Annotated in this window: 48 protein-coding genes and 6 pseudogenes (1 of these 54 running past the window's edge); 28 read left to right on the forward strand and 26 right to left on the reverse strand. The window is 70.8% G+C overall.

The window, feature by feature from the left end; all coding sequences use genetic code 11:
- Positions 1-247 precede the first annotated feature (247 nt).
- Positions 248-1,039, reverse strand: coding sequence for a hypothetical protein (locus AQI88_RS35345; protein WP_159050465.1), 792 nt, complete (start codon positions 1,037-1,039; stop codon positions 248-250).
- A gap of 555 nt (positions 1,040-1,594) precedes the next feature.
- On the opposite strand from AQI88_RS35345, the gene AQI88_RS49170 reads away from it, so the two are divergent.
- The 8 genes and pseudogenes from AQI88_RS49170 (at position 1,595) to AQI88_RS35370 (ending at position 6,276) form a co-directional block, all read left to right on the forward strand.
- Complete coding sequence (locus AQI88_RS49170) at positions 1,595-1,669, forward strand: 50S ribosomal protein bL37 (RefSeq protein ID WP_099504217.1); 75 nt, start codon at positions 1,595-1,597, stop codon at positions 1,667-1,669.
- Positions 1,670-1,732: 63 nt separating this feature from the next.
- A pseudogene (locus AQI88_RS43985) lies at positions 1,733-2,120 on the forward strand (IS481 family transposase); the annotation flags it as partial.
- A gap of 70 nt (positions 2,121-2,190) precedes the next feature.
- Positions 2,191-2,607 (forward strand): hypothetical protein, encoded by a 417-nt coding sequence (locus AQI88_RS35350; protein ID WP_244184464.1) that lies wholly within the window; start codon positions 2,191-2,193, stop codon positions 2,605-2,607.
- A gap of 237 nt (positions 2,608-2,844) precedes the next feature.
- Positions 2,845-3,084: pseudogene (locus AQI88_RS48045) on the forward strand (ISAzo13-like element transposase-related protein); the annotation flags it as partial.
- Between the two features lie 263 nt (positions 3,085-3,347).
- The gene (locus AQI88_RS35355) at positions 3,348-3,839 is read left to right on the forward strand and encodes a hypothetical protein (RefSeq protein WP_067007615.1); all 492 of its coding nucleotides are present in this window, start codon (positions 3,348-3,350) and stop codon (positions 3,837-3,839) included.
- A gap of 38 nt (positions 3,840-3,877) precedes the next feature.
- Positions 3,878-4,333, forward strand: coding sequence for a hypothetical protein (locus AQI88_RS35360; protein ID WP_067007618.1), 456 nt, complete (start codon positions 3,878-3,880; stop codon positions 4,331-4,333).
- An 18-nt stretch (positions 4,334-4,351) separates the two neighbouring features.
- The gene (gene cseB, locus AQI88_RS35365; protein WP_067007621.1) at positions 4,352-5,053 is read left to right on the forward strand and encodes a two-component system response regulator CseB; all 702 of its coding nucleotides are present in this window, start codon (positions 4,352-4,354) and stop codon (positions 5,051-5,053) included.
- Between the two features lie 5 nt (positions 5,054-5,058).
- Positions 5,059-6,276 carry a sensor histidine kinase gene (locus AQI88_RS35370; RefSeq protein ID WP_067007624.1) on the forward strand — a complete coding sequence of 406 codons (1,218 nt, stop codon included), beginning with the start codon at positions 5,059-5,061 and terminating at the stop codon, positions 6,274-6,276.
- Positions 6,277-6,549: 273 nt separating this feature from the next.
- Here AQI88_RS35370 and AQI88_RS35375 read toward each other — a convergent pair whose 3' ends face one another.
- Together AQI88_RS35375 and AQI88_RS43995 are read right to left on the reverse strand one after the other, a co-directional pair.
- Positions 6,550-7,284: a hypothetical protein gene (locus AQI88_RS35375; RefSeq protein WP_067007627.1), complete on the reverse strand. Its 735-nt coding sequence runs from the start codon at positions 7,282-7,284 to the stop codon at positions 6,550-6,552.
- Between the two features lie 167 nt (positions 7,285-7,451).
- On the reverse strand, positions 7,452-8,501 hold the full coding sequence (locus tag AQI88_RS43995; protein WP_079058004.1) for an LAETG motif-containing sortase-dependent surface protein: 1,050 nt from the start codon (positions 8,499-8,501) through the stop codon (positions 7,452-7,454).
- Positions 8,502-9,236: 735 nt separating this feature from the next.
- Here AQI88_RS43995 and AQI88_RS35385 point away from each other — a divergent pair.
- The 4 genes from AQI88_RS35385 (at position 9,237) to AQI88_RS35400 (ending at position 13,256) form a co-directional block, all read left to right on the forward strand.
- On the forward strand, positions 9,237-9,680 hold the full coding sequence (locus AQI88_RS35385) for a hypothetical protein (protein ID WP_317933065.1): 444 nt from the start codon (positions 9,237-9,239) through the stop codon (positions 9,678-9,680).
- A gap of 466 nt (positions 9,681-10,146) precedes the next feature.
- Positions 10,147-10,698 carry a YciI family protein gene (locus AQI88_RS35390; protein WP_067007629.1) on the forward strand — a complete coding sequence of 184 codons (552 nt, stop codon included), beginning with the start codon at positions 10,147-10,149 and terminating at the stop codon, positions 10,696-10,698.
- A gap of 92 nt (positions 10,699-10,790) precedes the next feature.
- On the forward strand, positions 10,791-11,207 hold the full coding sequence (locus AQI88_RS35395) for a DUF3592 domain-containing protein (protein ID WP_159050466.1): 417 nt from the start codon (positions 10,791-10,793) through the stop codon (positions 11,205-11,207).
- A 549-nt stretch (positions 11,208-11,756) separates the two neighbouring features.
- Positions 11,757-13,256: a S1 RNA-binding domain-containing protein gene (locus AQI88_RS35400; protein WP_067007803.1), complete on the forward strand. Its 1,500-nt coding sequence runs from the start codon at positions 11,757-11,759 to the stop codon at positions 13,254-13,256.
- A 253-nt stretch (positions 13,257-13,509) separates the two neighbouring features.
- On the opposite strand, the gene AQI88_RS35405 is transcribed toward AQI88_RS35400, so the two are convergent.
- Both AQI88_RS35405 and AQI88_RS35410 read right to left on the reverse strand, forming a co-directional pair.
- Positions 13,510-13,749 carry a hypothetical protein gene (locus AQI88_RS35405; protein ID WP_159050467.1) on the reverse strand — a complete coding sequence of 80 codons (240 nt, stop codon included), beginning with the start codon at positions 13,747-13,749 and terminating at the stop codon, positions 13,510-13,512.
- A gap of 190 nt (positions 13,750-13,939) precedes the next feature.
- Complete coding sequence (locus AQI88_RS35410) at positions 13,940-14,122, reverse strand: hypothetical protein (protein ID WP_067007637.1); 183 nt, start codon at positions 14,120-14,122, stop codon at positions 13,940-13,942.
- A gap of 326 nt (positions 14,123-14,448) precedes the next feature.
- Between AQI88_RS35410 and AQI88_RS35415 the strand changes: the two genes are divergently transcribed.
- Positions 14,449-15,270 carry an ATP synthase subunit B family protein gene (locus tag AQI88_RS35415; protein WP_159050468.1) on the forward strand — a complete coding sequence of 274 codons (822 nt, stop codon included), beginning with the start codon at positions 14,449-14,451 and terminating at the stop codon, positions 15,268-15,270.
- Positions 15,271-15,655: 385 nt separating this feature from the next.
- The gene (locus AQI88_RS35420) at positions 15,656-15,880 is read left to right on the forward strand and encodes a hypothetical protein (protein WP_067007643.1); all 225 of its coding nucleotides are present in this window, start codon (positions 15,656-15,658) and stop codon (positions 15,878-15,880) included.
- 63 nt (positions 15,881-15,943) lie between these two features.
- On the opposite strand, the gene AQI88_RS44000 is transcribed toward AQI88_RS35420, so the two are convergent.
- Positions 15,944-16,771: a flavodoxin family protein gene (locus AQI88_RS44000; RefSeq protein ID WP_244184467.1), complete on the reverse strand. Its 828-nt coding sequence runs from the start codon at positions 16,769-16,771 to the stop codon at positions 15,944-15,946.
- Positions 16,772-16,822: 51 nt separating this feature from the next.
- Between AQI88_RS44000 and AQI88_RS48640 the strand changes: the two genes are divergently transcribed.
- The 3 genes from AQI88_RS48640 (at position 16,823) to AQI88_RS35435 (ending at position 19,562) form a co-directional block, all read left to right on the forward strand.
- On the forward strand, positions 16,823-17,719 hold the full coding sequence (locus tag AQI88_RS48640; protein ID WP_079058007.1) for a LysR family transcriptional regulator: 897 nt from the start codon (positions 16,823-16,825) through the stop codon (positions 17,717-17,719).
- 223 nt (positions 17,720-17,942) lie between these two features.
- Positions 17,943-18,107 carry a hypothetical protein gene (locus AQI88_RS47165; protein ID WP_208615990.1) on the forward strand — a complete coding sequence of 55 codons (165 nt, stop codon included), beginning with the start codon at positions 17,943-17,945 and terminating at the stop codon, positions 18,105-18,107.
- Between the two features lie 666 nt (positions 18,108-18,773).
- Entirely contained in the window at positions 18,774-19,562 is a 789-nt protein-coding gene (locus AQI88_RS35435; RefSeq protein WP_159050469.1) for a hypothetical protein, read from the forward strand.
- Between the two features lie 66 nt (positions 19,563-19,628).
- Here AQI88_RS35435 and AQI88_RS35440 read toward each other — a convergent pair whose 3' ends face one another.
- The 5 genes and pseudogenes from AQI88_RS35440 to AQI88_RS48050 form a co-directional block, all read right to left on the reverse strand.
- Positions 19,629-19,961 (reverse strand): helix-turn-helix domain-containing protein, encoded by a 333-nt coding sequence (locus AQI88_RS35440; protein ID WP_067007649.1) that lies wholly within the window; start codon positions 19,959-19,961, stop codon positions 19,629-19,631.
- 714 nt (positions 19,962-20,675) lie between these two features.
- Positions 20,676-20,956: pseudogene (locus tag AQI88_RS44015) on the reverse strand (hypothetical protein); the annotation flags it as partial.
- Between the two features lie 132 nt (positions 20,957-21,088).
- Positions 21,089-22,093, reverse strand: coding sequence for a zinc-binding alcohol dehydrogenase family protein (locus AQI88_RS35450; protein ID WP_067007654.1), 1,005 nt, complete (start codon positions 22,091-22,093; stop codon positions 21,089-21,091).
- Between the two features lie 157 nt (positions 22,094-22,250).
- Positions 22,251-22,348 (reverse strand): annotated as a pseudogene (locus AQI88_RS46220).
- 41 nt (positions 22,349-22,389) lie between these two features.
- Positions 22,390-22,746: pseudogene (locus AQI88_RS48050) on the reverse strand (IS5/IS1182 family transposase); the annotation flags it as partial.
- A 56-nt stretch (positions 22,747-22,802) separates the two neighbouring features.
- On the opposite strand from AQI88_RS48050, the gene AQI88_RS46225 reads away from it, so the two are divergent.
- Positions 22,803-22,976, forward strand: a complete 174-nt coding sequence (locus AQI88_RS46225) for a hypothetical protein (RefSeq protein WP_159050470.1) — start codon at positions 22,803-22,805, stop codon at positions 22,974-22,976.
- Between the two features lie 19 nt (positions 22,977-22,995).
- On the opposite strand, the gene AQI88_RS35455 is transcribed toward AQI88_RS46225, so the two are convergent.
- The gene (locus AQI88_RS35455) at positions 22,996-24,612 is read right to left on the reverse strand and encodes an FAD-dependent oxidoreductase (protein ID WP_244184469.1); all 1,617 of its coding nucleotides are present in this window, start codon (positions 24,610-24,612) and stop codon (positions 22,996-22,998) included.
- A gap of 50 nt (positions 24,613-24,662) precedes the next feature.
- On the opposite strand from AQI88_RS35455, the gene AQI88_RS35460 reads away from it, so the two are divergent.
- The gene (locus AQI88_RS35460; protein ID WP_067007660.1) at positions 24,663-25,394 is read left to right on the forward strand and encodes a TetR/AcrR family transcriptional regulator; all 732 of its coding nucleotides are present in this window, start codon (positions 24,663-24,665) and stop codon (positions 25,392-25,394) included.
- A gap of 625 nt (positions 25,395-26,019) precedes the next feature.
- Here the strand turns inward: AQI88_RS35460 and AQI88_RS35465 are convergent.
- Entirely contained in the window at positions 26,020-27,087 is a 1,068-nt protein-coding gene (locus AQI88_RS35465; RefSeq protein ID WP_079058008.1) for a serine hydrolase domain-containing protein, read from the reverse strand.
- 844 nt (positions 27,088-27,931) lie between these two features.
- Positions 27,932-28,786, reverse strand: a complete 855-nt coding sequence (locus AQI88_RS35470; RefSeq protein ID WP_067007813.1) for a hypothetical protein — start codon at positions 28,784-28,786, stop codon at positions 27,932-27,934.
- 937 nt (positions 28,787-29,723) lie between these two features.
- Here AQI88_RS35470 and lanL point away from each other — a divergent pair.
- Positions 29,724-32,408 (forward strand): class IV lanthionine synthetase LanL, encoded by a 2,685-nt coding sequence (lanL, locus tag AQI88_RS35480; protein WP_244184470.1) that lies wholly within the window; start codon positions 29,724-29,726, stop codon positions 32,406-32,408.
- 46 nt (positions 32,409-32,454) lie between these two features.
- Positions 32,455-32,583 carry a hypothetical protein gene (locus AQI88_RS48645; protein WP_279616593.1) on the forward strand — a complete coding sequence of 43 codons (129 nt, stop codon included), beginning with the start codon at positions 32,455-32,457 and terminating at the stop codon, positions 32,581-32,583.
- 242 nt (positions 32,584-32,825) lie between these two features.
- Here the strand turns inward: AQI88_RS48645 and AQI88_RS48650 are convergent, their stop codons facing one another.
- On the reverse strand, positions 32,826-33,323 hold the full coding sequence (locus AQI88_RS48650) for a transglycosylase family protein (protein ID WP_067007671.1): 498 nt from the start codon (positions 33,321-33,323) through the stop codon (positions 32,826-32,828).
- A gap of 618 nt (positions 33,324-33,941) precedes the next feature.
- Between AQI88_RS48650 and AQI88_RS35490 the strand changes: the two genes are divergently transcribed.
- Positions 33,942-36,035: a lectin-like domain-containing protein gene (locus tag AQI88_RS35490; RefSeq protein WP_079058009.1), complete on the forward strand. Its 2,094-nt coding sequence runs from the start codon at positions 33,942-33,944 to the stop codon at positions 36,033-36,035.
- 309 nt (positions 36,036-36,344) lie between these two features.
- Here AQI88_RS35490 and AQI88_RS35495 read toward each other — a convergent pair whose 3' ends face one another.
- Positions 36,345-36,995: a TetR/AcrR family transcriptional regulator gene (locus AQI88_RS35495; protein WP_067007816.1), complete on the reverse strand. Its 651-nt coding sequence runs from the start codon at positions 36,993-36,995 to the stop codon at positions 36,345-36,347.
- A gap of 106 nt (positions 36,996-37,101) precedes the next feature.
- On the opposite strand from AQI88_RS35495, the gene AQI88_RS35500 reads away from it, so the two are divergent.
- The 3 genes and pseudogenes from AQI88_RS35500 to AQI88_RS48060 all read left to right on the forward strand — a co-directional run.
- Entirely contained in the window at positions 37,102-37,581 is a 480-nt protein-coding gene (locus tag AQI88_RS35500) for a cupin domain-containing protein (RefSeq protein WP_067007677.1), read from the forward strand.
- Positions 37,582-37,887: 306 nt separating this feature from the next.
- The gene (locus AQI88_RS48055) at positions 37,888-38,391 is read left to right on the forward strand and encodes a hypothetical protein (protein ID WP_067007679.1); all 504 of its coding nucleotides are present in this window, start codon (positions 37,888-37,890) and stop codon (positions 38,389-38,391) included.
- Positions 38,355-38,786, forward strand: a pseudogene (locus AQI88_RS48060) (S8 family serine peptidase); the annotation flags it as partial. The gene AQI88_RS48055 and the pseudogene AQI88_RS48060, both read left to right, overlap by 37 nt.
- A gap of 171 nt (positions 38,787-38,957) precedes the next feature.
- On the opposite strand, the gene AQI88_RS44025 reads toward AQI88_RS48060, so the two are convergent.
- The 6 genes from AQI88_RS44025 to AQI88_RS35540 form a co-directional block, all read right to left on the reverse strand.
- A complete protein-coding gene (locus AQI88_RS44025) occupies positions 38,958-40,697 on the reverse strand; it encodes a thiopeptide-type bacteriocin biosynthesis protein (protein ID WP_079058010.1) in 1,740 nt (579 codons plus the stop codon).
- A 7-nt stretch (positions 40,698-40,704) separates the two neighbouring features.
- Positions 40,705-42,714 carry a TOMM precursor leader peptide-binding protein gene (locus AQI88_RS35520; RefSeq protein WP_067007685.1) on the reverse strand — a complete coding sequence of 670 codons (2,010 nt, stop codon included), beginning with the start codon at positions 42,712-42,714 and terminating at the stop codon, positions 40,705-40,707.
- Entirely contained in the window at positions 42,711-44,879 is a 2,169-nt protein-coding gene (locus tag AQI88_RS35525) for a hypothetical protein (protein ID WP_067007687.1), read from the reverse strand. The genes AQI88_RS35520 and AQI88_RS35525 overlap by 4 nt, the downstream gene beginning before the upstream one ends.
- Positions 44,876-46,039: a lantibiotic dehydratase C-terminal domain-containing protein gene (locus AQI88_RS35530; protein WP_067007690.1), complete on the reverse strand. Its 1,164-nt coding sequence runs from the start codon at positions 46,037-46,039 to the stop codon at positions 44,876-44,878. The genes AQI88_RS35525 and AQI88_RS35530 overlap by 4 nt, the downstream gene beginning before the upstream one ends.
- Positions 46,036-48,930 carry a lantibiotic dehydratase gene (locus AQI88_RS35535; RefSeq protein ID WP_067007693.1) on the reverse strand — a complete coding sequence of 965 codons (2,895 nt, stop codon included), beginning with the start codon at positions 48,928-48,930 and terminating at the stop codon, positions 46,036-46,038. Before AQI88_RS35535 ends, AQI88_RS35530 begins: the two co-directional genes overlap by 4 nt.
- Positions 48,931-49,392: 462 nt before the next feature.
- Positions 49,393-49,596, reverse strand: a complete 204-nt coding sequence (locus tag AQI88_RS35540) for a thiazolylpeptide-type bacteriocin (protein ID WP_067007696.1) — start codon at positions 49,594-49,596, stop codon at positions 49,393-49,395.
- A 514-nt stretch (positions 49,597-50,110) separates the two neighbouring features.
- Between AQI88_RS35540 and AQI88_RS35545 the strand changes: the two genes are divergently transcribed.
- On the forward strand, positions 50,111-50,410 hold the full coding sequence (locus AQI88_RS35545; protein WP_067007699.1) for a hypothetical protein: 300 nt from the start codon (positions 50,111-50,113) through the stop codon (positions 50,408-50,410).
- Positions 50,411-50,479: 69 nt separating this feature from the next.
- Here AQI88_RS35545 and AQI88_RS35550 read toward each other — a convergent pair whose 3' ends face one another.
- Both AQI88_RS35550 and AQI88_RS35555 read right to left on the reverse strand, forming a co-directional pair.
- Entirely contained in the window at positions 50,480-51,451 is a 972-nt protein-coding gene (locus AQI88_RS35550) for a hypothetical protein (RefSeq protein WP_244184472.1), read from the reverse strand.
- A gap of 4 nt (positions 51,452-51,455) precedes the next feature.
- Entirely contained in the window at positions 51,456-52,082 is a 627-nt protein-coding gene (locus tag AQI88_RS35555) for a papain-like cysteine protease family protein (protein WP_067007703.1), read from the reverse strand.
- A 253-nt stretch (positions 52,083-52,335) separates the two neighbouring features.
- On the opposite strand from AQI88_RS35555, the gene AQI88_RS35560 reads away from it, so the two are divergent.
- Positions 52,336-53,319 (forward strand): hypothetical protein, encoded by a 984-nt coding sequence (locus AQI88_RS35560; RefSeq protein WP_079058011.1) that lies wholly within the window; start codon positions 52,336-52,338, stop codon positions 53,317-53,319.
- A gap of 311 nt (positions 53,320-53,630) precedes the next feature.
- Here AQI88_RS35560 and AQI88_RS35565 read toward each other — a convergent pair whose 3' ends face one another.
- Positions 53,631-53,942, reverse strand: a complete 312-nt coding sequence (locus AQI88_RS35565) for a hypothetical protein (protein ID WP_159050472.1) — start codon at positions 53,940-53,942, stop codon at positions 53,631-53,633.
- A gap of 338 nt (positions 53,943-54,280) precedes the next feature.
- Between AQI88_RS35565 and AQI88_RS35570 the strand changes: the two genes are divergently transcribed.
- Positions 54,281-55,111, forward strand: coding sequence for a hypothetical protein (locus AQI88_RS35570; protein WP_067007710.1), 831 nt, complete (start codon positions 54,281-54,283; stop codon positions 55,109-55,111).
- 221 nt (positions 55,112-55,332) lie between these two features.
- Here the strand turns inward: AQI88_RS35570 and pknB are convergent, their stop codons facing one another.
- Positions 55,333-56,300, reverse strand: partial view of a Stk1 family PASTA domain-containing Ser/Thr kinase gene (gene pknB, locus AQI88_RS35575; RefSeq protein ID WP_067007712.1) — the end only. It continues 976 nt past the right edge of the window; the window shows 968 of its 1,944 coding nt (coding positions 977-1,944); its start codon lies off the right edge, out of view; the stop codon is at positions 55,333-55,335.

The following is a 56,300-nucleotide window of genomic DNA, read 5'->3' on the forward strand; positions in this document are numbered from 1 at the left end:
CTGGGCGCCGGTGTCCTTGGGGCCGGTCATGCCAATACGCTGAGGATCTTCTCCCCGCTCAGCCCGCATCGCCCGCACCCTCTTCCTGGACCGGCTGTGGTCGATCAAGCGCATGCCGAAGAGCGGGAGGCTGCTGACGCGCTGAACCACACGGTGATCGGCGACGCGATCGTGGCTACTGGGATCTCCGCTCGTGTCGAGGTACGCATCCGGCAGGCCTGCTCAGTCACCCGCGTCCACCAGGCTCCTACGAGTTGGGCAGAGCCAGTGAAATGACGCTTCCGACGTCGGCAATGAAGGTGAGGGCCCGCAGCGCAGGCGGGTCCTGTGCCGGCTCCAGTGCGCTGAAGTCGCCGTAGCCGATCCGAACGCGCCTGACTACCGCATCACGGATCTGTGCCTCTTCGGCCCGCGTCCTCAACGCTGATGTCGGCAGGCTGTTCACGACGTTGCGGATCGTGGCGGCGTCCGGAGCCGGCGGGAGTGCTGTCTGAAAGGCGAACGGGTAGGGATAGCGCCGGAGTAGGAGTTTCCGAACCGCCTCGGTCATCTGCTTGACCGCATGCTCGTTCAGCACCATCCGTGGGGCTGCGTTCGCTGCCGTCTGCGCGTACCCCTGGGCGTTCGACAAGCGGAGCCCAGCTGACGGCTCGTCCCCAGCGATCAACGACACGGCTGCGGTGGTAAGGCAGAGGTCCGCTGCCAGCCAGTTGTTCTGTAGCTGGACGGCTTGAGGCCAGGCCTGCTCAAGCATGGGGAGAACGGTGCGCATCTTGATCCGAAGTGTCTTCCCCTCGAGCCGGAGATCGTAGGCCTCTTGCAGGAGGCGCCCGATGTTCTGCGTGTGATCTCGGAGGGCTTGCTCTCGGTGGTACTGGAAGGCATGAGCGACCTCCCAGTGCACGAGTGACCGAGTCACACCGCTGATCACTTCTGTCCGAGACGGTTTACGGTTTGGAAGGGAACGTGCGCTCTTGTACAGAGAGACTAATTTCGTCCCCCATGCGGACGCCGTGACGAGAATCTCGCTGAAAGGCATGACCTGAGTCTGAATATGCTCAGATGTCGTGTCTAGATGCGTATGCAAGATCTTCAGCGCTCATGAGAAGTGATGCACGAACCACTGGGGGCAAGAGGTGGTCCAAGTGGCACCGCAGGCAGGGGAACCCCAAGTCGTGCTGGCGGGCTGTCTCGACGGACTCGGGCGGAGCCCGAAGATGCTCGCTCGCAAGCTCAACAGGGTGTTCGGAGCGGGGGCGGTGGCCGAGTCGGCGCCGTACCACTGGCGGGACGGCGGTCTCTGCCGCGCTCGCCCTGATCCCTGTCTCTACAGGCAGAGCTGCGACGGGTTGCCGCCCAGGGGCTTGGAAGGTGCTTGTTGGTTTCGAGCCCTGCCCGCCTCTGGCCTGCGGTTGGCAGCGCTGTGATCGATCGGCCTGGGCGGCTTCGACGCGCATTCGGCAGAGGTCAGTGTGTTCTGGGGCGGCGGAGCGCCGGTATGTGGGGCGCTGTGCCGGCACCGCTGATGCGGACACGGCAGCCCGAATCTAGACTGGCGAAGACGTAGAAATTCCAGAATTGGGAGATATGCGCCATGGCTAAGCGAGGGAACAAGCGACGCGGCCGTAAGAAGAAGAAGGCCAATCACGGCAAGCGTCCCAACGCCTGAGTCAACGGAGTAGACGGCCGAGGGGTGCCATGTTCTGACCGCCCGGGAGGGAACTCGCGAGCGTTGCCCCTTCATGGCAGTCGGCTGCTGATCGAGCGTGTCCGCTCCGGCCGTCCGGTCGCTCATGTTCGCTGCCGAGATGGGCATCTCGCGAGACACGGCCCCGTCCTGGGCCTGCCCGCCTCAACGGTGCACCGAGTTCTTGTCCGTCACAGCCTGAACTGACTTGCCCACCTGGACCGCTCCACCGGCCGGCCGATCCGTCGCTACGAACGCGACAGGCCCGGCGATCTGGTCCACGTGGACGTCCAGGAAGCTCGGTGGCATCCCCGACGGTGGCGGCCGCAAGGTGCTGGGCCGCCAGGTCGGCCGCACCACCCGCGACAGCATGGGCTTCGACTGCGTCCACTCTGCCGTCGACGACCACAGCCGCCTCGCCTGGAGCGAGATTCACCCGCGACGCCCTGAATCCGCTCGCAGCGGCCCTGCGCTCCAGGGCGTCAGGGCTGCCCGAGGACCGCATGTGGGAGGCGGATCCGGTCGAAGTGGCGCTGTCCGTGCTGGCTGCTTGGAAGGTGGTGGACGCGGAGGTCAAGCAGTTGACGGCCATCGCAGCGGGAACCGCCGGGTCCTATGGCGCCAGCTGTGAACAGATGGGCGCGGCCTGGGGCATCACCCGTCAGGGCGCCCGCAAGAAATGGCCCGACGCCGTCAGCCGCCCGGCAGCTACAGCGGCGCAGCCGAACGCTGCACTCGAACTGTGTGGTGGAACGGCCGAATTGATTCAGCAACCTTCGTCCGGCGGTTGGAGGTGGGCCGGCAAGGCGGCCGACGGAATGCGCGGCGCGGCCGATGCCGACACGGGGTATGCGACCAAGGAAGAGGCCGCGGCCCATGCGGGGGCCTTCCTGATGGCGCATGCCCATGTCCAGCCCTAAGGGCAGCGCCGGGCCCAGATGAGGATCGCTATCAGGCGGAGCGCGCCCGGCAGGCGATGACGAGCTTGTCGCCTCGCATGGCCAAGCCGAGCCACCGCTTGAAGCGGCTGATGCATCGCTGGACGGCGTTGCGCTGCTCGTGCGCCTCGGCATCGAAGCCAGGTGGGCGTCCGCCGTAGCGGCTGCGCCGTCGGCGGTGCGCGGCCTGGTCGGAGGGTGGGGGGAATGACGGCGATGGTCGGCACTGACCACGGCGCCGCCGCGTTCGCCGTTGCCCCTATTCGTCGCCGGTGACAGGCCCGCGCCCGGCAGGACCACCCGCGCGCCACCCGTCTGCTGATCACCGCCGACGCGGGCGACTCCGACGGTTACCGCACCTGCGCCCGGAAGCCCCAACTCGCCGCTCCGGCCGCCGGGACGAGCCTGGGCGTCGCGGTCTGTCACCCGCCGCCGGGCACATCGACAGGCAACAAGGTCTGCAAAATCGGAGCCCATGACCTGCTCGCCCGGCCCCTCCCGGCCGAGTGCTCGGGGCGAGGCCGACGAAGCCGGTGTGGCAGCACAGGCAGCAGTCGATTCCGCTGCGGGCGTCCACCGCGGTCCTCGTGCCGGAGTTATACGTCGGTTGTGTCACAGCCGTCGATGGAGGGCTGTGACACGAGTGACGAACCACCGAGAAGCGCCCCTCATAGCTTCTGTTGCGCCAAGCGATGACCAACGGCATCAAAGGAGCCAGAAGCATGAACCCCACCACCGCCGCCCGCACCTTCCGTAAGAACGCTGCCATCGCAGCCGGTCTCGCCGGAGCCGCCGTGCTCGGGCTGTTCGCCACCGCGCAGGCGGCGGACGCGGGCGAGGCGAGCCATGCCGCGAAGGCGGCACACTCCGCCACCGCCCCGTACGTCATCAACCACTACGGCGAGAAGTACGCCGACACCGGCCACGCCGAGCGCCGCTCCAAGGTCCTGGTGCTCTCCGAGTTCACCAGCATCCACCAGGTCAGCTGGAAGCAGTGGGGTGCCAAGAAGGCCGTCGGCACCGGCAAGGTCACCGGCAATTGGTGCCTGGACACCTGCCTCGACAAGCCGCTCAAGGCGACCATCAGCCTCTCCGACCCCAAGACCGTGGGCGGCAAGAAGGTGTACTCCGCCTTCACGCTCAAGCTGTCCGGGCACCCGGGGACGTACGATGCCGAGGACCTCCAGGGCAAGCGCCCGCTCGCCACCAGCTGAGCCCCGGCGGCATCCGCCGGCGCACGCGAAGGATCCCGATGGACAAGTCCACGGCCGTGGCCACTGCCTGCGCAGTGGCGTTGATGCTGGCCGTGGGCACCACCGGGTGCGGCGGACCGGAGCGGCCACAGGTCCAGGGCCCTGCCCCGACCCGGAGCCCGGCCGCCGGCCCGGTCTACGTGTCCGACGACATGGGGCACCCGCTGAGCAGCCCTGCCACCTTCGGCCTGACCGAGTTCACCTCGCTCTCCCACCTGAAGTGGCGGGACTGGGGGCAGCCGAAGGCCATGGCCACCGGAGAGGTGAGCGGCGGATGGTGCAGTCCTGAATGCGACAAATCCGGCTATCCGGCTACCGTCGAGCTGACCCGCCTGCAGCGCCAGGAGAACGTCTCCTACTACACCCGGGCCACCGTACGGTCCTCGCACCTCCCGGACCCGGACAAGACGGGTGAAGACCTGCGCAATGTGCATCTGATCGTCCCCGAACCCTAGAGCAGGAGGCCGCAAGCAATGACCGAGGTGCTGCTCGTCGAGGACGATGCGCTGCTGCGTGAGGCGACTCAGCTGTCGCTGGAGCGCTACGGCTACCAGGTGCGCACCGCCTCCGACGGGCTCGTCGGCTTGGCACAGTTCAAGGACCGGGCGCCTGATGTCGCCGTGCTGGACGTGATGCTGCCGCACCTCGACGGGGTCAGTCTGGTGCGGCGGATTCGGGAGATCAGCCGGGTACCGGTGCTGATGATCTCCGCCCGGACCGACCCGGTGGACGTCGTCCTCGGGCTGGAGGCAGGGGCCGACGACTACCTCACCAAGCCGTACGACGTGCCGGTGCTCGTCGCCCGCATCCGTTCGGCGCTGCGCCGGGCCGCCGACTACGCCGACACCGGGGCGCAGGACGCGGAGGAGACCCTGCTGCGGTTCGGCGACCTCACGGTGGACACGGCCTCCATGGAGATTCACCGGGACGGCCGGCTGCTCGACCTCACGCCCACCGAGCGCAAGATGCTGCTGGAGTTCGCGGCCGAGCCCGGTGTGGTGCTGTCCCGGACCGCCCTGCTGGAGCGGGTGTGGGACTACGCGTGGGGCGGCGACAGCCGGGTCGTCGATGTCCATGTGCAGCGGCTGCGCGCCAAGATCGGCCGCGACCGGATCGAGACCGTCCGCGGCTTCGGCTACAAGCTGGTGCCCACACGGCCGCCCGGGAGCCCCTGACAGCCATGGGACTGCGTACGAAGACAGCCCTGGTCATCGCCGGGATCGCCGCGATCGTCGCCGCGCTCATCGGGCTCCTGGTGCACCATCGCACCGCCGACCAGCAGCACAGGGACGCGGCACACGCGGCCGACGCCCAGCTCGTCCAGGCCCTTCAGGACCGTATCGCCGGCGTCGACAGCGGCGCGCTCGTCAACCCGCCGGACCTGCCGGCCGCCCTGCGCGCCACCGTCATCCACCGGCTGGTGCGGGCCACCTACCTCCAGGACCCCGGGGATCCCAAGGGGCCGGTGATGTGGGCGGCGGCCCGCAGCGGCGACGACATCCTCGCCGTACGGCGCTCCTACGCACCGCAGGCCGAGGCCCTGCAGAGACTGGACCAGGAACTGCTCGGCTCGGGTGCGGCCGCCGTCGCGCTGGGCTGCGGGCTGGGCATCGCCGTGGCGGCCGCCGCGGGGCGGCGCATCGGCGCATCGGCGCGGACCGCGCAACGGATCTCGGGCGGCGATCTGACGGCGCGTGTCACGCCCAAGGGGAAGGACGAGATCGCCCGACTGGGGGAGGCGGTCAACACGATGGCCGATGCCCTCAGCGCCCGGCTGGAGGCCGAACGGCGGGTCACGGCCGACATCGCACACGAACTGCGCACGCCCGTGGCCGGCCTGGTCACGGCCGTGGACCTGCTGCCGCCCGGCCGGCCGGCCGAGCTGGTCCGCGGCGGTGTGGACCAACTGCGCCGACTGGTCGAGGACGTGCTGGAGGTGGCGCGGCTGGACGTGCCGGGTGTCGAGCGGGCCCAGCGCGAGGAGGTGCGGCTGGGCGAGCTGACCCGCCGGGCTGCGGCCGCCACGGGCCGGGAGGTCGAGGTACGGGTGCGCAGGGACGAGGTGGTGCAGACCGACCCGCGCCGGGTCGAGCGGATCCTGGCCAACCTGGTCACCAACGCCTGTCGGCACGGCGCCCCGCCGGTGGTGCTGGAGGTCGACGGCACCGCCGTACACGTATCGGACCATGGCCCTGGCTTCCCCGCCGACCTCCTGGCCGAGGGCCCGCAACGCTTCCGCACGGGTGCGCGGGAGCGGGGCACGGGGATCGGCCTGGGCCTGACGATCGTCATGGGCCAGGCCCAGGTGCTGGGCGCCGAGGTGACGTACGAGAACCCGCCGGAAGGCGGCGCCCGGGCGACCCTGGACCTGGCACCCCGCCGGGACCGCCCCGCCTAGGCCGTCGAGGTTGCAGCGCAGTCCGCATCTCGTCATCGGAGACGTCCTGCGGGCGCCCGGCCCTCTGCTCACGCGCGCGCCGCGCGGACGGACCTGAGCGCGCGACGTCCGGGCGGGCTGTCTGCGCAGGCGCGATACGCGGATCCGTACGCGCCTGTCATGAAGACCGGCAGGGCGCAGGAGCCCCACCAGCCTCGTTCTCTGCCCGCCCGCGACCGTCCGCTACGTTGACGACGTGGGCCCGCCACGGACGCCGACCATCTCGCCGGGCCGTCAGCTCTGGTGCGCCGTACCGCTCTCGGCCTTGACCGACGTGACGACCTGTGCGGCCAGCTTCTTCGCGCTCGCGGCGCCGTTGTCGCCGCCGTCCGTGGACAGCACGCTGACGACGGCGGTGCCCACGCGGGCGGCAATCAGGGTGGTGCCGTTTTCCCAGGAACTGTCGGTGAGCGTGATCGCGTACGCCTCGTCTCCCAGGCCGGTGGTCGAGGCGCCGGTGACCGTCACCTTGCTGTTGGTGTCGGGGTCCGGGTAGCTCCGGCATGCGGCGACGACCTTCGCCAGACCCTTCATCACGTCCGCCGACGCCGAGCCACGGTAGACGTCGATCTCCTGATCGAGCTCCGCTGACGCGCTCTTGTTGATGTGCGAGTTCTGCGCGAACGACACCCCGTCGATCCCGGTCAGCCCGATCCAGCTCGTGGCGTCGAGGTCGGCGCAATGCGGCTTGGCGGCGCTCTTGGTGGCCGGGGTCTGGTAGGAGTCGCCGGTGTCCCGGCTGAGACTGGCATCGAGGGCGAGCCCGGACGGGAAGTACGACTCGGGCGCCAGAGCCTTCTTCAGCTGCGTACCGGTGAGCAGGCCGGCGTTGGGGTCCTTGGCTTTGGCCGGCTCGGCGGATGCCGACTTGTCGGCGGAGGAGTCGGTGGAACCGGAGGAGCAGGCGGCCAGGGCAAGCGGGAGTGCTGCCACGGCGAGCACCTTCAGGGCACGGGAGGGGAGATGCATCGGAGTCCTTGAGTGAAAGAAGTTGTACAGTACGCCGCGCCGGGTGGGGGCCGGCCCGGCGGAAGCAGCCGCTTCCTGGTCGGGCGAGGCGCGACACCGGCGCTGGCCCGCGCACCCGCCGGACGGCGGACGCGCGGACCTCGCGCTCGGGGAGCGAACGGCAGATGTCAGGCGGCGGTGCCGGAACCCGTGGCCTTGCGGCGGCGCACCACGAACACCGCGCCCGCGCCGAGCGCCACGGCGGCGCCGCCCGCCAGCGCGATCACCGGCAGTGCGGAGCTGGAGCCGGTCTGGGCGAGGTGGCCCTGCGGTTCGATCTTCGTGTTGCCGGCCGGCTGCTTCGGCAGCGGCTTCTTGCCGCCCTGCGGCTTGGCGTCGCCGGAGTTGCCAGGGGTCGTGCCGGCCTTGAGGATGTCGAACTCGTAGTAGCTGTCGTCGCCGGAGAAGACGCAGTTGCCCTTGTCGTCGGCGTACATGCCGATGCTGATGGCGTAACCGAGGCCGGCCGGGGCGGTCTTGTCCACGGCCAGGCGCAGGTCGATGGAGAAGGACTCGTGGGCCTTGACGTCGGTGTAGCCGAGGTACCCGGCGCCGTCGTCGTTCTCGTCCAGGGAGATGCCGACCCACTTGCCGGAGGACGGGTCCTGGTACTGCACGGTGAGGTGGCTGGTGTCGATGAAGTAGTCGTTCTCGTTCATCTGGGCTGTGAACACACCGAGGTCGACGCGCTGGTAGGCGCGGTCACCGGTGTTGTTCACGTTCAGCTTGAAGCTGTGGAAGCCGCTGCCCGCCACGACCTTCGAGGGCAGACCGGAGAGGCTGGTGTGCAGGTTCTTGTCGCTCTTGGGGTTGTCGCTGTCGCACTCGACCGGGCCCGCCGACTGGGAGGCGGACGCCGTAGGAGTGGCGGACACCGTGGTCGACACGGGGGCGCTGGACGAGGCGGACTCGGCGGCGGCAGGCACGTTTTCGTCGGCCGCCGGTGTGGTGTCGACGGCCTCCGGCGTCGTCTCGTCCGCGGCCGGGATGGTGTCCTCGGCGGCCGGCGTCGTGTCGTCGGTGACGGCAGTGGACTGGTCGTCGATGGGAGCCGTTTCGCTGACGGTGGGCGACGGGCTGTCGTCGTCCGTCGCGTAGGCGGCCGGGGCCGCCAGCAGGACGGCCGGAGCCATGGCAGCCGTCGAGGCGGCGAGAGCCAGGGAGCGGCGAAGCTTCATGCGAACCTCAGGGCGGGAGTGAGCGGCGTATACGCAATGACGACCCTGAGTGGCGGAAAACGGTTGTCTGGAAATCGTAGATTTCTTGCATGACCTGCATCACACCCCCCCTTCTTCGGTGGGGGGAGCCAGCCAACGCTGCCCGCTCGCAGGCGGACGGTTCCCTGGGCCGGACTCCCCGATGGTTCGCTCATCGATGACCTTTTCGACCAGAACCGGCCAGAGTGGGAAGGCCCTCTGGATGCCGGCCGCTCAGCAGTCCGTCAACGATGCCGGTGACGAAGCGGCCGGCCGCGCGCCACAGCGTGAATTCGGGGCGGGACGGCAGCTGCGGTACTGCTGACGAACCGAGGAAGGCGCAAGGGGCGAGAACGGGCAGCTGCTTTGGGCCCATGGGTACGCGGGTCGCGGGCTTGTGCCACACCGCCTGGGGCGCTCGGCCGAACGGGGCCGCTCAACGGAGCCGAATACGAAGCGACGCGGCATGCGGGAGGCGGAAGCCGGTCGCCGGTCCCATCATCTCGGAGTATGGCGGTGGTTCCCCCGCGGGGCTGATCACGTCGCCCAGGCCTCGTGCCATGTGGCCATCCGAGACAGCCACACAGGCTGATGGAACGTGCTGCGGAGCGCGTGACGATGGGGCGCATGAGCATGCAGTCGACCCCGTCCCCTGTTGTCATCCCCGCAGCGCCAGCCCCTCGTTGGGCGGTCTTGGCCGCGCATCTGACCACCCTGGTGGTCTTGCCGAGCAGTCTGTGGCGCATCGTCCTGGTGCTCGGATACCCGGCTGGTTACAGCGACGCGGGCTTCACCGGCTTCGAGACGATGGGGGCGAAGGTGTGGATGCTGACACTCAGCATGCTCTGCGAGCTGGGTGCCTTCCTGACGATTGGTCTGGTACGGCCCTGGGGCGAGGTCGTGCCGCGCTGGATACCGCTGATCGGCGGGCGAAGAGTCCGTCCTATGGCTGCGGTCGTCCCCGCCGCCTCCGGGGCAGTCGCGCTGACCCTGCTCTGGGCCAATGTTCCGTGGTGGTGGACATACCCGCACGCCGACATGACGCGCATCGGGAACCTGATCGTCGGCACTCTCTACCAGCCGTTGGTCCTCTGGGGCCCGCTGCTTGCTGCCGTCACCCTCTCCTACTACCGCCGCCACCGTTCCCCACGTCGCCAGTGAGTGCCTGGCCTGCCTTGTGGCGTGCGACTGGATTCGGTGACAAGCGGGCTGGCGGTCGCGGCGCGAGTCGGCCGAGGCTCGGCGGGGGCATCGCCGCCACCTCTGCCCCTGACCGGCCTTGATCAACGTATGGAATCAGCTGCTCTGGCGGCCCGCTCGATCATCGCGCACCCGGCTTCCCAGCCATCGCTGTCGTGCCCGTGCATTCACCGACAGCGGTGTCAGCTACGGCTGCGCCGAGTCGCCGGCGACCTGCTTCCAGCCGGCGCTACACCGCACGAGGAAGGGCCGTCTCCAGCGGGGGCGGCCCTTCGTGCTGCCCGCATCCCAGCCGGCTCACAGGACATCACGGCGGCAGGCCATCCGCCGTGCGGAGTCGGCACGCGCGCTTCCGGATGAGGCTGCTGAGCAGACATTGCAGTGAAACCCGTTCGACCTGGTTGCCTGCTTGAAGAGATCCTTGGGCATGGAATTCTTCTGCTACCACCGCGACCGGCCCGGCTCTCTGCCGCTGCGCGACGAACTGCTGGAAGAGCATTGGTCGTATATGGACCGGTACGCGAAGGAGATGATCGCCCGGGGCCCGACCCTCGCCGACGACGGCGACACCCCCACCGGCAGCGTGCACATCCTCGACCTGCCCGATCCCGCCGCGGCCCGCACGTTCGCCTTCGACGAGCCGAACTACCAGGCCGGTGTCTACCGGGACGTGCTGCTGCGACGGTGGCGCAACACGCTGGGGCGCACCATGTGGGACTTCCCCGGCGGCCGGACCGGCGGCAACCGGTACCTGGTGCTCGGCGTCGGCACGGGGCAGGCCGCCGATCTCGAGGTGCCGCCGGACCGGGGCGAGTTGATCGCCTACGGGCCGCTTCTGTCCGACGACGGCGCCACCTGGCTGGGCACGGCGGTGTTGGTCCGAGCGCCGGACCCGGACACGGCACGCGCCATCCTGACGCCGGACCGGTACGCCGACATCGAGGTGCACAACTGGCAGTTCGGCGGGCGCCCGTCCTGACCGAGGATGACCCTACCCGCCGCACGCAGCCGATCCACCGACTGAAGATGCGTGATCCAATGGGTCCCGGGCGACAAGGGAGTACAGGGTTCATGGGTGGATTGATCGGGGCGGGCGTTCCGCTGCTGCTCGGGACGGTGTTCATGGCTGTCGGCCTCATCATCCGGCGCCGGACACGGAGGCTGCGGCAGGAGGGAGCAAAGGCCCGCGGGACGGTCGTCCGGCTGATGACCCGGCGCGACATGGATACGAACAGCACGATGTACAGCCCGGTGGTCCAGTGGGTGACCGGCGACGGCCGGACGGTCGAGACCGCGTCCCCGATCGCCAGTAGCACGGTCGGCGACCTCCGCCCGGGCGCGGCCGTGACTGTGTTCTACGACCCGGACAACCCGAAACGGATGCTCATCGACGGCTACCACGGCGGTGCGCTGGTTGTCGTCTTCTGCGCTGTGGGGGCCGTGGCTCTGGTGGCCGGCCTCCTCGTCGTCTGGTTCCTCGTCACCTGACGGGCGGCGGCACCGGGTGCGCACATGCCGACTCCTCCCGACCGTCCCTTTCGACGCCTTCGCAGCGTTGTCCGGACGGCCAGTACTCCAGCATGTCCACGACGGCGGAGACGATGGCGCCGACCGTGACGCGGCTTTCGCCGTTCGCGTCGAGGCGGGGGTGTCGCGGGCTTCGGCGCGCCAGGCGCCGGTGCGCTCACCCGGGACGAGATACACCGGCGGCGGGCTGACATACGTCCACGCCACCGGGGTGTCTGGTAAAGGTCGGTGAGGCGGCGTCGGCTGTGCGGGGCGCCGGGCATCGGCGACGGCCCGCTGGAGCCCCTCAGACATCGCCCGGTCGATGCGGCTGAGCCGCGCCCGCTCGACACGCTGAGGCAGTCAGAGCGGGCCGGGCCAACGCGGCGCTACACCGCCTGGACGCTGGTCATGACCCCGCCGATCTTTGTCGGTGGGATGGGGGTCGTCGGCGGCTGGACCATCGCGCGTACGCTCCCGACCACGGCACCGGTCGCCGAGCGAGCATCGTCAATCATCACGGGGAGCTACGTGCCATCTTTCGTCTACCAGATCACCAAGTACGACCCTGCCGATCGCGACGAGCATGGCAACTACACAGGCGTTGAGGACTCGACCAGCGACCACGGGCCAGTGGAGTCCGCCTACTTGGAGGCTGTCGCCGCCTTCGCCGCGGCCACAGGCATCGACCACCTGGCCGTTCGCGAGCCGCAGATCGCCGGCTTTGCCCATTTCGGCCTGGAGCCGGCGATCGAGGGCCACGGTCTGGACGGTCTCTTCCCACCCGACCTCACAGGCTTCTACGACGGCGCAGAGGTTTCCCTCTCCGTCGGCCTGGAGCTGGTTCGGGCCATGCTCCGCGACAACGGCGCCTGGTGCCGTCTGGAAGTCGAGGACGCGTTCTCCGTGCACGTCGGGTGGGACCAGTACGTCTATGTCAGTAGCTGCAAGCCCTGCGAGAGCGCTCTTGCACGCACCCGGGCACTCGGACTCTTCCCGGAGCGCTTGCAGGCCTCGCCCTACGATGCGGGCTTCGATGAGGTCGGCGCTCAACGACCTGCCGACGAAGACTTCTGGGCCCGTCTGCGCTGGTCCCTCGCCATGCGGCAAGCAGCCATATTGGAGGAGGGGTACGTCGACAACGCCTCCCGCTGGCACCGCCTCACGGAGAACACTCTCGAAACGGTACGCACCAGGCTCACCCCTCGTGCCAAGCTGACCGTATGGCCGGACCTGTCCGACGACGTCGATGCAGTTCTCGCCACGCTCCCCGACGAAGGCCCTGTGGAGTTCGTCTGGGAAGACGGGGCCGGGGCGATCACCAGCACGATCGCCCACGAGACCGAGTACCAGGCGCTGGCGGCACAGGTGGCGGGTGCTCGGGCCGCTGCTGCTCTGCCCCTGGACGTCGAGGCACGTCACCCTTTGTTCACCGCTGTCGTGCCCGACAGTGACGGCGTTCTGCGGGCCAGGTGGAGGACGGAACAGACCCCCAGCGACCGGCACTGGGCCCTTCTGAAGACCCTCCGTCGCGGACAGATCGTCACCGGCATGGTCACGGAGATTGCCAGCTCCGGTGTGACGTTCGTGAACATCGGCGGCTTCACCGCAATGATCAATATTCCAGAGCTGTCCTGGAGGCGCATCGATCACCCGTCCGACATCGTGACCGTCGGGCAGGAGATCTCCGCCGAGATCCTCGACGTCGACTTGGTGAGAGAGCGTGTGCCGCTCTCTTTGAAGGCCTTGCAGAAGGACCCGATGCAGCAGCTCGTGCAGCAGGTCGGCCGGATTGTGACCGGTGTCGTGACCGAGCTTGTGCCGTTCGGCGCCTTCGTCCGTATCGAAGACAGAGACGAAGGCCTCGAAGGACTCGTACACATCACCGAGTTGTCCGAGGAACCCGTTGCCGACCCCGGCGACGTGATCCAGGTCGGTGACCCCCTCCTCGTGAAGATCCTCGACGTCGACCCCACCCGACGCCGCATCGCGCTCTCCCACCTGCAGGCTCTCGCGCACGGAGGACCTTGACCAGCCGGGAACACGTCCTTATGGGACCGTTGCGGCACGAGCGAGTCCGTTGCGGCCCAGAACCGCCTGTCGGACTGGTGCGACTCATGCCTCGGGCGGCCCGTGCACCTGGCTGACAACCTGTTCGTCCTCGCCGCCGCCCCACACTGAGACCACCATCATGGTCAGGTCCAGCGCCGGGCGGCGGTGGCGGACTTCGGCCGACAAAGGCATATTGCCTGACGCGGCACCAGCCCTGACCTTCTTCGTGCTGCTACATCGGCCATCCCGCCAACCGCTGCTGGGCCAGGGGGCTGTACGAGGGAGTCTCGTGCGCCTTGCACCCCTGTGTGGGCCGCGGACGGGCCTCGAGAAGCTGCATGTCGCCGATGTAGATCGGCGTAGTGCACTGGTCAGGTCCGGTGTTGGGAGCGGGGGCGGCTTGGGCGACGCCGGTGGCCAGCAGCAGGCCTGCCAGTACGGCTGTGGTGATGGCGGTGGCGGTTCGTGACATGATCATCCTTTCGTGCGGGACCGGCCTTCAGCCGCTCCGCCAGGATCATGGCGGCCTGGTGCGCCGCCATAGGTACCCTCGCCGTGCCGGCCGCGAAGATCACCCGAAAGTCATGCGGCCCGGCGGTGGTAGGGCGAACTCACCGTCCGAGACCGGGTCCTCGCTCAGCTCGGAGGCCGGATGCCTGAAGTCACCGGCCGCCCACGGTGACGATGACGGTAATCATGGCGGCGAACACCCCAGCTCCGGTGAGAGCGACGGTCAGCGGCTGGCTCAGGGCCGGTCGGCGGTGGACGGCGTACGCGAGTGCGCTGACGAGCATCAGGCCGACCAGACCGAGGAGCAGGACGACCAGCAGGGCGAGCGTGGACACGGACGGTTCCCCCCTTGGGGTTCGGGCACGCAGCGAACTGCCTGCGGAAGCAGATGATCACCCGACGCCCTTGTGTCTCGTGCGGAGAGGCCCGGGCAGGTGGCGTCAGGCTGAACGGCGGTGCGGCTGGCGCCGCGACCGCGTCATGCATCCAGCAGAGCTCGCCAGGCCCGGGGAAACCTAGTGATCCGTACGGCATCGCATGCCCTCGGACACAGCCGGTACGGAGCCGTACGACGCCGCACGGATCTCGAACGGCGCTGACGTTCAGGAACGTTCAGCGTAGTTCGTGGACGTTCAGCACCCCCCTGCTTACCGTTGGTTCGGTGACAGACAGGGGGGTGCCGGTGAATCAGGAGAAGCCCGAGGTCGACACGGAGGACGCGGAGGCCATTGCCGCGTACGACGCGGCGCTGCGTGACTTCACCATCGAGTTGAACCGGCTGCACATCGCCTTCGGTGCGCCGTCCTACGCGGTGATCGCCAAGGCGTCGTTACGGCCCAAGCTGACCAAGGCAGGCCTCAATGAGGCGTTGTCCGGGAAGCGGTTGCCCTCGGTGGACTCGCTGCTGGAGTTCGTCCGTGTGGTGAGTGGCCCGCTGCCTCCGCCTGCTGACGCCCCGGCTCCGCGCTGTCATCCCGAACTGGCTGACGTCTGGCGGGCCCGGTGGCAGGAGGTGAAGTTCGCGCAACGGCGGGCACAGGCACCCTGGCGGCGGCTTCGAGACACCGTGCGCGAAACCCTCGACGAGGCGTATCGCGAGGCCCAGGCCGTACGTGCGGCGGCCTACGAGGAGGCCGAACGCATAGTTTCGGAGGCCCGACGCGCGGTGGACGAGGTGTGGAAGCCGGAGTCTGCCGGGATCTCGGAGAGCCCGGATTTCGTTGCAGAAGGATCCGTGCTCGCCCCCGACCTCCCACCGTCCGCCTGGCTGGCGCTGCTCAGGTCCCAGCCGTTCTGGTTCGCGGTGCCCGTGGCCAGGCCCCTGTTTCCCGAGTACGGCGGTACCGTACCCATCGCCGAGTTGGCGCCCGGCAACTGGTACCTGGCAGTCGCAGTGAACCAGGCGACGTGGGAAATCCTCGCCCAGACCAAGGAGGGAGTCCGGGGACTAGTGCGCGATATCGCCGGCATCGAGGTTGGGTGAGCCGCATCCGTACTGGACCGCCGCCGGTTCGCCACGCCGGACCCAGCCGCGTGAGCTACAAGTAGCCCGCGAGCGCCTCGGAGTGCGGGCCCTTCCGCACTGCCTGGCTTATCCGGGAACCATGAGCCTGGCGGGATCCGGTGGTTCACCGTGTCCCAAGCGGGGGAGGCCGCCGAGACCTGCCGGAGGGGCTGGTGGGAAGGGGAGGTTCAGGCCGTGGCGGACATGAGCACGTAGCCTCTACACCGCTCGCTGGGCACCCACCGGCCAGCCACTCCCACGGCCACCGGCCACCAGCCGCCGTGCCCTGCCAGGACCGACAGCCGGTCGTCAACCCCGCAGCGTCGTTCCTCCCGCCGGAGCCGGGGAGTGGGACATTCCGCGCGTGCCGCTATGCCACAACCGCCCCATCATCGCCGCCCGTGTGCTCACCGCGCACCAGTCAACCGCACCCGAGCAACTGACTCTCTTCGCCGAGGAGCAGCGGCCCGCGGTGAAGGACGGCCCGGCGGTCGGCATCGCGGTGCTACGCACCGACCTGGAGGCCCTGGAGCTGGCTGCCGAACAGCTCAGCTGCCTCGGCCGCGCCGGCAGTGGCTTGCCGCGCTGATTGCCTGTCCAGGACGCCGACGCCGACGCCGACGCCGACGCCGGTGCGGGGCGATCTGCGAGGTCAGGCGCCGGTCGGCGCTGTCGCTGCGTCGTCCGTCTCCCTGAGGGAGGCCGACAGGGCGCGGGCCTCGTGTTCGGTCATCCGGGAGGTGTCGTACGGCACGGCGTTGATCCAACGCTGAGTCAGCCGGGCGATCCGCTCGCCGTACCGCTCAGCGGTGATCCGGTCGCCGCGCGATCCGGCCTGCTCCGGCCCCTGGTCGGCGTGGCTCTGGCTCATCAGACCCAGCCACGAGCCCAGCCGGTTCACATCGTCGCGGGTGCCACCGCTCCAGTTGTTGCCCGGCATGTCGCCCACGCCGATCCACTGCATGCCCAGCTGCGCGCCGAAGACCGCCAACTGCTCCAGGACCGCCAGCTTGTCGCCGCTCTGCGAGGCGGACATGGTGAACCCTCCGGCCAGCTTGTCCTTCCACGCCTGCGTCACGAACGGCGTGAACGCCGCCTCCATGAATGCCTTGAACACCGCCGACACGCTGCCCATCAGCGTCGGGCAACCGAAGACGATCGCGTCGGAGCGCTCGAGCAGCGCCAGCACCTCCGCATCGTGCCAACGGCCCGCGGTGACGTCCTCGGCCCGGATCTCGACGAGATGCACCTGAGCGCCCGGCACCAGCCGCGCGCCGTCGGCCAGGTGCTCGGCCAGGACCCGGGTGTGCCCGTGCACCGAGTGGTAGACCACCGTCACCGTGGCCATCGGCGCATCGTGCTCACGGGCAACGTCATTGACTGTCATGTGCTTTTCACTACTTCCGGTCGTGGGGTAATCCCTGCTTGCCCAGCCATCACAACCTGCGTACGGCACGGCATCAACGCCGAACTTCGGCATGCAGCGATCGGTCACACCGATCGATCGCGTTAGCCTGGTCCCGTGGACAGGATGGAACTGGAAGCATTCGTCGCGGTCGCGGAAGAGCTCCACTTCGGCCGCGCCGCCGCGCGGCTGCACCGGGGCCAGCCCACCGTCAGCGACGCCGTCAGACGGCTGGAAAGCGCCCTGGGCGGGCGGCTGTTCCACCGCACCAGCCGCCGGGTGTCACTGACCGATCTCGGCGAAGCGCTGCTGCCCGACGCCCACGCCACCCTGGCCCAGCTGCGCCGCTTCCAGCAGCGCGGACGCTCCCTGGCCGCAGGCGACCGGACCCGCACCACCCTCGTCGTCGCCCACGCCGAATACACCGGCCACCAGCTGCTGTTGCGCTGCCTGCCGCAACTACGCGACCGTTTCCCCGACGTGACGATCGTGCCGGAGGCCATGCCGACCACAGCCCAGGTCACCGCCCTGAGGGCGGGGACGATCGGGCTGGGCATCGGCTGGGCGACCGGCGACGTCACCGGCGTACGCGCGAGGGTGCTGTCCACCGAGAGGTTCATGGCGCTCGTACCCGCGGCCCACCCCCTCGCCGGGCACGCCGAGCTGAGCGCGTCCGAACTGTCCACCACCGATCTGCTCACCTGGCCCCATCAGATCAACAGCGGTCTCTGCGACCGCCTCCTGTCCGCCTTCCACATCGGCGGAGCCGACCTGCGTATCATCAGAACTGCCGACAGCGTGCACGCCATCGCTGCTCATGTCGCCGCGGGAACGGGCATCGGCATTACCGTCGAATCCGCACTCGACCACCAGCCACCCGGCCTGCGCATCATCCCCCTCACCGGCCCTTCGACCACCGCCGACCAGGTCGTCCTCACCCCCACCGAGCCATCGGACACCGCCACGGCACTGCGCGACCTGCTGCTGCACGCCTCGGCAGAGGCGTCCTTCGCCGATCACTGAGTGGTGTGCATCGTGAAGTTGTTGGTCGCAGGAAAGCAGTTGAGACGGCGAAGCAGTTCCTGACCAAGGGCCAGCAGCACAACCCACGCGCGGCGCGCGGAAGAGCAGTTGGCCAAGCAGTTCGCCGAGGTGCGGACCGGGCGGACGAGCTCACCGTCGTCGAACTCGTCCTTGAGCGGATGAGCGAGCAGCTCGCTGACGAGCGCGCCTCGGCCGTTCGGCCGTGCCGACGCCCCGTCAGGTGGGCCGCCAGGCGGTGATGCTGGTTCCGCACCGCACGCCGGATGTGGAGGAAACCATGCTCCCGCCGGACTACAAGCGCATCCTCGCCGTCCTGCGGCAGGCCGCCGGACCGGTCACGGCCCGGCAGGTTGGTGAAGTGCTGTGAGTGGACGCCGGCGTGCGGGCGGACGTCCGGGACGCCCGCTCGGACCATGAGGCCGACCAGCGTCGGGCAAGCCGAAGCCCGCCGCTACGGCACCCACTTGGGTTGCCACTGGGAGACCCACTTTGGTGCCCGACAGCGAGCAGTACGGAAACCCGCTGGTCGCGCCGCAGATTCGGCCGCGCTCCGCGTCGTCACTACCCTCTTGTCCCTCCTGAACCTGAAAGGAATGTCCGTGGAGGAGGAGATCATCGGGTCCGGGGCCGGATGCCCTCTGCGGCTGGGCAGGGCCGGCGCCCGGCCGGTGGCCGCCGGTCTGGTCGCTGCGTCTGAAACCCGGCCTGCGGCTTGATCTCCAGCACGCCTGGCAGGCTCCGGGCGTTGGGTACAGGCCGTGCACAAGAGTGTGGTGGGGATCCGGCCCGGACTGTCCGCACGGGTACGCGCGGATTCCTGGGCGAGCCAGACACGCTGGCCAATTGTTGCTCAAAGTAACGGCGTGCTACCACGTTGACTGACATCATCAGCTCTACTCGCGGCAGCTCTAGCCGAAAGGTGCGCGGCGAGAGGACTGGGCGCTGGTGTGACATGCCGAGAGGGAGGCCTGCTTGGCTTCCGCACGCTGACAGCGGTCCGGCCTGTCCGTGGAATGTCTTGGGGGCGCCGTCGATGAGTTGGTTTCACCAGAGCTGGTTGTTTGATTATGCGTTACCGGCCGCCGTGAGCGCGGCCATCGCGTGGGTGGGACTGGCACGCGAATTCTCCGGCAAAGGACGGCTGCTGGGCAGTTGGGCGTCGTCTGGTCTGGTGCTGCTCGTGCTGGCGCTGATGGGTGCGGTGGCGGCCGGCGCGGTGGTGCTGCTGCCCCACGCGGCGTCGATTCCTCCGGTGATTGCGGGCGCCGCGACGGGTGCTACTGCGCTGCCCCGACGGAGACAGGACGAGACGGCGCAGCCGTACGTCAAGTTCATGACACTGGGTATTGCCCTGGCCAGGGAGCGGTTGGTGCAGCGTGTGCATCTTGACGCGTGTACCTGGTCAGACCGCTTTCTTCACGGTATTGAGACGTCTGCCCAGCTCAGGGTGTTCGTCCATGATCTCAAGCTGTACCTGTTGGAGCGGCATCCGCTTGCCGCGGAGACCAAGACGATCAATGCTGTCTATGCGGATGTCGAGAAGGCGATCGATGCGGCGCTGGACGTGCAGACGGGTATCGACGAGACGTGCCGTCAGGCTGAGCGTGAGCCGACGGGTGATGAACTCATCGCCCGGCGCCAGGCGTTCGGCACCGCCCTCGCACAGTGCGGACACCTGCTGCGCTTCGCGTACGTTCACGGCCGCCGGAGCGAGAACCAAGAACTCCGGACCCTGCGTGCGAAGGCGATGTCGAACGACGCGTTCCACAGTCCGGCGCTGCCACCGCAGCGTCGCTGGTTCGACCGCTGGCTGACCCGCTGAAAGCTGGTGGGATCGTGATCCGACGCTGACGGGATGGGCTGTGAGGCAGAAGTGCCGACCTGAGGCTCAATGGTGGGCCGAGAGCCCGCTGCTCCTGATGGGCGACGAGTCCGTGCTGCCGCAGGCTTTGGCATCCGCTGACTGCGGTCGGGCACAGAAGGTGATCTGGACGTCGGCATCCAGCGCCTCCGCTACGGCGGCGAGCGTCCGGACCGTCAGGTTCGCATCGCCGGACATGATCTGGCTGATGCGGCCCGGGCTGACGCCCATGGCCTTTGCCAGATCGGAACGGGACTTGCCCAGCCCTGCCAGCAGTCCGGCCAGAGAGGCCGTGGCCTGCCTCGCTATCCGCGAAGCCGCTAAGTTCGTCCGGCTCTCGTCACGAGCGAAAATGCCCATGGTTCACCCCCAGCTCATGGAGCGGCAACGCTTGTTGCCCACTTCGTCAGGATGCCACCTTTAGCTATGACTAAAAACTCCGTTGGTGAAAAATCTATGCCCAGTACTCCCCATTCAAGCCGCTGACCTGCAGCAATGCACCTCGTGAAACGGACGCAAAGTCACCCGGTCGGGTCAGTGATCGTCTCGTCCGGCCTGATCCGATCCGGCTTCGGCAGCTCGCGTGCGGTGGGCGCCCAGCGAACGAGAAGTCCGGGTCGGACGTCTTGTCCTTCGTGTTGGGCTTGTCGCATCGAGGCGGCCGGGGCTGTCCACGACCCTGGCGGAGCAGGAATGCGCCCGCATCTCTCCGGTCGTCGGCTCTGGCTCTCGGGAGCAGACGTCCGGGCAGGGTCGGTCGCGGAGGCCATGCGGACGGGGGCCAGAACCGGATCGCGTCCTCGTCGGTCCAGTTGTCGTCGCTCGTGTCCACCGTGTCCACCGTGTCGGCCGTGCGGGTGAGCGTCGGCTTGTGCGAGACCGCCTCCGTTCGTCAGACACACAGCGACACTTGCGGCCACGGCCGCAAGGCGGCGTATTCGGTTGTGCAGGCTTCGCAAGGTGAGGGCAGGCGGAGGCCCGCAAGGTGGATGCTCCTCAGGAAGAAACGGCAGCCTTTCGCCGCCTGCGCCACAGGACGAGGCCCAAGGCGGCAATCCGGACGGCTCCTGCCACGGTCACCAGCGACCAGCTCTCCGCCCCGCCCTCGGTCAGGGGCGCGAGTAGCGTCAACAGGGACAGCGCGAGCACCACCGTGCCTGGCCTGCCGAAGGGTTCCGGGCGCTGCGACCGGCTCTCGGGTACGAACCGTACCGCGAGGAACGGCCCGATCAGGACCACGGGCACGTTCACCAGGAACACCGACCGCCAGCCGGTGCCGGCGCCACGATCCGCGCCGCGACCAGGCTCCAGGCGCTGGGCGCGAGCCCGCATCCTGGCGAGGTCGGCCCGAACGCCTCGATCTCGATCGCCTTCGCGGTTGACATGGGAAGGTTCCGCAGTTCGTTGTCGCTGATGGGATGGCGATGACCTGCGCCTTCGTCAGCTCGTAGCCCTGGCCGATCTCGCTCGGGGAGACCTCCCGCAGCTCACAGGTCGTTCACCAGCACGGCAGCCCCGTCGAAGCGCCCCGCTTTCAGATCGCCGAGTGCCTGCTGAGCGTTGGAGAGAGAGTAGGGGTGCGTGGTGGCCCGGACGCCGTACCGGGCCGCGAGGTCCAGGAACTCCCGGCCGTTCTCCCGGGTGTTCGAGGTGACGCTGCGCAGCTCCTTCTCATGGAACAGCTCGCTCTCGTAGTGCAGCACCGGGACGTCGCTGAGATGGATGCCCGCGACCGCCAGTACCCCGCCCCGGTCCAGCGCCCGTAGCGCCACCGGTACGAGATCTCCGGCCGGCGCGAACAGGATCGCCCCGTCCAGCGGCTCTGGAGGCAGTTCGTAGGAACCTCTGGCCGACGCACAGCCGAGTTCGAGCGCGAGTCGCCGTGAGTCCTTGCCGCGGGTCAGGACGTGCACGGTGGCCCCCTGTGCCAGCGCGACCTGCGCGCACAGATGGGCGCTGCCGCCGAACCCGTACAGCCCGAGGCGACCGCCTGGCGGCAGTGACGTCCGCAGCAGCGCCCGGTAGCCGATGATGCCCGCGCACAGCAACGGCGCCAGCGCGACGTCGTCCATGTCCTTCGGCAGCCTGTAGGCGAAGGCGGACGGCACGCTCGTGTACTCGGCGTAGCCGCCGTCGGAGTCCCAGCCGGTGTACTCGGAACCGGGGCACAGGTTCTCGTCCCCGCGCAGGCAGTACCGGCAGGTGCCGTCAGTGCGGCGCAGCCACGCCACCCCCACCCGGTCGCCGACCGTCCAGCCGCTCACGCCCGGGCCGATCCCGGCGACCACGCCGACTACCTCGTGCCCGGGCGTCACCCTCGCCCGGCGCACGGGCAGGTCCCCCTCGGCGACGTGCAGATCGGTACGGCACACACCGCACGCCCGCACCCGCACCAGCAGCTCACCGGACCCCGGCACCGGAATTGGCCGCTCCACGAACCGCAGCGGCTCCCGCTCGATTGGCCCCGGCCGGTCCACGACCCATGCGCGCATCGACTGTGTTCCGTCCCATCCGCGACTCCCCCCTTCCAGTGTGGGCCGGTTCGGTGGCCGCCGCGCGGCACGGCCCGACCGTGGCCGGCCCGGCAGGGACGGCGGACGTTGCCTCCTGTGGCCGCTGGTGTGGTGCCTTGTGGTGGGGTGTCTGATGTGGCGGAGAGGGCAGGATTCGAACCTGCGTGGGCCCCTGGGGGCCCGACCTTGAGGCGTGCTCGCTGGTCCCCGATCAACCACTCCGGGCACCTCTCCTCGTTCCCGGCCCCGGGCGGTGTCCGGTGCCGTTCACGTGAACGAGACTGGCAGGGCCCCCTGACAGGGCCCTGATCCGCCTCTGACGCAGCGTTGGCGCAGCAGGCAACGCCTGCTGTGGCGAGGGCGTCGATGACGCCGTGTGCGCGGGCCGCGCGGACATCGTGGACGGCGCCGACCGGGGCCGGTGAGGCCCAGCCAGAGCAGACGGCCGAAGGGACCGGTGATGACCGGCACGTTCATGCCATGTTTCTTGTGTTTCCTGAGTAGAAGGCTGGTCGCGGCGATCCGGTCGACCGGCAGCAGCGTCCCGTCCAGGAGGACGACCGCCTTCATCGAGGCGGCCCGTATCGCCCCGTGACAGTGGGTGCGAGGTCAGCCAGGAGGCCGACACGCTGATCGGACGTGCAGAACTCCACATCCTGGGGGCCCGGGCGAGATTCCCTTCCTTCGCGTGGCGTGGCGCGCGGGTGCCGAGGAGATCACCGGCTGCTGGAAGGCTCTTGCCGCGGGCGCGACCATCGGGGAGCCCCTCGGTCCCTGCTGTGTTCTCACCCTTTACGGCAAGCTGACCGGCCGCTTCGACGTTACTCGGGTGCTCGATGTCATCCGGCAGTGCATCGGCTGATGTCGATGCGGACGGGTGGTCAGCTCACCGGCTCGTGCGCGGGTGAGGAAGTCTGCGCGCCGGTCCATCGGTGCAGGGCGGCTTCGAGGCCGGTGATGGCGGCGATGTCGGTGGTGTCGGAGGCCCAGGCGACCACCCCGTCCGGGCGTACCAACACCCCGGTCGGCGTCGCGTGGTCGTCACTCACGCTGCTCACGCGCCCGGCCCAGGCAGCGGCGAGGCGGGCGAACGCGCCGTCCGGAGTGCGGTCGAGCAGCAGGAACCCGCCGTCGTGACCATGGTCGACCAGGCGGGAGCCGTCCCTCAGCCACACGTCGGGAACGAATCGGCCGACCAGCGGATGGTCGCCGGGCAGGTCGATGCGCTGTGTGACGCCGGAGATCTTCTTGACCGCGTAGGTCGTGCCGTCCCGGGTGCTCAGCAGATCGGCGACGACCTCCCGGAGCGCGGCCGACTTGGCGTCCCCGCGCAGCACCCCGATCTGGGCCCGCGTCCAGTCGAGCACCCAGGCGCCGAGGGGACGACGCTCGGCGTCGTAGGTGTCGAGCAGCCCTTCGGGTGCCCACCCGGCGACCACGGCACCGAGCTTCCAGCCCAGGTTCATCGCGTCGCCGACCCCGAGATTGAGGCCCTGGCCGCCGAACGGCGGGTGCACGTGCGCGGCGTCGCCGGCCAGGAGCACCCGCCCCGACCGGTAAGCCGCAGCCTGGCGGGTGTTGTCGGTCCAGCGGGTCGGAGCGGCGCGCAGCGCGGTCAGCGTGACGTCGGCGCCCGAGATCCGGCGCAGACTGGTCTGCACCTCCTCGAGGGTGACCGGCGCCATGGGGGTCCCCCCGCGCGAGCGAAGCCGAGCGTGGGGGAGGCCGGCGGGAGGGCCGTCGAACTCGAGGGTGGCCACCCGCCCGGGCTGGGGCCCGTAGCGGTACGCCCCCCGGGTCGACCATGTCCATCCGCCCGCGAGCTTCTCCGGGTCGGCGATGTCGACGACCGCTTGGTAGCCGGTGAGTTCGGGGTCGGTGCCGGGGAAGTCGATACCCGCGAGGCGGCGCACGGTGCTGTGTCCGCCGTCGCACCCGACCAGCCACCCGGTGCGCACCGTGCCGGCAGTGGTGTCGACGCGTACGCCGTCGCCGGTGTCTTCGAGCGCGGTGACCTCCACCCCGCGACGCACCGGGACGCCGAGTCGCGCGATGTGGTCGGCCAGCAGCGCCTCCAGCTGAGGCTGCGGCACCATCCTCGCTCCGTCGACCGCGGCGTGCGCGGCGAGGTCGGGATCGGACCAGTCCACGAGGTCGGGGGAGAGGACCATCCCCGCGAAATGCCCGGTGAATCGCCTCTCGGGCGCCGGCCGGCCGGCACCGGGCGGCCGGTCGTCGGCAGCGCCCGCGAACGACCCCACCCGCTCGAGCAGCTCTCGCTGCACCTGTTCGGCGGCAGGCAGCAGGCCGCGGCGGTCGAGTGCCTCGGCCGTCGGCACGTTGATCGACTGCGCCTTCATCGCCTCGTCCGGGTCGGCCCGTCGCTCGAGTACCTGCACCGCCGCACCGGAGAGCGCCAGCTCCGCAGCGAGCACGAGGCCCACCGGTCCGGCCCCGACCACGGTCACGTCCACATCCTGGTTCGCATTCACTGTCACGAACAGCGTTCTATATACGAACAGTGTTCGTGTCAAGTTATGATGGTTGGGTGAACCCGAGAGAGCGACGCGCGGCGCGCCACCAGCCGCCGAAACCCGAGGCCGAAGCCAACCCCAGGCCGCGGCGCCGCAAGGCCCCGATCACCGTGGAGCAGGTCATCGACACCGCACTGGGTGTCATCGCCACGGAGGGCTACGAGGCACTGACCATGCGCCGGCTGGCCGGCGCGCTCGACACCGGACCCGCCTCGCTCTACGCCCACGTGGTCAACAAGGCTGACCTCGACGAGCTTGTCATCGGGCGGTTGTGCGCCGAGCTCGTACTGCCCGAGCCCGACCCCGCAGCCTGGCGGGAGCAGATCCGCGGCGTTTGTACCCAGATCCGTGACCAGTACCTGAAATACCCCGGAATCTCCCGCGCCGCGCTCGCCATGGCCCCCACCGACCTCGAGATTGTGCGCGTCAGCGAAGGAATGCTGGCGATCCTGCTCGCCGGCGGCGTCGCCCCGCAGGCCGCCGCCTGGGCCATCGATGCCCTCTTGCTGTACGTGGCCGCCTACTGCCTTGAGGTATCGATCATGCGCCAGCGGTCAGCACATGATGACGCTGCTTGGGTCTTCGACCGCGACGAACTGCTACGCCGGTTCACCGCCTTGCCCGCCGAGACCTTCCCCCACACCAGCCGCTACGCCGCCGAGCTCACCGCCGGCGAAGGCCATGACCGTTTCGACTTCACCCTCAACCTGATGATCGACGGCCTCGCACACGGCCAACCGGGCTGACTCGTAAATGATCTCCGATCTGACGTGCTGGTTTCAGGCGGCAGTCGCGGAGGATCTTCCGCGTCTTCTTCTCCTTCGGCTCAAGGTCCGGACGTTCCGGGTCGGCCAGCATGGTTCGCCACATCAGGCCCTCCCGGGCCACTCAACAACTCGCGGAGCAAGATCAATCTTGCCAGCGAGGGCGGGCGGCGCCCGGTCGCCCTCACCGGCACGCCCGGCCAGTGGGGCGATGCCTCTCAGATGGTCCCCTTGCTTGAGCAGATCCGAGTTCCTCGACCAGGTGGCGCATGTCCATGTACTCGGCTCGACCACCGCGGCTGAGACAAGGCCTGTTCGTTCCCGCCGCAGCTGCCATTACCTGCGGCGCGATGCCAAATCAAGCACACCATCCCGTAGCCGTGGGACCAGCGCGTCAAGCGTAAGGACGCCCGGCCGAGGGGCCGTCGGCCGGGCGATCTACCGCCGTCGTAACGAAGTGGAGTGAACGATCAACCGGCTCAAGAGGTTTCAAGCCGTGGCAACTCGCTACGACGAGAGGGCCTGTGTCTTCTACGGCACGGCCACCGTCGCCCCGATGAGTTGACGGAGGTGTACTCGTCCGCGACGGAAGGTCAGGACGTGTGGTTCAGCGGCACAGGGCCGTGTCCACGACACTGTCCATGCGCTCTTTGGTTGCCTGGCTCGGCTGGATGGTCACCGCGATGTCGGCGGCGCGGCCGTCCTCGGTGGCGCCGCCTCGGGTCTCGTATCCCGTCATGCTGCCGCCGTGGCCCCAGTACACACCGCCGCACGACAGGGGCGTGCTCACGATTCCGAGCCCGTACCGGGCACCGGCGGGAAAGGGGTAATCGGCGGGGACGGTGGTGCGCATCTGGTCGAGCTGAGCCTTCGGGAGGAGGCGGCCGGCCAGCAGCGCGGTGAAGAACCGGTTCAGGTCGGAGTTGGTGGACACCAGCTGACCCGCAGCCCAGGCCCAGGAAGGGTCCCATTCCGTGGCGTCGACCAGAGGCGCGCCTGCCGAATCCTGGTAGTAGCCAGTGGGATGGCGCTCGCGGATCGTCACCTCGCCGGGGGAGGGGAAGTAGGTGTGGCGCAGTCCGATGCGTTTGATGACGCGCCGGTCGATCTCCTCGGCGAGAGGGCGGCCGGTGACCTTCTGGATGATCAGCCCGGCCACGAGGTAGTTCGTGTTGCTGTAGGCCCATTTCGCGCCAGGGGCGAAGTCGGCCTCGTGCTGGAGAGCGAGGTCGAGGAGCTCGCGGGGGTCGTAGTAGCGGATGTCGTCGCTGAGGTACTTGCTGTAGTTGGGAAGTCCGCTGTTCTGCTGGAGGAGCTGGCGAACGGTGATGCGGCGTCCGTCGATCCCGTCCCCGCGGACGAGGCCGGGCAGATAGGTGTCGACCGGGGCGTCGAGGCCGATCTTCCCTTCACCGACCAGTTGCAGCACGACCACTGCGGTGAACGTCTTGGTGTTACTGCCGATGCGCACCTGACCGTCCCGGGGCACCTTCGCGCCGGTGGCCAGGTCACCGACCCCGGCGGTGTGGGTACGGGTGCGGCCGTCACGGCCCTGGACGCTTGCCAGCGCGGCAGGCACGCCGTCGGTGTGCACCAGCGTGTTCAGGTCCTTCTGGACGGAGTCCGGCCTGGCGGCGGCAAACGCCGCGGGCGGCGCCAGGGCACCCATCGTCATGACGCCTAAGGCCACCGCGGCCGCGGTCGGCACGACTCTGCACCGACCACTGCGCTGCCCGGACGAACGGAACCACTGCCATGCCTGCTCACGCACGAGTCAACTCCTACGGAATCATGGGGAAACCGGCTGCCTATGCCGGACCCAGCATCTCCGGATGTGATCGCGCGGGACCATCGTGCCACCCGGTCAGGTCGTGGTGGGGATAACCTCCGGCGCGTTCAGCCGGCGAGGAACGGGCAGGGACGCCCTGGCTGCGGTGTCAGCGTCAGGAGAGCGGAAGTGACGGAGCCTGCAAACGCCGACTCCGACCCGTCGGACACGCCCTGGTCGTGAGCTGCAGCGCGCGGCGAAGGGGCGCACTGGGGTGTGCCCGCGCACAAGATCGTGCAGCAGCCGACGACCCGGCTCGCGCTGGCGGGTCGACCCGCACTGTCGACTACGGCGTGGGACGAGCAAGATCCCTGCCTGACCAGACCATGCCGTGCGACCGGTCCCTTGCCGGGCCGCTCGGAGGAGAGGGCGTCCTGTCAGGGCGGACCCAGCCTGATCATGGTCCAGCCGGTGGGCTGTCGGCCCCATCTGCCGCCGCTGATCGTGCGTTGCCCGGCACGTTGGCCTCCGGCTTCTCAGGTGACCTAGCAGGCCGCGTCGACGCCGCCGCCCACCTCGCCCCCTCGGCTCGGCGACGGCGACGAACGCGGTTGTCGTGATCATTTACTTGCACACGCTCCGCCTCACCACTCCTCGCGAACGTGTACACGATGCAGCCGTACTGGTCGGGCTCGAAGCGGCCGCTTTCATGCTCGGCGATACGTCCGCTCGGTGATGCTGTTGGTGATCTTCAGCGTTGGGACCGATGAGGGGGTGGGCTCGGGGGCTGCATCAGCGTCGTGAGCGGGAAGGCCGCGGTGTCCTCCGGGGGGCGCGACAGGTACAGGGTGGTGTGGAAGTAGCCCTCGGTCTCTCTTCCCCGAGGGTCCTCTCCGGCAGCGGCCACCGCTTCGACGGCGTATTGCTGCTCCTGCGCGCTGGTGAAGCGACGCTGGGCGAAGCTGTGGTCAGCGGCCTTCTCGGTGACCAGTCCGTGGGATTCCAAGCTTGATGCGATGGATTGGTAGGAGCCCGTCCGCAGCACGAACGCGGCGATCCACACCGGGTCGTCGATGGCGTCCAGGAGCGGCTGAAAGGTGCGGGGGGACAGGAAACTCGCCCCGCCGGTGAGCGTGATCAGGCGGGTGTGGCGCACAGCGCGACGCAAGGCCGGGGAAGGCGCGTCGGTTTCGAGATTCTCGGCGAACGCCTGCTCCAGCAGGCCGACCGCGACCGCGTAGTCGAGGGCGTGGGCGGCAACGTCGAGTCCGATCACGGGTGCTGCGTCGCGGCGCCGATGGGCCGCGTAATAGGCGCGGTCCCGTTCGATCAGTTCAGCCGTGCTGAGTGCGTTGGCCTGCGGCGATGTGTAGTGGGCGTACAGGTCGCCCAACGTCAGGTCGTGATTGAGCAGGGCGGCGTTGATGCCGTAGGAGCAGCAAAGGTCCAGCACCCTTGTCGGGCCGCTCAGTTGGGCGGTCCGGTTGTCGACGAGGCGCCGGAAGACCCCCTGAGCATGATGGGGCGTCTGATACTCCAGCGTGCCCAGCACACGGAAGTAGGTTCGCGGGTCCGGCTGATCGTAGAGGTCGTCAAACAGGGTCATGCCCGCAGGTCCGGGGTCCGGCGTCGACTGCGTGCCGGCGGCCGCAGCGTCAGTGCTCCTCGCCCTGCGCATCCCCATCGCTCCCTTCGTTCGCCGGACACCTGCCCTGACAGTTTGTGACTCACAGCTACGAATGAAAACAACCACAGGGGCAAAATCGGCCACGTGTTGCACAACGGACACACGCTAGTCGGCCGCGGTCTGCCGGCTGAGGAGGAGGTGAGGGTTCCGGGTCCGTGGCCATCGCTCGTGCCTCTCCCGCAGCCAGCCGCTGCGCACGCGATGGGTCAGCTCATCCATGGAGAGGCATCCGCGGGTGGCACTGCGCAGATCGATACGGGCGTTGGCCATGTCGACCTGGACGAACCTGTGCAGCAGGCGGTCGGCGTCATCGCGTCGACGGCGAGCAGAACGACGATCACGCGACGCGAGTGAGATGGTCTTCGACATGCCGGTCCCGTGCCGTCGTATCGGTCAACTCCGTTTCGACGAGATCGTCGAAGCCCACCGGGTCATGGAAGCAGGTGAGGCGCTGGGCAAGATGACCGTCATCGTCGACTGAGACACTCGCCCTCCCTTGCCGAGCCGGCGCGGCGGCCAGCCGTCATGGCCAGACCAACCCGCCTGCGTCTTGAAACGCAGACAAGGCGGCAGAGCCCGGTCATGAGGTTCGGGGATTGCCTGACCTGGCCGTGATTCGGCGGGGTATCTGTGGCCTACGGCCCGCTGCGGGCGGGGTCACGGCCCGCCTGCGCGAAGGCGCCTCGCCGTCCGACTGCTGCGTGGCCGAGCGGGTCTTGAGCCAGCTGATCCAGACCCACGCTTGCTCCTCCGGCGGGCCCGACCTGGTGGTGCTGCCTGCCGACTCGGCCACTCAACGTACGACGGCCGGCGCCGACGTCTGTCACCCCGGACGCCCCGCTGCCATCCTATGCACGTGGCGCACACCTATCAGTGCATCCTCGCGGCGGTCCTCGACCGGGCGGCACCCGTCACGGCCCCCCGATGGCAGGTCCGAAACGGCGAGTTCTGGTGCGAGGTCACCCCGCCCCGCTACGCACCCCGGGACCAGGGATGGAAGCTGCACGTGTCGGCGACGCCCGCCTCGGCCCCCCAGGTGCTGGAACGATCGGCAGCCGTGCTCGTGGCGCACGGCTGCGCCTTCAAGTTCGCCGCCGACCCCCGCATCACCGCCGAACTCGTCGCCGTACGGGCCGACCGGGCGCGATCGGGCAAGTTCCTGACCGCCTACCCCGCCGACGACGAGCGGCTGCGCGTCCTCGCGGAGCAGCTCCACCTGGCCACCCTCGGGCTCGCGGGCCCGGCGATCCTGTCCGACCGGCGCTACCGCCCGGGCAGCCTCGTGCACTACCGCTACGGCTGCTTCGCCCGGCCCGACGAACTCAACGAAGAGGGCTTCTACGAGGGCCGGCTCCGGGCACCCGACGGAACCCCGGTGCCCGACCGGCGCAATCCCTGGTTCTCCCCGCCCCCATGGGCCACTGAGCCGTTCCCGCCGGACGAGCGGGCGCCCGGCGGAGCCGGCGGCGGGACCGATGAGCAGGTGCTCCTCGCCGGCCGGTACGCCGTACAGGAGGCGATCCGCCATTCCAACCGCGGCGGCGTCTACCGCGCCCACGACACCCGCACCGGCGCGGACGTCTTCCTCAAGGAGGCCAGACCGCACGTCGCGGCCGACACACAGGGGAAGGACGCCAGGGACTGGCTGCGCCACGAGGAGGCGGTCCTGCGCCGGCTTGCACCGCGCGGAATCACCCCGGCCGCGCACGGAATCGTCGAGACCGGCGGACACCTCTTCCTCGTGGAGGACCTCGTCGACGGCACGAGCCTCCAGCGGTGGGCCCTCGACCCCGTACACACCGCGGGCGAGGGGATCCCGGTCGCCACCGCCCGGAACCTGGCCCTGGACCTGGCGCGGCTCGTCGGCGAGGTGCACGCCGCCGGCCTCGTGCTCCGGGACCTCAAGCCCGGCAACGTCATGATGACGACAGACTCCCGGCCCGTGCTCGTCGACCTGGAGTGCGCGCTCGACCTGGACGAACGAGCCCACCCCGCCGGCACCCAGGGCTTCACCGACCCCGCATACCTCGACGCCCGCAAGCGGGACGCAAGCGACCCCCCGCCCGCACCGAACCCCCACGTGGACTGCTACAGCCTGGGCACCACCCTGCTGTACGCCCTCACCGGCATCAACCCCGTCCTCGCCCCCGACTCACCCGGCGCCCCGCGCCCGGCCGGTGACCGGATCGCCGCGATCGTCACGGCCGCGGCCCCGGCGAGTCCTGCCCTGCAGGCCCTGGCCGCGCTCGTCCTCGGCCTCACCACCGAACCCGGGCGCCGCTGGACGCCGGCCGAGGCCACCGCGTTCCTGCGCGACGCACCAGCGACGCCGCCCGTGCCTGTCCCGACGGCGGCCGGGTCCGACGACGTCGAGTGGCTGCTCGGCGACGGACTGGCCTTCCTCGCGGACACCATCCAACCCGGTGACACCCACCTGTGGCCCCGGCCGCGCAGCCTCCCCGAGGGCGACCCCTGCAACGTCCAGCTCGGTGCGGCCGGTGTCCTCGCCGTCCTCGACCGGGCAGTGCGGTCCGGGAGGCAGGCCCTGCGGCCGGTGCTCCGCACCGCCGCCGACTGGCTGGACCGGCGCCTCACCGGGCCGGAACGGGCCCTGCCCGGCCTGTACTTCGGCAGATCCGGAGCGGCCTGGGCTCTCCACGACGCGGCACGCACGCTCGACGACCCCGCCCTGGCGAGCCGGGCACGGGAGTTCGCGCTGCGCATCCCCCTCGACGGGAAGCGGCACGACATCTGTCACGGCCTCGCCGGCGCCGGCCTGGCCCAGCTGCACCTGTGGCGCGCCACCGCCGACGAACGGTTCGCCGAGCGGGCCGCCTGCTGCGCCGACGGACTGCTGTCGCTGCTGACGGCGGCGCGGAACGCGGGCGACGGAGTCGACTGGCCCGCGGGCGCGGAGCACCGCGACGAGCTCGCCGGCTCGTCCCTGTACGGCTTCGGCCACGGAGTCGCCGGGAACGCCGCCTTCCTGCTCGCCGCCGGCCGCGACCTGCACCGCCCCGACCTCCTCGACATCGCCGCCGGAGGCGGGCACGCCCTGTGCGCCGTAGCCCGGCGGGAGGCCGACGGCACGGCCCGCTGGGCCAAGGGTCCGGGCCGCGCCGAACGCCACGGGATGAGCTTCTGGTGCAACGGAACATCCGGCGTCGGCACCTTCCTGATACGCCTGTGGCAGGAGACCGGCGAGCCGCTCTTCCGCGAGTACGCCGAAGGGGCCGCCTTCGCCGTCCACCGTGACCGGTGGCGGCTCGGACCGGGGAACTGCCACGGGGTCTCCGGGAACGCCCAGTTGCTGCTGGATCTGGCGGAGGCGACCGGTGAGGAGCACTATCGGTACTGGGCGGCGCAAGCCGCCACCTGTCTGCTCGTCCGGGCTGCTCGGCGCGACGGCCGGCTGCTGGTCCCGGACGACACCATGCGCGAAGTCTGCGCGAGTTACGGCGTCGGGCTGGCCGGGGCACTGGACTTCCTGCTGCGGCTCCGGCACGGCGGCCGACGTTCCTGGATGGTCGACGACCGCTGACCGGCTGCCCGAGAGCGGGACCCGGCGAGGAGAGAGGAAACGGACGATGGAGGACCAGGTCTTGGCGCTGCAGAAACTCCCGGAGACGGACGCGGACTTGCTCGAGCCCGCGATGTGCTGCGACACCCTGCGCACGAGTGGTCTCATGCACGAACCGCCGTCCCGGGAAGGCTGATCGGAGATCTCGCGAGCCGCCCCCGGCCGCATGGGCGGGGGCAACCGTACGCGATCGTGTCGCCCTGGGCCACCGTCCGTCAGCGCGGCCGGTGGACGACCAGCGCCCGCCTCTCCTTGGCCAGGTCGCCGATTCTGTCCGATGCCTGGTGCCGGCCGGAGGCGAACGCACGTCCGCCTTCCGACGCGCCTGCCACCAGAGCATGGTCCAGGGTATGCAACAGGCCCTGCGGAACGTCTACTTCAGTCGTTCACGGTGCACGACCTGTCGGGGCGTTGGGCAGTACCGCCGCGCGAGCGGGACTTGGGCGCGGCGTGCCGGGGACCGCTGGGACGCCTGGCCGGCTCGCTCTGCCCGCCGTCCCGAGTGAGGTGCGCCCGTGCCGAGCAGACCGGCCATGCTCCCGGCCCCTGCCGAGCGAGCAACGCTTCCGCCACAGTGATCTGCTCGGCCCGGCTCGCCAGATCGGCCCGCGGCGCGTACGCGGTCCCGCGGTACGCCACCCAGGTCGGCTGGGTGAACTGCAGCCCACCGTAGTTCCCGTTGCCGGTGTTGAGGCTCCAGTTGCCGCCGCTTTCGCAACGGGCGACCCGGTCCCAGGTGGTGCCGGAGGCCGCATCGCTGACGCCCGGGCCGAGGAGCGGCAGGACGATGCCGAAGCTGCCGACGGTGAGGGCGATGCAGAGCGACGGCAGCAGCCGTGGGGGTGTGGTGCGGCGGTGCCGAGGTCGTGCGTTCATGGGCCTTCCTCTCCACTGCGGTTCCCGCCCACCTGTGGTCCCGGCGGGCTGTAGGCAGTACGGCAGTGCCGCCCGGCCGCTCACAAGGCGCCAAGGAGTTCACGGATCGTCGTGCGCCGCTCCGCGCCACCGTCCGATGTGATGACGACCCGTCAGCTCGATTGGGGTACGGGCGCACAAGTGGGCATGGGTGCACCGAAGTCGAGTCGAACGGCTCTGGGCGGCACTGACCCGCCGTAAGCAGGCCCCAGGGGTGGCGCACGCCTACGGCGGAGGTGGGGGAGTGCTCCGCTCGGGTGCGGCGGCCGGGATAGCACCGCCGCAGTACCGGGCACTGCGGCGAACGGGCCGGGAGGCGCACACGATCACCGGCCGCGCGATGATCCGCGTCTTGGGCAACGCAAGGAGATGGATCTGGCTGGCCTGCGCGGCGAGGGATGCCGACGTGCTGCCGACAGGTGCGTGAACGGAGGGCCGCCCCCCCCGAACAGAGCAATTCCTTCGCGCGATGGATATGAATCCGGCATATTCTCGACATGGATCACGAAATGTCACTAAAGGGTCACAAAAAGTGATGAAAGTGTCTTCCGTGTCGATCCCTGAACCCCTGGAGCCCACATGGCCACATTCGCCCCTGCGCCCACAGTCATACCGGAGGCACTCGCCCCCGTGACCGAAGCCGGCTTCCCGATCATCGAATCGTTCAAGGACGGCCACGTCACCCATCCGCACTGGAAGCTCCGCGGCAAGGCAATACTCACCGAGGGACCCAACGGCGCTCTGCAGTTGACGTCCGACTCGGGCGATCAGGCCGGCACGGCCTATCTCAACCAGCCGTTCAGCTCCAAGCTCGGCGTCAGCATCGAGTTCGACTACGCCTGCTACGGCGACAGCGACAACTTCGGCGACGGATTCTCCTTCTATCTGATCGACGGAAAAGAAACAACGGAGGCCGGGGCCTACGGAGCCGCACTCGGCTACTCCTCCATGCGTGTCAGCCACGCCAACGTGGTGCCGGGCGTCACCGCCGGATACGTCGGCATCGGCTTCGACAACTACGGCAACTACGCTTCCGACCTGGCCGGACCCAACGGACCGGGACGGCGGCCCCGCACCCTCGGGGTGCGCGGCTCCGGCAGTGGAAGGGACGGGTTCCGCTGGCTGCGAGGCGAAGAGGTCCCCGGCGGATTCCAGGCCACCTGGGAGAAGCACGCCCACGTACAGATCAACATCATCAACGGACTGCTGACGGTGCGCCACTTCACCGACTCCGACCGTGGTGGCACCACCCTCATCAAGGACTTCGACCTCGCCAACGCCCCCGGCCAAGTCATCATGCCCGACACCTTCAAGCTGGGCCTCGCTGCCAGCACGGGCGCCGCCAGGGCAACCCACCTGATCCGGAACCTCCATGTGGCACTGCCCGCCGAGATGCCTCTGGAGATGGCGGGCGACCCTCCACAGGTCGAGGCGGGCCGCCAACTCACCTACACCGTCAAGGTGCGCAACGATGGGCCGAACGCCGTCCCCGACGCGGAGGTCCTCGGCACCATCCCCACGGAGCTGTCCGACCGCACGCTGCACTGTGAACCGCGCGGCGGCGCCACCGCGGGCGAGGGCTCCACCAACAACGGGCTGCACCAGCCCCTGGACCTCCCTGTGGGCAGCAGCGCCGTGATCACCTTGGCCGGCACCGTCGACTCCGACGCCGGAGGCAGCACCCTCAGCTGCACCACCCAGATCAAGTCCCGAACCCGGGCGAACACTGCCGCGAAGCAGTCCGACACCGTCAACACCGAGGTGAAGGCCAGACGCCTCGTCCCGGTCTGCGGCCAGGTCCCGGCCAGTCAGGAGACGGGCACCTGGCAGCAAGGCGGCGACTCAGGCATCGTCTTCGTCAACGTAGACACCAGGCATGCCGGCTTCAAGGAGACACCGATCTACGTCGCCGCCATGGCGGGCAAGCAGTATGTGGCGAACCTCGGCGCTCCCGGGATCTACGACAGGCACCCCGACGGCTTCAGGGTCGGCCTCCGCCGGAACGACCAGGCGGAACTGGACGTGGCCCAGGCGGAGAGGAACGGCCTCCGGCTTCACTGGATGGCCTGCCCCCGGAACGCCGCGGGCATCGCCTGCGGCCAGACCGAGCCCGGCGCCTGGCGACAGGGGGAGGACTCCCGGATCGTCCTGGTCGACGTGGACACCAGCAACGCGGGCTTCACCGAGACGCCCGTTTTCGTCGCCTCCGTCGCGGGCGAGAAGTACACGGCCAACCTCAGCACCGTCGCCCTGTACAACCAGACCAGCAACGGCTTCACCGCCGCCATCCGCTTGATCAGGCAGAACAATCTCGACCCGCAGACGGCGCAGGACAACGGCTTCCGCCTGAACTGGATCGCCTGTGCGCGCAACGCCGAAGGGATCGTCTGCGGCCAGAGCACCATCGGCACATGGCGGCAGGGGGACGACACGGGCATCCTCTTCACCGACACGAACACCAGCGGGGCGTACCTGCCGGACAGCCCGGCGTTCGTCACGTGCCCCGTGGGCAACTCCAAGGTCGCCGAGTTGTGCAACCCGGGCATCTACGGAGGCGGGCGACGCGGCTTCACCGCCGGGGTCCGGCGCAGCGACAAGGCCGACCTGCCCCCGGAGTTCGCCAAGGAGAACAACATCGCCGTGAACTGGATCGCCTGCCCACCACGCACGTGAACGGCGCCACCGGCTGCTGACTCACCTGGCCCCGGCCGCTCACACAGCTGCGGTCCGCACGACATGTGCGAGCCGCGGCTGCTGCGCTGCGATGCACACATGGTCCATGCCCTACGAGTCGCCCCCGATCACGACTGCTCGAAGAGCTAGGGGACCTCCACTCGCCGCCACGGGCCCGGGCCCGAGTAAATCCAGTACGAGGGCCAGGGCCCGGCACGCCGACAGCGCGCACGTACAGCGACATCAGCCGCTCCGCGGCGGGCGCGATGCCCGCCCTTCGGGCGGACCGCGGGAGTGTGACGACAGGACCTAGCGCGAACGCTGTTCGGCATCCATGGCGACGTGTCGGCCGAAGTCGCCAGGGGCGGGTGCGGCCGCGGGCAGCGGACGGGCGCCTTCGGGGCGCAGTCCGTGCAGGTAGACGGCGACGTGCCGGGCGGCGAGAGCCGCGCTCATCTCGTCCGGCAGGTGCGGCATGGGGCGGCAGACCATGGCGGCCGCGGTGATCAGGTCCTCCGGCGTGATGTCGTCCCGTACGACGCCGGCCGACCGGGCACGTACGAGAATATCCTCCACCGTGTCGCGGATGGCGTGCTGGAGTTCCTGGATCCGGGGCTCGCGCACCACGGGCCCGCCGATCAGCGGGAGTACGAGGCGCTCGCGCTGTTCGAGCACACGCAGGAAGAGACGCTCCAACGCGACGGCCGGATCGGCCGGTTCCGCACGGGCCCCCTCCACCGCGGCCAGGCAGATCTCGAAGCCGTCGACGATGACCTGCCGGACGAGTGCGTCGCGGTCGGGGAACCGGCGGTACAGGGTGCCGGCGCCCACTCCGGCGCGGCGTGCGATGTCATCGAGGGCGACCGCGGTGCCCTGCTCTCGGAAGAGTTCGCGCGCGGCGGCGAGGATCCTCTCCCGGTTGCGCTGGGCGTCGGCTCGCAGGGGCGGCTCAGTGGTCACCTGACGATCGTAAGCGGCGGCCATCAAGTGGAGAATTTTCTCCGGTTAAGTCGTAAGGTGGTAGTCACGCATCGGCATCACGCGGCCGACGAGAAGGGAATCACCCATGTCCGCAGACCGCTTCATCCTGTTGCAGCCCGGAGAGTCCCGGCAGACCCGCGTCCCGCTGCCGCCCGGCTTTGGTGTCAAGGTCGCCACCACCGACAGCGAGGGCCGGCTCGCCGTCCTGGAGAACCGCCTGGACGTCGACATCCCGCCCCATGTGCACGAGTTGATGGACGAGTTCGTCTACGTACTGGAGGGAGAGATGGAGATCGACTTCCAGGGCAGGACATACCGGTTGACGCCGGGCATGTGCGCGCTCCTGCCCCATGGCATCCCCCACGCCATGCGCAACGCCTCCCAACCCCCGGCGCGGGCACTCCAGATCTCCACACCGGGAGGCTGGGACCAGTTCATGGAGGACCTCTTCGCAGCCGGACCCGCGGTCAGGACCTCTGAAGGCGCCATGGATCTGGAGAAGGTCAACATCGTCGGCGAGCGGTACGGCATGCGGTACACCGAGGGCACGATGACTCTGGACTAGGCCCCCATGCTGTTTCGTTCGGATCTGGACTTTGCAGCTCTGCTGCGGGCGCCGACGGCGGTCGATGGCCTGGATCACGGGAGGGGTGCACCGCAGCCTGCGCGCTGATCAGGTTGCACAGCACCGGCCGCTCGGCCATCGAGGCGGCCAGGGCTTCGGCCAGGCGGTCCCCGCGCTGCCTCGGCGTGCCTTCGCCAGGCGGGCAGGAGCGCTCCAGCTCGGCGATCCAGTCCTTCACCTCGGCATCCGGCGTACGTTCCGCAGGACACCTACCTGTGCGGCTACCGCCCCACGGACCTGGACGCCGTGCGCGCACTGCCGTTCGTGGCCTGGGCGGACGTGTACTTCAACGGCTTCAAGATCGGCCGGTCGCTGCAGTCGACCCAGCTGCGTTCGAGTGTCGCCGCGCCGGCCGATCCCCTGGAGGCGGCGGGTGCCGGGACCCGCACCGTCGACATCGTCCTGCACGAGGACGTCGATGCGAGCGTGGACGGCGTACGGGACCGGGTCGCAGCGGCGGCCGGAGTCAGCCCCGGCGACGTACGGCCCAGCCGCGGCAAGGTGCGCATGACGGTCCGCGAGGAGGACCTGCCCGCACTGGCCGCGCTCGACGAGGTGAAGGAGATCGAGGAAGTCCCGGAGCGGGTGCTGTACAGCAGCGTCGCGGGAACGCTGATGCACGCCCGCGTGTCCCTCAACGGCACGAAGTTCCGGGCGAGGGCCAGATCGTGTGCGTCGCCGACACCGGCTTCGACAAGGGTTCGACCACCCATGTGCACCCTGCCTTCACCGGCCGGGTCAAGCGCCTGATCGCCCTGGGACGCACGAGCCCCGCGCGGGTGGACGACCCCAGCGGGCACGGCACCCACGTGGCGGGTTCGGTCCTCGGTGACGGGACATCGGTGCTCATGGGCGGCGCCATCACCGGTACGGCTCCCGAGGCGCGCCTGGTCCTCCAGTCCGTGATGGCCGAGAACGGGTCTCTCGCCGGCATCCCGGACAACCTGCTCGACCTGTTCGAGCCGCCCTTCCTGGAGGACGGGGTACGGATCCACACCAATGCGTGGGGCCCGGTCACCCCAGGGCTTTCGTACGGCCCGGCCGCAGGCGAGGCCGATCAGATGGGCTGGGACCACAAGGACTTCGTCATCTGCTTCGCCGCGGGCAACGACGGCACGGACAGGGACGGGGACGGCCGCATCAACCTGAGGTCCGTCAGCGACGAGACAGGGGCCAAGAACGTCATCACCGTCGGAGCCGGCGAGAGCAACCGCCCCGAGATCCGGTGTTCCGTCGTGCGGTGGGGCGTAGACACCTCCACCGCACCGGAGGCCTTCGTCATGATCAAGGCCCTGCCCTCGTGGCAGCGCTTGTGGTCAGTGCACCTGGAAAGGTGGGGCGGGGCGGCCCAGGGGGAGGAGGTACTGGACCGGCTCGTCCAGGTCGTCGAGGCCGAGGAGCTCGTGGGTCAGGTCGTCGTTCAGGCCGCCGAGCGGGAGGGTGGCCAGGCCGAACGCTGCCGAGGTGAGCAGCAGCGTCTGCGTGAGGTGGCCGGCTTCCAGCAGGCCCAGCCGCAGCGCCCGCAGGCCGTAGCGGCGGCGCAGCAGGCCGAGGTCGAGGTGGACCGTGAGCACCGCCGGGGCCTCGTCGATGCCCACCGCGTCCGGGTCGTCCGACGGCCGGGAGAGGTACGAGGACAGTGCCTTGAGCTCGGCGACGGTCGGCGCCGGGCCGATCGGGAGCAGGGCGCGGCGCTCCGGCACGCAGTGGTACGTGCCCGCGGCCAGCCCCGCGACATCCAGCGCCACCAGGCGCACGCGAACGCTGTAGAGGGCGCCGGCGCTGGGGTACGGGCGGTGTCGGGCGGTGTGTACGGTGCCGTCGGCGAGCGGATGGTGCGTCGCGTGGCTCTTGGCGTACGCGGACCACAGCACCCCGCCCAGGGTCCCCGCGTCCAGCGGCCCGTACAGCGGCCCGCGCACGGAGCTGCGCCGGCGCAGCGCCTCGGCGAGCGACAGTTCCGGCAATGGGGCAGCAGGAAACGGGAGTTCGGCCGCCAGCTGAGTCGCCGAGGGGGCCGACGGTGCGGGCAGGTCGCGCAGCGCGGTGTCCTCGGACCGCCCGATCCGGAACTTGCTGCGCTCCAGGTACTGGTAGTCGGCCGCGCGGTGCCCGGCGGGGAAGAACCCCGGGTCGTCCTCGGTCTCCAGCAGCGTGCGGGCCGCGAGGCGGCAGACGGCCCGCTCCTCGTCGGGGGTCACGCCGAGCCGGTTGAACAGCATGTGCAGTTGGGAGGCCCATACCCAGGGCACGCGGTGGGCAGCCTGCTCCGCGGGCATGGCGCTGCGCAACCGGGCGTCCGAGGCGCCGACCCGGCGCGCCCACTCCGCCAGCCAGGGCGCTGCGGTGCCCTCATCGAGGGCGGCGCGCAGGGCCCGGGCGCGCCGGACCAGGCCCGGCCGCTGCAGGGCGAACACTGAGTTCACGCGGGAGTGCACGGCGGCCCCGGGCAGCGGCTCCACGTCGGTGATCCAACGCCAGGAGGCGGCGTGCCGGCGCAGCCAGCCCGAGGCCTCCAGTTCGTCGAGGCCGAGCGCGTGGGCGGTGGCGTGGGCGAGGTCGAGGGCGAGCGGGAGCCGGGCGGCGCGGTCCGGGGCCGAGCGCAGGGCCTCGACGGCCGCGTGGGTGGAGTGGGCGAACACCTCCTCGGCGAGGGGCAGCACGGCGGCGCCGCCGTACCGCTCGGTCTCGGGTACGTACGGCACCTCGCGCACCTCGCCGTGCCGGGACGGCCAGGGGCCGGTGACCTCCGCGGGCCGGGCGGCCGCCAACCCCGCCAGGACGGCGGGCAGTTCGGAGGCCGCACCGGCGGGCAGCCGGCCCCGGAAGCGGATCCGCAGGTGAGGACCGCCTTCGCCGTAGCGGATAAAGAACCAGGCGGCGCACGGATCGGCGGTCAGGCCGTCCATCAGCGGGGCGAGGTCGTCGGTGACGAATGCGTCCGTCTGCGCGCCGCTGGTGTGCAGGGCGAGGTGCAGGCTGTGCCAGGGGCGTCCGGGGCCCTCGGACGCGGCTTCGGAGGCGGCCGGGCAGGGGCGGGGGCGGGCGGTCGTCATCGCGTCCTCACGGGAAGGGGTGGGGGTGGAGGGGCAGTTCGTCGTGGCGCGGTGGCCGGGCGGTACGGCCCAGCCGGTGGGGCACCTCCAGCAGCCGGTCCAGTCCCGCGGTGCGGCGGTTGACGTGCCCGAAGGTCATCGGAAGCGTGCCGGGGACGATCACCTTGGCGCAGTGCAGCCCCAGCCGGTCCCCTACACCCGGCTCGTCCTGCGTGACCGCGATGACCTCCAGGCCCTCGGCGGCCAGCCGCTCCACGGTCCGCTCCAGCAGCAGCGTCAGGTCGGCCACCGGCTCGGGCGCCCCCGGCCACCGCTCGTACCACGGCGTCTCCGCGGAACCGGTGAACAGGAAATCCAGCCGGGGCTGCGCCTCCGGCAGGGTGTTGAGGCCGACGTGGTCGTCGAGGTCCAGCACCAGCTCGGGGCGGTCCAGCATCGGACGCAGCCGCTCCGGGTCCCGGGGACCGCCCGGGGCCGAACGGCGGGCGGCTTCCTGGACGTTGGTGACCACCTCGGTCACCGCCGAGCGGATCGCCACCCGGGGATCATGGTGGGCGCCGGCGGCCAGGAACGTGCGGGGCGCGTCGGGATGCGCGCCCTCGTAGCGGCAGAGCGAGATCACCGCCGGCACACCCAGGTCGTTGGTGGCGTCCAGCAGGATCAGGCGGTAGCGCAGCAGCGCGGCACGGTCGGCCAGGGCGGCGACCTCCGGGTCGTCGACGGGGACGGCGACCCGGGGCAGCGGGGTGCGCGCGTACCAGGCCATCAGGAAGGCATCGCGTTCGGCGACCTCGAACAGCCCGTACAGCGCGGCCTCTTGGGGGCTGTTGCCCAGTCCGCAGCCGTTCGAGGACTCGTACACCACCCGCGGCCGGTCCGGCCCCGGTACGTCCCAGTACGCCACGTGCTCGGGTACCGCCAGCGCGCAGCGCTCGGTGAGCGACCATCCGTACACCCAGTCGAGTGCGAGGTCCGGGGAGTACGGGACGGTCCGGCGGGCGGGGTGGCCGTCGAGCTCGGGATCCGGCAGGCCGAGCCGGACGGGGTCGAGTACGGCGTGCTCGCCCGCGGCGACGAGGTCGGCGTACGAGGCGCGGAGCACGGTGCGGCGGCCGGTGGGCCGCATCCCGGCGAAACGCTCCACGCTCTCGAAGAGGGCGACGCGTTCGCTGGACCGGAAGTCGCCCGACCGGCCGTAACCGCCGTCGTCGAGGGAGCGGCCGTCCGTCACCCAGGCGGTGGTCAGCGCGAACGCGGAGTCCTCGGTCCGGAAGAGCCGACGCACCGGACCGAACCGCTCGTCGTGCAACTCGGCCCGCAAGTGGGCATGCGTCGTACGGGCGTTGGGGCCGCGCAGCACTGACGGATCGGGCAGCGGCCGGGGCTCGGCCGACAACCGGGCGCCGGCGGGCGAGTCGTCCGGCAGCGGCCGGCAGACCGGGCAGCCGCCGACCGGCCGGATGCGGTGGGTGGACCAGGTGTACCGGTCGCCCTGGAGGATGTGGACGACGGCCCGCCTGTCGACCGCGAGCGGGTCGGAGGCGTCGGGGTCGGAGGCGTCGGGGTCGGATGTGAGCGGGTCGGCTGCGGGCGAGGCGTTCCGGCCGGCCGCGGGTGGCATCGGTTCAGGCGGCTCGCCCCTCAGCAGGTCTGCCGCGAGCCGGAGCGCCGCCTCGGCCAGCGGCGGGGTTCCGGTGCCGCCGAGCGCCAGCCGCGGGCTCTGCCACGGCACCCGGCCGCCCGCGGTGGCCAGCCGCTGGTACTCAGCACAGGCGAGGCAGGCCCGCGCCTCGGGGTGGAGTACGGGCCCGATCACGGTCAACGCCCCGTCCTCGCGCACCGGCACGAACCGCACCGGATGGGCCAGGGCGTGCCGGCTGAGCCGCTCGGCCAGTCCGAGGTCCCACGCGGTCAGCTGCACGACGGCGGTGCCCCCGACGGTCGCGAGCGCCGCCGCCGGATCGAGGACAGGGACAGGGACGGGGAGGGGGAGGGCGTAAGGGTCGGCGGTGCTCATCGGGGGCCTCCCGATCCGGTCAGGACCGTGAATCCGGATGCGCGCAGGGCGCGGGCGAGGGGGTGGTGGCCGGTGCCCCGCCAGGGTCTGGGGCGCATGCCGGTCAGGCGGTGCAGGGCGGCGCGCAGGGCCGGTTCCCGGGCGGCGATCGAGGCCAGCCAGGCGTCGGTCCAGCCCTCGTCCGCCCAGCCGGCCGGCTCGACGCCGGCCGCGGCGAGCGGGGCCACGGCGCCGCTGAGAGTGGTGTGCCGCGCCCCGTCCGGCGCGTGCTCCGCCGCCATCGCGCGCGTGACCGCGTCGAGGGCGGCGAGGGCCACGGCGTCGGATGCGGTGGCCTCGACGGCGCGGCTCACCGTGTGGGGGGAGGCGCCGGTAACGGTCGGGGTCGACCGGACCCGGATGACGGCGGAATGGGCTTCTTCGGAGCCGAGTTGCCGGACCGTCAGATCGGCTGACCGGCCCATGCGTTCGGTCAGCACGGTCCACCAGTGGCGGGCCTGAGGGTGCGAGCGCCAGACGTCGTCACCGATGCCGTCGGCGCAGGCGCCGGCACCGACCCGATCCGCCTCTGACGCGGTGGAAGCGGCTTCCAGGCCGATGCGGTCGAGGACCGCGCGGCGCAGTGCCCGGCCGCGGGCGTGGTCGGGGCTCGCTCCGACAACCGGGGCCGACGGGCCGTCGGCGAGGGCCAGTTCGGCGGCTCGGCAGGCCGCTTCAAGCCGGGCCAGGTCCGCCCGTACCGCGCCGGCGACCAGCAGACCCGCCGGGGTCCGGCAGGACGCGAGCGACGCGGGCAGTTGCGGCAGGTCCCCGGGCAGTGGCGCGTCGAGCACGCCGAGACGCGGGTCGCTCAGGGCCGTGACCCGGCGCAGGGCCTCCCCGAGGTCCGGCGCGGGCGGGGCATCCGGCCCCCACCGGGCGGCGCGCGGGACCGCGGCCCACGGGTGGTACGTCGACTCCGGAGGCTCGGCCCCGGCGATCAGCACGGCCGCATGCCCGGCCGCCGCTGTGCCGGAGGCGTCCTCCTGCGCGGCGGGGTCCGGAAGGTCGGCGACGGCCGCGAGCAGCCGCCCGGCCGCGGCACCGGCGAGCAGCGCGACATGCGTACGGGACGGTGTCCCGGCAGCGGCAGCCGTTTGCGACGGCGCCCCGGCACCGACAGGCATCTCGGACGGCGCCGTGGCCGGCGTCGCCGACCGCGACTGCGCGATGACGGGACCGCTCGGTGCCCACGGTGGTGTGCCGCTGCCGAGGCGGGTGGCGATCGCGGCGGCGTCGGAGCGGGCGCGGTCCGGGGGCCCTGGCGCGGTGACGAAGCCGCCGTCGGCGTCGCAGGAAACGGCCAGCGCCACGGCCCCGGACGGCGCGTCGGCCGTGATCACGGCCCGGTCGCCGGGCAGCCGGGCGTCGGTGGCGACCCGCGGGCTCGCGCCCGCGCGGCGGAGCGCCCGTACGAGGCTCATGGCGAGCGGGCCCTCGGGATCCGGTGCGGCGACGACCGGTCGCGCGCTCCGGATCGCTTCGACCGCCTCGGCCGGGTGGGCGGCCGACGAACCCGGCCAGGGCGGGAGTTCGACACCGTCCGGGTGCTCGACCAGCAGATCGTGCTCGCGCAGTCGTGCCGTGAGCGTGGCCAGCGCGACTTCCACCCGCGGGTCGGCCTGGTCGTTCTCGGCGGCCTGCGCCTGCGCCTGCGCCTGCGCCTGCGCCTGCGCCTGGGCACCGGCCCCTGCTCCGGCCTTGGCTTCCCCGGCGTCTGCCGGAATCCCTACGCCGGCCTGGGCTGCGGCGTCGGCCTGAACCCGGGCGTTGGCCGGGGCCCCGGCACCGGCCTGCGTGTTGCCGTCCGCCCGCGCCCCGGCACCGGCCTGTGCGCCGCCGGCGCCCCGCACCGCGCGGTCCGGAGCGAGCCGGTCCGAGAGCAGCTGCCACAGGGCCGGCAGCGCGCGGCTGCCCTCCAGCGTGACGCCGGCGCCGCGGCCGCGCAGGTGCAGACCCGTGAGCAGCGGAGTGACGGCCACACCGGGCCGCAGCCGGAGCCGCGGCTCCGGCCGCGACGCCGACACGACGGGGGCTTTGGGCGCCGGCGGAACGGGCTCCCGGCCCGGTGCGGGGCCCGCGGGCTCCGGGGCCGTGCCCGCTGCGGCGGCGGGGGCGTTGGTCATGACGAGCCCTCCACCGCCGCGATCACTTCGTCGATGCGGCCCTGCCAGGTGTGCCCGGTGAGCTCCGGCACCGTGCGCACGACCAGGTCCGCGGCGAGGTACCGCTCCACCGGCCGTACGTCGCAGATCGCGAACAGCCGGTAGAGCGCGTTCGTACAGGCCCGGTAGACCAGGTAGTCGGGCCGGCTCCACATCGCCCCCTGCGGGTCCGAGCGACGCAGCCGGCGGTGGAACTCGCTGTAGCGGGTGCGGACGTCCTGGTTCCAGCGCTCGGCCACCGTCTGGTCGCCGAGCGCCGCCGCCCGGTTGCGGTACTCGAAGGGGACGCCGGCGAAGTCCGCGCCCGCAGCGAACCGCTCCTCCGCGATGCGCCAGGCCTCGGCGGACCAGTCGGCCCAGGCGCGTTCCCAGCCGGCCGCCCCGCCGTTCGTGATCCGTCCGACCAGGGCGGCGACGGCCGGCCCCGTGGCCTTCCACCGGCGTTCGAAGGCCGCCCGCAGGCGCCCGTCCGGATCCTCGTACACCAGGAAGTCCTCGAGGTGCGAGACGAACGAGTAGTGGCCGCCGATCAGCCCCTCCGGGTGCGCCGCGGCGTGCGCGGCCAGCGCTGCGACCGCGAGCTGCACGCGGGCGGCGGGCGCGTCGCCGTGCCCGCCCAGGAACGCGCACCCGGTGTCGAGCGCCGGCAGGCCCAGCGCCAGCAGGTCGTCGCGGAGCCGTACCCCGTCGGGCCCGATCAGGGCGCACAGGGACGACTGGTCCACCGGCTCGACGCGGACCGTGCCATCCGGTACGAGTGGGCAGTACGGCGGGGCGATCAGCTCGGCGCGGCCGGCCACCGCGGCCTGGGCGAGAAGTTCCTCCTCGGTGACGCGGGCGGCCGAGGGGTGCTCGGCCGCCCAGGTCCGCAGCGCGGCCGCGCTGCGCTCGGCCGCCGCGGCCGCCCGGTCGGGTGCGCCGCGCAGCCGGAGCCGTACGTGCGGGCCGTACAGCCAGTGACGCTCGACGTGCGCAGTCAGGCCAACGGCTGCGGCCCGGCGGGCCAACGGCAACACCGCCTCGCGCAGCAGCGGGGCCTTGTCCTCGCGGTAGTCGTACAGGACGACGTCGAGGGCCGCGGCGGAGCCGGGCATGGCCGCGGGGGCGGGGCCGGCGTTCATCGGGTGCCTCCTCGGCGGGGTACGGGCGGGGCGGCGGAGCCGGGCGCGGCCCGGTCGGCCGTACGGGGGCGCGCCGGCCGGTACGTCTCGACGACGGACTCGACGGCACGGGCGGGCTGGTCCCGGCCGCCGAAGGCCGGCAGGGCCTCCTCCAGGACGACGCCCTGGGGATGGCGTGCCAGCCAGTTGCCCAGGCAGCGCAGGTGCAGGGCATTGCCCAGGTCGAGCGCCTGCGGCTTGGGCGCCCGCAGCCGCGCGACGAAGTCGTCGACCGCGCGCCCGGCCGGGGGCCGCGGAACCGGGTGAAGGAAGAGCTGTTCCGGCAGGTCGAGCAGGGCCCGCCAGCGGGCCACCGCGGCGGCCGGCACCTGCCGCTCCTCCGCGGCGAGGTCGGCGCGCAGCGCGTCGAGCACGCCCGGGCCGAGGTGCCAGCGGCGCCGGGCCAGCACCAGGTGGCGGTGGCGCAGTCGCGGTGTACGGATCATCTGACCGCCCGGCGCCGTCATGGCGTGCCGGGGCAACAGCGGACGGAAGTCCACCACCCCCGTGGGATGGTCGTTGAGGAACGGCCCGAGCCGCTGCGGCAGCATGATCGGGGCCAGGAAGCCCAGGTAGAGCACGTCCAGCAGGTCGCCGGTCGCTCGTACGCGGAACCGCAGTCGGTCGGTGGCCGGGTCGTGGACGAGATCGAGGTCGGCCTCGGCGAGGGCGGTCCGGCCGCGGTCGGGCCCGATCTCCTCGGCGAGCAACAGCGGGTGGAGGTTGGCGTTGAACCCGCCCACCGGCCGGACTTGGGCCGCCCGCTCGCCCGCGCCGAGGCCGCGCCGGACGCGCTCGCCGACCGTGGCCACGGCGCTCGCCGGCAAAGCGTCGAGGAAGCGGCTGGTGAACCGGCCCCAGCCGCCGTAGACGTGATTGACGCACAACAGCCCGTTGTCGTGGTCGCGTTGGACGAAGTGGGAGTAGCTGAGCGGCCGGGCGGCCGTCCAGTCGGGCAGGCGGGCGGCCAGGGCGCGGACGGGGCCGGCCGGCAGGACGATCTCGGGAGCCGTGTCACCGGCCGCTCCTGCCGCCTTCCACGAAAGCGCGGCGAACTCCTCGCGAAGGTGGGCGAGTTCGACCAGTCCAGCCGGCAGTTCGGGGTCGTCGGACGGCCGGCCCACGAGGCGCCCGGATTCCTCCCAGGCGGCGGCGGTGTCGGCGCCGAAGTCCCACGGGTCGCGGCAGGCGCCGCCCTCCCCGTAGCGGGCGACGAAGCGGTCCCGGGCGACCTGGCTCATCACGTGTCCGAGGTCGAACAGCTCGGCCAGGGAGGTGAGTTCGGTGAGCGCGGCATGGTCGGCGGGGGTGAACGGGTCATACCCGGCGGGCCGGTCCTCGTAGGGCAGTCCCGTGGCCCGCTCGCCCGCACCCGGTGAGGCCGGCGGGCGGCGTGGGGCCAGGGAAACGGGGGCGACCGCGTCCTCGCTGAGGGCCGTCAGCGGGGCCGCGTCCGGCGGGACGGGTCGGCCGGTGTCGGCGAGCAGCTCGTGCCAACTGTCGGCCAGGGCGGCGAGCAGGGCGGGACGCTCGATGGCGGGGGTGGCCGCGAACCGCCGTGTGTCGTCGGCGAGTCGGGTGATCCGGTCCGCCAGGCCGGCGTCCGCGGGCCACTGGCGCAGCCAGTCGGCGAGCGCGAGGAGCGGGGCGGGGTGCTGCGGGTCGACGGGCTCCGCGGGCACGAGCAGCCCCGCATCGGCGAGCCGGTCCACGAAGTCCGCGACGGCGGCGTCGTCCGCCGTGCGGCCCAGGTCAGCCGCGAGCCGGGCGGTCAGCGTGCCGAGGACGAGCGGGCCGCCGGCGAGGGCGGCGGCCAGCGTGTCCAGCGCCGGGCGGGCGGCCACCTCGACCTCGTCCTCGCGGCTGACCAGGTACCGGCCGCCGGCGAACAGCGCCTCGGCGCGGGCGAAGCGGGCCCGCCCGTCAGCCACCCGTGCGGTGCTCGTCATGCGGTGGGGGAGGGCGCGGCGGCGGCGCGGCTCGTCGAGCAGGGCCGCGGTGAGCGCGGCGACGAGCGTGCGGTTCTCCTTGACGACCGAGGTCAGCGGGGCGGTGGACCCGGGCTCGGGCTCCGGCGCGGAGGTGGCCGTGGCAGCCGCGCCGACGGCTGGCCCGGCCGCCCACCCAACGGCGGTGAACCACGACAGCGGACTGGTCTTCGTGCTCGCCCGCAGGGCGTGCCGCAGGACCGAGGCCTCCTCTTTGCGCGCCCGCCGACCAGCCTCGCCCCGGCCGGCCCTGCTGACCGCCCGCAGCAGGTCGGCGCTGGTCAGGGCGATGGCCCGGGCGAAGGCGGGGGAGCGACAGAGGTCGGCGAGCGCGGCGCGCTCGGCGGCCAGGGCGGGCGGGACGGCCGCGCCGAGCTCGTCGAGCAGCCGGGCGCGCAGCTCGCGCAGGGCGAGCCAGTCGGCGAGCCGCGGCACCCGGTCGGGAAGGGCGCCGAGTCGGCCCAGGAGGGCGGGGCGGGGCTCGCGGCCGTTGTGCAGGGCGCGGCGGAGCGGGAGGACCACCTGGCGGTGGAACTCCTCATCGTGACCGGCGCGCGCGGCGAAGAGGTCGTCGGACAGGGCGGCCCGCAGGGCGGCGTCCTGGGCGGCCAGGGCGGTGAGCCGGGCGAGCAGAGCCCGCACCTCGGTGGCGGGGGCGGTCTCGGCGGGGTACGGGAGCACGGTCGTACGGACGAGGGCGTACGGCGCGCTCCGTTCGTACGGGTCCGCCGGGTCGTAGGGGCCTGCCGGGTCGGCCTGGTCGCACAGGTCCGCCGGGTCGTGTGTCGCGGTCTGGCCGGACGGGTCGGCCCGGTCGGGCGGAGGCACGCGCGCCGGGGCTGTCGGCGGGGCGATGTGCGGCATGACGGGGCTCCCGGCGTACGGCTCGGAGGGCGGGCGGGATCGGCGGAAAGGGCGTGCATGCGCGGACCACTTCAGCGGACCGGGCGGGCATGCGGGCCGAGCACAATCGGCGGACCGCGTCGGGATCGGCAGGGTGGGCACGGGGGGTACGGCCGGCCGGGCAGGACTGGACGAGCCGGCCGGCCGCACGGGAGCCCTGGCTCACCGAGCCTGGCAGGATGCGAGGCCGAGGGCGGACCAGTAGGGCAGGTCGGGCAACCCGGGCTGGGCGCACGAGGAGGAGCCGCACGAGCACGAGCTCGCTCCGCCTAGGCGCCCGTCTCGGGTAGCGCGACGGTGTCCCTCAGAGCGGTGACGGTCAGTCGCCGAGGTCGAGGTCCTCGAGGGCGAGGAGGTCCTCGCGGTGGTCGGACATGTGGAGCCTTTCTGGTGGGAAGGGCGGTGTTCGTGGCGGGCGCGGCGTCAGAGGACGACGGGCGTGGTGACCTGCGGCTGCGCACACGACGACGAGCCCTGGCACGAGCAGGAGCCCCACGAGGCGCCGTTCTCGGGCAGTGCGGCGGTGTCGCGCAGCGAGGTCACGGTCAGGTCGGTGAGGTCCAGGTCCGTGTCCAGGGCGAGGTCCTGGAGCTCCAGGGCGTCCTGCTGGTTCGGGGTACGGGACATGACGAACTCCTTCAGAGGAAGGTGGAAATCGGAACGCGCCGATGGGATGGCGGCGCGGACATGCCGAAAGACGGGCATGTAAGGATTCCGCTCGAAGCTGGAAAAAAGGTCCGAACGGTCGTTCGTCGTACAGCAGCGAGTCTGGGTCCCGGGACAGGCCGACAGCAAGGCCAATCTGTACATTGGCCTGTTGTTTTCATCCGGTTCAGTGCGTCTTGGCGCATCGCGGCGCGGTGGTGCAGCTCCAGTTGGACTGATGAACAGTGAAGACAGCGTGGAGTTGTGTGCCCTTTGTGAGGCGGATCTTCCCTGATTGCCCACAAGTTGGCCGGAGCCCCGGCAGAGGGACGTCAGGCCTCCGTCAGCGGGGTGTCAGCGCCTCCGGGCGCCCTCGTGCGGGTCCGGTGCCCGGAGGTGACGTACGTCGCATCCATGAGGGATCACTATTGGTCAACTTTCGTTGCGGGGGAGGGGCCCGGAGCCGTCCGGGGCGGCTGCACGGTCGCCCTTGGGCATGGGCGGCCGGCCCGAGGTGACGTACTCGGCGGCCATCCTGAGCCTGCTGATCGTCCGTGGGCTGGTCGCCGTCATCTCCGGGCACATCGGGCGCCGCCGCGCCAAGAGGCATGGCGTAGAGGGCTGTTGGCCTTCCCTGGCAGCCATCATCGTTGGCCGGCTGTGCATCCTGTACGCGGCCCTGGTCAACTTCGTCATCATGGGGCTGATCGCAGCCCTGGCGGTGCTGGTCGACTCGGCGGACTTACCGGCAGACCCTTTCAAGAGCGCTGTCGTCGCGCCCGATCGCCGACGGTAGCTGGAGGGGTCGGCCCGTGCCCCAGACCGGGTGGGCCTGGGGCACGGGGCGCGGGGCCGGGGAGGCGGCTCAGCTGACGCGGTGCGCGCGCCGCATGCGGCGGACGCCGAAGCAGGCGCCGAGCAAGGCGGCGACGGCCGTGGCGGCGGCGCCCGCGGTGACAGCTACCCCGGCGGTCGCCCCGGTCGCCCCGGTTGCCGTGGTCTCCGCGGGTGCGGCGGACGCGTGCGGGGGCGCGGCCGTACCGCCGTAACCGCCTCCCTCGCCCGCCCGGTCGTAGCCGGACCCCGGGAGCTTGCCGCTGTACTTCGCATGTACGAGGCGCTGGTAGGCGGCCAGGGGCACTCCGCCCCTCCCCACGGCGCGCCGCGCGTCGGGGTCGAGCGGCAGCACACGGCCGTTGCGCATCACGTACCAGGCGTCGATCTGCGGTTCCCGGAAGACGGTTCCGAGGCCGTGCGCCTCGCTGACATAGTCGGTCTCGTCACCGCCGGTCGCTATGTTGACGACCTTCCACCCCTTCGCCGTCCGTACGGTCCACACCGAGGCGACCTGGCCGTCCGCGGAGACCGCCTTGCTCGCGACGAACTGCGGGTCGGCAACTGGTGCGCCCGGGCGTCCGGCGACGAACCCCGGGTCGAGGAAGTAGATGGTTGCCGACGGCCCGACCAGGTGCGGCCGGGCCGTGCTCTGCGTGATCGCGCCATCGCGGGCGAAGAAGCGCGAGAGGGTGAGGAGGGTCGCCGGGGTTGACGCCGCCTCGCGCGCCTGAACGGTGTCGGCGGCGGTGAAGGGCGCGGGGAAGTCACCGGCGGCCGCCGCGTGGGCGGTTGCGGGGGCGAGTGCGCCGAGGGCCGCGGTGGCGGCGAGCACGACGACCGCCGCGCTCTTGCGGACGACCTTGCGGCCGGCGGGCGCGTGCCGGTTCGGTGTGCGGCGCTTCGGTGACGCCGGGGTTGGTGACGTGCCGCCCGATGGCGTCTGGGTCGGTGTGGTCTGGGTCGGTGTGGTCTGGATCGGTGACGTGCGGATCGGGGTCATGGGGTCACGCTCCGATCCCGTAGAGCGAGTGGGTCCACGTGAACGAGTTGTTGCTCACGTAGTAGTCGTAATCCCCCCAGTTGTAGCGGTAGTTGGAGGGCCATGGGTCGCCCCAGTAGACTTGGGTGCCCGAGGTGTCGTAGCCGTACAGCACATGCATGTGCCCGCCCCCGGAGCTCCACTGGATGCGCGTCTCGATGGGGCGGTCGGCGTCGATCTCCTTCTGCACGGTGCTGTAGCGCAGATAACCCCTCACGTACGTACCGGGGTTGATGCCCATCCAGTCGAGGGCGTTCTGCACGTCGCCCAACGCCGCCTGCCAGTTGCCGCAGGTGCTGCCCTGGGGCCGGTTGAAAGCGGCGTCGCAGAACTGGTTCTGGGTGTAGTCGCGCCCGAACCAGGACGCGATGGTGTTGCCGCTCGCTGCCCAGCACCAGTTGCTGTTCTGCTGCGCCTGCATGGTGATGTTGAGGCGCTTGGCGGCGGGAACGGCGGGGTGAGCGGCGGCGTGCGGAGCGGAATGCGGAGCTGCGTGAGCGGTGGCCGTTGGCACGAGGGCGGGCGTCAGGACGGCGACGGCCACGAGGACCGCTGATGCCAGCCGTCTACGCCCCTGGGTGCTAGTGGACATGGCGTTCCTCCCGGTCAGGGTGGGGGTGGAGGAGCGCGTCCGGACGCTGCGACAGCAGCATCGATCTCTTGTCGGGTCTCGGTCAACGAAGTTATCCACAGGGCTGGCGGCGAAGTGAACTCCACCCGTACGGTTGTGAACGCCACAGCAGGTACCAGCAGGTGGCAGCGCAAGTGACGCCCCGTTCTCGGACGGGGAAGTGAACGTTCACAGGTAAACAATCAGAGGGGGGTGGGGGGAGGGGAGGGGCCCAATGTCTGCACACAATGCCGATCGCCGTGCCACCCCGCGCCCCGGTGACCCAGCCATCGGCTCGTCCCGCCGCTCCACCCCCGAGGCCGAACTCGCCGAAGCCCTGCGCACCGGCCCGTTCTCCGCCGCGCTCCGGGCTGCGCTTGCCGCACGCGGCCTGGCTCTGCATCGCGTGCAGCACCGGCTCGCCCAGCGCGGCATACGTGTCGGTGTGACCAGCCTCAGCTACTGGCAGCGCGGTGTGCGGCGGCCCGAGCGGCCCGAGTCGCTTCGTGCCGTCGCCGCGCTCGAGGAGGTGCTGGAGCTTCCCCCGCACGCCCTCACCCGCCTGATAGGCCCACGTGCCACGAGCGGCCATCCCGCGGCCCGCCCGTATCGCACCCTCCTCGAACCCGCCGCCGCGGTCGAATCGCTGCTGGCGAGTCTGGCGGCACCGGCGGACGGCGGGCTGCACACCGTGATCCACTACGAGCACGTTCACATCGGTGCCCATCGAGAGCTCGCCGCCCGCGACTCGCAACACGTCGTACGGGCCCACCGCGATGGCGTCGACCGCTATCTCGCCATCTATCACGGCGACCCGGGCTGCGACACGGAACGGGTACGGGTATGCAGTCTCGGCAACTGCCGGGTCGGGCGGATCCGCCGTCACGGCGCTTCGGGGGTGATTGTTGTCGAGCTGCTCTTCGACGGGCGGTTAAGAGTCGGGGAGACCGCCGTCCTGGGGTACCGCTTCGAGGACGGAACCGGCGCGCCCAGCCATGAGTACGTTCGTGGCTTCACCTACGGCGGCGGGCAGTATGTCCTCCAGGTCGGCTTCGACCGCGCTGTCCTGCCCGTCCACTGCCGTCGCTTCGCCCGTCCCTCGGCGACCGCCCCTCGCGAGGCGGTCGCCGATCTGACACTGAACGCTCACGGCTCGGTCCACCTCCTGGAGCAGCAGATACGGCCGGGTGTCCTCGGCATCACATGGGAGTGGGACTGACACCGTGTCCTATGTGGTGAGTTCGAGCAGACGTGGCGGTGGCGAGCAGTTCCGTGCTGCCGGGGTCCGCGTGGCTGTTCGACGAGCCAGACTCCGGCCCGGGACCGGGCGGATCATGCCGGAATCGCGGGGTCTGGCACGTACTCCCCCACTGCCTTAAGGGCGTGGGGGGACCCCCAGCGGCGTTGTCGTCGGTTGCCGACTCCCTCACGCTCGGCTGCGCTCGCGCGGGGGCACCCTCCATGCCCCCGCTCACCAGTGTGCTGATGAGGCACCGTTGCCTGGAGCCGGCCTGATCCGCCGGACAGGCCCTAGCCGGGTGGCCAGGCGACCACGCTGAGATTCGCCGCATCGGGATCCACGTCCAGGCACCGCAACGTGAGCTGCTTGCCACGCTCCCGAGGTGTCCAGCCATGGTGAAGCAACGCCTGACGGATGGCAGCCGCGACCAATCCCGGTGCGATCACCACTCCGTGCTCGACCCACGTCACCATGCGCTGCCCGTCCGCTTCTCCGTGCACGACGACGATGGCCAGACCGGGCTCGTCGTTGGGCGCGACCACCCAGCGATAGCTGTCCCCGTCCACAACAATCATCCGCGTGCCCTTTTTCGCTATGCTCATGCAGCGCAGGCTTTCACAGCCCGTACGGTTGGAAATACTTATTTCCCGCTCCATGTCGAGCCCAGCCACCCCACCACGTGCGGAACTCGCCTGCCCGCCGGAAGCCTGCCCCTGTCCGGCGAGGACGAGGTGTACCCGCGGGCGCATCCAAGCCGCCATCGCCCTCCATCTGGCCTGATCAAACGGGGTTGGAAAAGGCTCACCGAATGTGCGGCTGCTCCCGGAACGGCAGAGCCGAACTCCGTTCCTTCAAACCGTTTGTCGCGGACGATCGGGGGCCGTTAGCGTAGTGCCTCCGGGATATGAGTGCCCGGCAGCGAGAGAAGGTATGAGCGACGTTGGGTAAACCCCAGGACGGCACAGGTACGGTCACGGGATTCGTCTTCGTGCACGACGGATCCTCCGGCATCCCGCAGACGGCCTCGGCCGGTACGCGCGTGCGGCAGCCGTCCCTCGAACCGCCCTACCTCGTGGTCGGCCACTCGCCGGCCGACGTCCTGGTGTCCCGCTGGCCCGGTCGGCTGTTCCGGGCCGAGGTGGTACCGCCGACGACTGACGAGGAACGCGCCGCGACGGTACGCATCGCCCGGAGCATGCGGCCCGAGGCGGGCTACACCTGCGCATTCGCCGTCGACCTGGTGGAGGAGATCTCTCCGTCGGTCCTGTTCGGGCCACATGGCGGCGCGGTGACCCGCGTCCTCGCGGCCGGGCTCGCGCTCGATGAGGACGTCGCCCGCTCCCTCGCGTCCGCCCGCCCCACGGCGGCGAACGACGCGTTCGGCAGGGCGTGGGACCAGTGGATCGCCGGTCAACCGAAGGCCGCCGGGTACCGAGGACGTGATCACCGCTCGACCGTGGCGATCGTGGCGCGCGGCGCTCCGGTGTCGCCGATCGGCCGTGGGTTCACCGCCCTGTGCGGCGTGGTCGACGACAGCGCCCTCCTCCGCGGGGGCAAGGGGGCGTTCACCCGCAACGAGCGCGGTGAGAAGGTACTGACCGAGCCGTGGCGGACAGCCGGCCGAGCGCTGCTCGACGCAGCCATGGCATTCGGCGCACCGCACCTGGTGGACGGCGCTGCCTCGACCGTCCTGACGGCAGCCTGGCACGCGGCCTTCGGTCCTGCGAAACCGGATGCCCCCGGTGCCGCCGAGCCGGTTCGCCCGCTCTGACGGGGCTTCGGCGACCATCAGCGGTGCACGGCAGGCGAGTTCGGGGCACCCCAGGCCGGGCGCACAGTCCGAGGCACAGCAGCCGCTGCCGGGTGCGGTGCACGTGCCGTTCGGGTCGAGACGCTGGGCCCGCGCTCTGCTCTGGCCGCGCCCGCCACGTACGACAGCACTCCCTCACAGGCCGGCAGGCGACCGGATGGCTTCGACGGCGGGAGACGGTGTCACGGCGCGCCGGACGAGACCCAGATCCGGATGGTGCCGCCGGGATCGATGTGGCTGGAGCTGCTCGGCTCCTGTCTGACGACCTCGCCGCTCGGCCAGACCCTGTCCGGAACGCGGTGCTCCTCCAGCTTGAAATGCCCGATGTCCGCGCAGGTGCGGGCGTTCGCCACGGTCATGTACTGGAGTGACGGCGCTTCGGGTTGTTCATCGGTCGCGCTGTCGCAGCCGGAGAGCTCGCCAACGGCCCTGGGGTCACCGCCGGTGGAGATCCAGACCTTGACGGTGCCGCCGACGGCGATGTCCTCCGTTCCCGGCTCCTGGCGCGCCACCTGGCCGGCCGGTATGAGCCGGTCCTGGACCTTCCCGGCCTCCTCCAGCTTGAGATGGGCGATGTCCGCGCAGATCCGGGCGGTGTCCGGGGTTCTGCCCTTGAGCCAGGGAGTGGTGACCTTGCCGTGGTGCTCCTCGACCTCGCAGTCGGCAAGGTCGCCCTTGGCCCTGGGATCACCGCCCGTCGACACCCAGATGGTGATGGTGCTGCCCCGCTCGACAGACTGGGAGATCTCCGGTTCCTGCCGCGTGACGGTGTCCTTGTTGTACTTGGCCCCCATGGTGGTCTTCTGGTCGATCTTCAGTCCGGCGATCTCCGCACAGGTCCGCGCCTCCGCGGGCGACATACCCGTGAACGAGGGCGGGTTGAAGCCGCCGCCCCAGGAGGCCGTCGGATCGCACGAGAGGTACGGTCCGGTCGCCCGAGGATCCGGGGTGTGGGAGAGGTCCGGGAACAGGTACCGTGCGCCGAACACGCTCGCGGTCATCAGGAGCGCGCCGACGGGAACCAAGGTCCAGGCGAGGATCCTGGCGTTGCGCAGAGTCCGCCGGTGAGCCTGCTGCCTGCTCGAGACGGAACGCATGGTCGTGGCGATGGCGTCGGCCGCGCCGGGGGCCGCGGCAGCGGTACGGATCA

This window comes from Streptomyces cellostaticus (assembly GCF_001513965.1).
Taxonomy (GTDB): Bacteria; Actinomycetota; Actinomycetes; order Streptomycetales; family Streptomycetaceae; genus Streptomyces; species Streptomyces cellostaticus.

What these genes read in the sequence shown, in the direction of transcription:
- AQI88_RS35345 (WP_159050465.1), bottom strand. Translation starts at nt 1,039, where the DNA reads ATGCCTTTCAGCGAGATTCTCGTCACGGCGTCCGCATGGGGGACGAAA.
- AQI88_RS35350 (WP_244184464.1), top strand. Translation starts at nt 2,191, where the DNA reads ATGTGGGAGGCGGATCCGGTCGAAGTGGCGCTGTCCGTGCTGGCTGCT.
- AQI88_RS35355 (WP_067007615.1), top strand. Translation starts at nt 3,348, where the DNA reads ATGAACCCCACCACCGCCGCCCGCACCTTCCGTAAGAACGCTGCCATC.
- AQI88_RS35360 (WP_067007618.1), top strand. Translation starts at nt 3,878, where the DNA reads ATGGACAAGTCCACGGCCGTGGCCACTGCCTGCGCAGTGGCGTTGATG.
- cseB (WP_067007621.1), top strand. Translation starts at nt 4,352, where the DNA reads ATGACCGAGGTGCTGCTCGTCGAGGACGATGCGCTGCTGCGTGAGGCG.
- AQI88_RS35370 (WP_067007624.1), top strand. Translation starts at nt 5,059, where the DNA reads ATGGGACTGCGTACGAAGACAGCCCTGGTCATCGCCGGGATCGCCGCG.
- AQI88_RS35375 (WP_067007627.1), bottom strand. Translation starts at nt 7,284, where the DNA reads ATGCATCTCCCCTCCCGTGCCCTGAAGGTGCTCGCCGTGGCAGCACTC.
- AQI88_RS43995 (WP_079058004.1), bottom strand. Translation starts at nt 8,501, where the DNA reads ATGAAGCTTCGCCGCTCCCTGGCTCTCGCCGCCTCGACGGCTGCCATG.
- AQI88_RS35390 (WP_067007629.1), top strand. Translation starts at nt 10,147, where the DNA reads ATGGAATTCTTCTGCTACCACCGCGACCGGCCCGGCTCTCTGCCGCTG.
- AQI88_RS35395 (WP_159050466.1), top strand. Translation starts at nt 10,791, where the DNA reads ATGGGTGGATTGATCGGGGCGGGCGTTCCGCTGCTGCTCGGGACGGTG.
- AQI88_RS35405 (WP_159050467.1), bottom strand. Translation starts at nt 13,749, where the DNA reads ATGTCACGAACCGCCACCGCCATCACCACAGCCGTACTGGCAGGCCTG.
- AQI88_RS44000 (WP_244184467.1), bottom strand. Translation starts at nt 16,771, where the DNA reads ATGCCGAAGTTCGGCGTTGATGCCGTGCCGTACGCAGGTTGTGATGGC.
- AQI88_RS48640 (WP_079058007.1), top strand. Translation starts at nt 16,823, where the DNA reads ATGGAACTGGAAGCATTCGTCGCGGTCGCGGAAGAGCTCCACTTCGGC.
- AQI88_RS35435 (WP_159050469.1), top strand. Translation starts at nt 18,774, where the DNA reads ATGAGTTGGTTTCACCAGAGCTGGTTGTTTGATTATGCGTTACCGGCC.
- AQI88_RS35440 (WP_067007649.1), bottom strand. Translation starts at nt 19,961, where the DNA reads ATGGGCATTTTCGCTCGTGACGAGAGCCGGACGAACTTAGCGGCTTCG.
- AQI88_RS35450 (WP_067007654.1), bottom strand. Translation starts at nt 22,093, where the DNA reads ATGCGCGCATGGGTCGTGGACCGGCCGGGGCCAATCGAGCGGGAGCCG.
- AQI88_RS35465 (WP_079058008.1), bottom strand. Translation starts at nt 27,087, where the DNA reads ATGACGATGGGTGCCCTGGCGCCGCCCGCGGCGTTTGCCGCCGCCAGG.
- AQI88_RS35470 (WP_067007813.1), bottom strand. Translation starts at nt 28,786, where the DNA reads ATGACCCTGTTTGACGACCTCTACGATCAGCCGGACCCGCGAACCTAC.
- AQI88_RS48645 (WP_279616593.1), top strand. Translation starts at nt 32,455, where the DNA reads ATGGAGGACCAGGTCTTGGCGCTGCAGAAACTCCCGGAGACGGACGCG.
- AQI88_RS48650 (WP_067007671.1), bottom strand. Translation starts at nt 33,323, where the DNA reads ATGAACGCACGACCTCGGCACCGCCGCACCACACCCCCACGGCTGCTG.
- AQI88_RS35490 (WP_079058009.1), top strand. Translation starts at nt 33,942, where the DNA reads ATGGCCACATTCGCCCCTGCGCCCACAGTCATACCGGAGGCACTCGCC.
- AQI88_RS35500 (WP_067007677.1), top strand. Translation starts at nt 37,102, where the DNA reads ATGTCCGCAGACCGCTTCATCCTGTTGCAGCCCGGAGAGTCCCGGCAG.
- AQI88_RS44025 (WP_079058010.1), bottom strand. Translation starts at nt 40,697, where the DNA reads ATGACGACCGCCCGCCCCCGCCCCTGCCCGGCCGCCTCCGAAGCCGCG.
- AQI88_RS35520 (WP_067007685.1), bottom strand. Translation starts at nt 42,714, where the DNA reads ATGAGCACCGCCGACCCTTACGCCCTCCCCCTCCCCGTCCCTGTCCCT.
- AQI88_RS35525 (WP_067007687.1), bottom strand. Translation starts at nt 44,879, where the DNA reads ATGACCAACGCCCCCGCCGCCGCAGCGGGCACGGCCCCGGAGCCCGCG.
- AQI88_RS35530 (WP_067007690.1), bottom strand. Translation starts at nt 46,039, where the DNA reads ATGAACGCCGGCCCCGCCCCCGCGGCCATGCCCGGCTCCGCCGCGGCC.
- AQI88_RS35535 (WP_067007693.1), bottom strand. Translation starts at nt 48,930, where the DNA reads ATGCCGCACATCGCCCCGCCGACAGCCCCGGCGCGCGTGCCTCCGCCC.
- AQI88_RS35540 (WP_067007696.1), bottom strand. Translation starts at nt 49,596, where the DNA reads ATGTCCCGTACCCCGAACCAGCAGGACGCCCTGGAGCTCCAGGACCTC.
- AQI88_RS35545 (WP_067007699.1), top strand. Translation starts at nt 50,111, where the DNA reads ATGGGCGGCCGGCCCGAGGTGACGTACTCGGCGGCCATCCTGAGCCTG.
- AQI88_RS35550 (WP_244184472.1), bottom strand. Translation starts at nt 51,451, where the DNA reads ATGACCCCGATCCGCACGTCACCGATCCAGACCACACCGACCCAGACC.
- AQI88_RS35555 (WP_067007703.1), bottom strand. Translation starts at nt 52,082, where the DNA reads ATGTCCACTAGCACCCAGGGGCGTAGACGGCTGGCATCAGCGGTCCTC.
- AQI88_RS35560 (WP_079058011.1), top strand. Translation starts at nt 52,336, where the DNA reads ATGTCTGCACACAATGCCGATCGCCGTGCCACCCCGCGCCCCGGTGAC.
- AQI88_RS35565 (WP_159050472.1), bottom strand. Translation starts at nt 53,942, where the DNA reads ATGAGCATAGCGAAAAAGGGCACGCGGATGATTGTTGTGGACGGGGAC.